The sequence below is a fragment of the Gemmatimonadota bacterium genome, assembly GCA_016714015.1.
Lineage (GTDB): Bacteria > Gemmatimonadota > Gemmatimonadetes > Gemmatimonadales > Gemmatimonadaceae > Pseudogemmatithrix.
The window spans coordinates 56563-113410 of sequence record JADJNZ010000007.1; the positions used below are offsets into that span (position 1 = coordinate 56563).

A 56848-nucleotide genomic window follows, 5' to 3' on the forward strand; every position below is an offset into this window, starting at 1 on the left:
GAGTGGCTGCGGCGTGCCCCGCTCGGGAACGGGCTGGCGGCCGAGGTCGTCGATGCGGACGGCCGTGCGCTTTCTCACGGCGGCGACGCCGCGCTGAGCGGACTCCTCGCGTACTCCGCCTGGTACTGCGTGCACGCGTTGGGCGTGCGGCCGTAGCGCGGGGAGCGCGGCTTACGGCCGCGCCAGCGTGTACCCGAGGAACGCCGCGGCGACGGTCAGCGTCAGGCTCAGCAACGCGTGCATCGCGGCGCGGGCCACCTGTCCACCCTGGAGCAGGGTGAGGTTCTCGGCGGCGAAGGTGGAGAAGGTCGTGAAGCCGCCGCAGATCCCGATCGCGACGAAGGCGCGGAGTTGCGGCGAGGCCTCGGCGGAGGCGGACCAGCGCAGGAACCACCCGATGGCCAGCGACCCGAGCACATTGATCACGAGCGTGGCCCACGGGAACTGGGCGAAGGCGGGGACCCGCCGCAGCGCCTCGCCGGCGCCGAACCGCAACGCCGACCCGATCGCCCCGCCGAGGGCGACCCAGAGGACGGTGGTGGGCGGGAAGGGGACGAGGGGATTCACAGTGCCGGGGGTGGGGATCGAACCCACATGGGAGTGTGACCTCCCCACGGATTTTAAGTCCGTTGCGTCTGCCAGTTTCGCCACCCCGGCGGGGGAAAGACGAACGGGAGCGGCGAGGCCGCTCCCGGGCGATTCCGTGGATCCGATCAGAGCGGGAAACGGGACTCGAACCCGCGACCCCAACCTTGGCAAGGTTGTGCTCTACCAACTGAGCTATTCCCGCGTGGACCGAAGGTTAGGGGAGGCCGTGCGCGGAGGCAAGCGGGCGGGGCGCCGCATGCCGACGGCGCCCGTTGGATACGGTACAGTCGTCCGCACCCAACGGCTATCTTGGGACCCATGACCGACGTCGTCGCACTGGCCACCGAGTTGCTCGCCATCCCGTCCACCACGCGCGACGAGGGCGCCGCCGTGGACTTCGTGTCGCGCTGGCTCGTCGCACGCGGCTGGAACGTCATGGTGCAGGAGGTGACGCCCGGTCGCGGGAACGTGTGGGCCTCGCGCAAGGGCGGGGGCGTCACGCTCTCGACGCACCTCGACACGGTGCCGCCATACGTACCGCCCAAGCGCACCGACGGCCGCCTGCACGGCCGCGGCGCCTGCGACGCGAAGGGCATCGCCGCGGCGATGATGGTCGCCGCCGATGCGCTCGCGTCGGCGGGCGAGGAGCGCGTCGATCTCCTCCTCGTCGTGGGAGAGGAGCGCGGGTCCGATGGGGCGCGCCTCGCGAACCAACTGCCCGCCACGAGTCGCTGGCTCATCAACGGCGAGCCGACGGAGAGCACCCTCGCGTCGGGGTGCAAAGGCGCACAGCGCGTCATCGTGCGCACGGCCGGCCGGGAGGCGCACTCGGCGTATCCCCATCTCGGCGCATCGGCGATCACACCGATGCTCGCGCTGCTGCAGGAACTCGGCGGACTCGATTGGCCGGTCGACCCGGTCCTCGGCCCGACCACGGTGAACGTCGGCCTGATCCGCGGCGGGACCGAAGCCAACATCGTCCCCGGCGCCTGCGAGGCCGAGATGATGGTGCGCCTCGTCGGCGACGTCGCCCCCGTGCGGCGCACCCTCGAGCAGTGGGCGGCCGGTCGCGCCGACCTCGAGTTCGGCTCGCACATCCCGGCGCAGCACTTCCACACGGTCCCGGGGTTCGCCTCCGCCCCCGTCGCCTACACGTCGGACATCCCGCTGCTCGGCAACTGGGGCACGCCGCTGCTCTTCGGGCCGGGGTCCATCCACGTCGCGCATACCCCCGACGAGTACGTCGCCGAGGCAGAACTGCGCGCGAGCGTGGAGACGTACATGACCCTCGTCCGGACGCTCCTCGCATGACCAGCCTGCCCGTCGCGATCCTCGGCGCCACCGGTGCGGTGGGGCAGACGTTCATCCGGCTCCTCGCGGACCATCCCTGGTTCCGCATCGCCGAGGTCGCCGCCTCGGAGCGTTCCGCGGGGAAGCGCTACGGGGACGTCACGAAGTGGATCGAGGGAACGATGCCCGAGGAGGTCGCCGGGATGGAGGTGACGCTCTGCGATCCCGCCACCGTGCGCTCCCCGCTCGTCTTCTCCGCGCTCGACGCGTCGGCGGCCGCCGTGCTCGAACCGGCGTTCGCGGCGGACGGGCGCTACGTCCTCAGCAACGCGAAGAACTTCCGGATGGAGCGAGACGTGCCGCTCGTCATCCCGGAGGTGAATGCGTCGCATCTGGCCCTGCTCGATGCCCAGCGGGCGCGCGGGTGGACGGGGGGCGTGGTGACCAACGCGAATTGCGCGGCGACCGTCGCGGCGATGGCGCTCGCCCCACTGCACGAGGCCTTCGGGCTTCGCGAGCTGTTCCTCGCGACGATGCAGGCCGTTTCCGGTGCGGGCTATCCCGGCGTTCCCTCGCTCGACATCCTCGGCAACGTCATCCCGTTCATCGGCGACGAGGAGCCCAAGCTGGAGCGCGAGATGCAGAAGATGCTCGGCGCGCTCGCCGGCGATGCGATCACGCCGGCCCCGTTCGTCGTGAGCGCGCATGCGAACCGGGTGCCGGTGGAGCATGGCCACACGGTGGTGATGTCGGCGCGGTTCGCGCGGAAGCCGAGTGTGCCCGAGGCGATCGATGCGCTCCGCTCCTGGCGTGGCGCGGCCGTGGTCCACGGGCTTCCGTCGGCGCCGGCGCTCCCGCTCGTCGTGACCGACGACGAGAACCGGCCCCAGCCGCGGCGCGACGTCGGGGCAGGGCGCGGGATGACGGTGACCGTCGGACGCGTGCGCACGGACGCCATCTTCGACCTCAAGCTGGTGGCGATGGGGCACAACACCATTCGCGGTGCGGCCGGCGGATCGATCCTCAACGCCGAACTCCTCGCGGCGACCGGTCGGCTCGGCTGGACGCCGCCCCCGCGCGCATGATCGTCTGCAAGTTCGGCGGCACCTCGGTCGGCGATGCGGTCGCGATCGCGCGCACCGCGGACATCGTGCGCGCGCGCCTCGCGCGCACGCCGGTCGTGGTGACCTCCGCGCTCGCCGGCACGACCAATCGCCTCATCGAGATCGCATCGCACTCCGCGCGCGGACAGCTGATCGTCGCGTTGTCCATCGTCGAGGAGCTGCGGACCCGGCACCTCGAGGCCATCGACGCGCTCGGTGTGGGCGACGACGTCGAGCTCGTCTCGGACACCGGCGCGATGTTCGATGAGCTCGCGCACCTCGCCGAGGCGCTGTCGGTGCTCGGGGATGCGACCCCGCGATCGCAGGATGCGGTCGCCGCCATGGGCGAGCGACTCGCCGCACCGATCGTCGCCGCGGCGCTCGCGAGGATCGGCGTCCCCGCGACCTTCGTCGACGCGCGCCGCGTGATGGCGACCACCGCCGACTTCGGGAAGGCGGAGCCGCGGCCTGACGAGATCGCGATCGCCTGCCGGACCCAGGTGCTGCCGCTCGTGCGCGCCGGGCGCGTGCCGGTGCTCGGCGGCTTCATCGGTGCCACGGCCGACGGCGTCACCACGACGCTCGGCCGCGGCGGCTCCGACTACTCGGCCTCGCTCCTCGGCGCGGCGATGGACGCCGAGGCGATCGAGATCTGGACCGACGTGGACGGCATGCTGACCGCCGATCCGCGCGTGGTCCCGGACGCGTTGCTCATCGAGCACATCCGGTTCGACGAGGCCGCCGAACTCGCCAGCTTCGGCGCGAAGGTGCTGCACCCCAACACCATCGCCCCGGCGGTGCGGAAGGGCATCCCCGTCTACGTCTTCAACTCGCGCAACCCGGCGGGCGCGGGCACGCGGATCACCTTCGATGCGCCGCGCCTCCCCGTGCGCGCGATCGCGGGGAAGACGCGCACGGTCGTCGTGAAGGTCCGCTCCCCGCGCATGCTGGCGGCCCCGGGCACGATGCGCGCGATCTTCGAGGTCTTCGAGCGCAACCGCACCTCGGTCGACGTGGTCGCGACCTCCGAGGTGTCGGTCTCCGTGACGGTCGACGATGACCAGCACCTCGAGGCGGTCGTCGCGCAACTGTCGTTGTACGGTGACGTCTCCGTCGAGCGCGGTCGCGGCATCGTCGCGCTCGTCGGCGCGGGGCTCGGCCAGAGCACGTCGACCATGGCCCGTGCACTCACCGCGCTCGGCGACCTGCGGCTGCACATGGTGTCGCTGAGCGCGACGGGGATCAACCTCACGCTCATCGTCGACGGCGACGATGTGCACGAGGCGATGCGGAGACTGCACGCGGCCTTCTTCCGGGCCGCGTCATGACGCGCATCGCGGTGATCGGCGACGGCAAGATGGGGCGTCTCGTGGCCGCGCTCGCCGTCGACCTCGGGCATGAACTCGTGGCGCATGTGGGGCCGGAGGCGTCACGCGCCGGGCTCACGCGGGACGCGCTCGGGCAGGCCGACGTCGCGATCGAGTTCACCGTGCCGAGCGCGGCCGCGGCGATCGTCCGCGCGTGCGCGGACCTCGACCTCCCGGTCGTCAGCGGCACCACCGGCTGGGATGCGGAGCGTGCGCTCGTCGAGACGTACGTGCGGAACCAGGGCGGGGCGCTCCTCTGGGCGCCGAACTTCGCGCTCGGCGTGCATCTCTTCGCCAAGCTCGTCGCCGAGGCGATGCAGCGGTTCTCGCACGCGGGCGCGGGTTTCGATGCGCACCTCGTCGAGACCCACCATGCGCAGAAGCTCGACGCCCCCAGCGGGACGGCCCGGCTCCTCGCCACGGTGGCCGAGCGGGCCCGCGGCGGGCCGGTGCCGATCACGAGCGTGCGCACGGGGCATGTGCCGGGCACGCATGAACTGATCCTCGACGGGCCGTTCGAACAGATCCGGCTGGTGCATGAGGCGCGCGACCGCCGCGTCTTCGCGTCCGGGGCGCTCGCGGCGGCCCAGTGGCTCGTCGGGCGCCGCGGGGTGTTCACGCTCGACGACTATCTCGGGGAGGTGCGATGACGACGACGCTCCGCGGCGCGATCACCGCGCTCATCACGCCCTTCACCGACGAATGGAAGGTCGACGAGTCGGCGCTCGTCGCCCTCGTCGAGTGGCAGATCGCCGAAGGGATCCATGGACTCGTGCCGGTGGGCTCCACCGGCGAGGCGGTGACCCTGGCGATCGGCGAGCGGGAGCGGATCGTCCGCCTCTGCGTCGAGCGCGCCGCGGGGCGCGTGCCGATCATCGCCGGCGCGGGGTCGAACGACACCGCCTCCGCGATCAAGTGGTCGTACACGCTGGCCGCGGCCGGCGCGACGCACCTGCTGCATGTGTCGCCGATGTACAACAAGCCGCCGCAGCGCGGGATCCTCGCGCACTTCCGCGCCATCGCCGACCAGTCGCCGGTGCCGATCGTCGTCTACAACGTCCCCGGACGCACGGGGAGCAACCTGCTCGCCGAGACGACGCTCGCGCTCGCGGAGCACGGGAACATCTGCGGCGTGAAGGAGGCCTCGGGCGACCTCGGGCAGATCGACGAGATCCTCCGGCACCGGCCTGCGGGCTTCGCCGTGCTCTCCGGTGACGACGGGCTCACCCTCGGCGTGATGGCCTCGGGCGGCGACGGCGTCATCTCGGTGATCTCCAACGCCGCGCCGCGCGCGTGCGCGCGGCTCGTCGACGCGGCCGCCCGCGGCGACTTCGCCGGGGCTCGAGAGATCCACCATCGTCTCGCCCCGCTGGTCGATGCGGCGTTCGTCGAGTCGAACCCGATCCCCATCAAGGCCGCGCTCGCCCTCATGGGACGCTGCCGGAACCAGCTGCGCCTGCCGCTCGTCCCGCTCGACGCGCGGCACGAGCCGGCGCTGCGCGCCGCGCTCGCGACGGCCGGGGTGGCGACGTGAACGCGCCGACGCCCGATGCCACGGCGCTCGAAGCCGAGGTCGAACGGCTCTTCGCGCTTCCCGCGGACCGGATGCCCGCCGGAGCGGAGGAGGTCGTCGGGCAGCTGCTCGACGCGCTCGAGTCGGGCAGCCTGCGCGCGGCGATCCGTCGCGCGGACGGCGCGTGGCACGCGGTGCCATGGGTGAAGCGCGGCATCCTGCTCGGGTTCCGCGTCGGCCGCATCGTCGAGCATCCCGCCGACGGCACGCCGTTCCGGTTCTTCGACAAGCACACGTATCCGACGCGACCGCTCACGCTCGCCGATGGCGTTCGCGTCGTGCCCGGCGGCTCGTCGGTCCGCCGCGGTGCCCATCTCGCCGCCGGCGTGGTCTGCATGCCGCCGATGTTCGTCAACGTGGGCGCGTGGGTCGGTGCGGGCACGATGATCGATTCGCACGCGCTGGTGGGGTCGTGTGCGCAGGTCGGCGCACGCGTGCATCTGAGCGCGGCGGCCCAGATCGGCGGCGTGCTCGAGCCCGTCAACGCGTCGCCGGTCGTCATCGAGGACGATGTCACGGTCGGCGGGAACTGCGGCGTCTACGAAGGGACGGTGGTGCGCGAGAAGGCCGTGCTCGGTGCCGGCGTGATCCTCACGCGCGGCACGCCGGTGTACGATCTCGTGCGCGAGACCGTGCATCGCGGCACCGCCGAGCGGCCGCTCGAGATCCCCGCCGGCGCGGTCGTGGTGCCCGGCGCGCGCGCGGTCAAGCACGGGTTCGGCGCGGCGGAGGGGCTCTCGCTGCAGACGCCGATCATCGTGAAGTACCGTGACGAACGGACCGACCTCGCGACCGCGCTCGAGGGCTGGCTCCGATGAGCGGGTCCCGCCGTCCCGGCACTCGATGACGACGCTCCGCGTTCCCGGCGACAAGTCGATCTCGCATCGTGCGCTCATGCTCGCGGCGCTCGGACGCGGGACCTCGCGCGTCCGCGGACTGCTCCGCTCGGCCGACGTGCGCTCGACCGCGGGTGTGCTCCGCGCGCTCGGAGTGGCGATCCCCGACCTCGAGGCGACGGAACTCGTCATCGCGGGCGTGGGACTGCGCGGTCTTCGCGCGCCCACCATCGCGCTCGACTGCGGCAACAGCGGAACGACCACGCGGCTGATGGCTGGCGTCGTGGCCGGCGCGGGGATCTCGGCGCGCTTCGAAGGAGACGCGAGCCTGAGTGCGCGCCCGATGCGCCGGATCGCCGCGCCTGTGGAGTCGATGGGTGCGCGGGTGGAGCTGCCGTCGCACGGCGGGCTGCCGATGACGGTGCAGGGCGGTGTCCTGCGGGGCATCACCTGGCACGCGGAGGTGGCCAGCGCGCAGGTGAAGAGCGCGATCCTCCTCGCCGGACTCGTGGCGAACGTGCCGGTGGAGGTGCACGAGCCGGCCGCGACGCGCGACCATACCGAGCGGATGCTGCGCGCGCGCGGCGTCGACGTGCGCGTGGAGGGGCTCGACGTCGTGCTCCTGCCGTCCGCGCGGCTCGAGGCCGCTGACATGGACGTGCCGGGCGATCCCTCGAGCGCCGCCTTCTTCGCGGGGCTCGCCGCGCTCGGTGGCACCGCGGCGGTCTCGATGGAGAACGTAGGCGTCAATCCGGGCCGCACCGGTGCCTTCCAGGTGCTGCGCCGCATGGGCGCATCGGTCCAATTCGAAGGCGTGATGGAGCAGGGGGGCGAGCCCGTGGCCACGGTCGTGGCCGGGCCGGGCGTGCTCCGAGGCACCCGCATCACGCCCGACGAGGTCCCGTCCCTCATCGACGAGTTGCCCTTGCTCGCGTGTGTTGCGGCGCGCGCGGAGGGCGAGACCCGCGTCACCGGCGCCGGGGAGCTCCGCGTGAAGGAGAGTGACCGGATCGCGGCGGTCGTCGCCAACCTGCGCGCGATCGGCGCGGAGGCCGAGGAGCTCCCTGACGGGTTCGTGGTCCGCGGGAGCGACCGGCCACTCGCGGGCCGCGTCATCACCCATGGCGACCATCGGATCGCCATGGCGTTCGGCGTCCTCGGCGCCGTCGCGGGCAACGCGATCACCCTCGATGACCCATCGTGCGTCGATGTCTCGTACCCTACCTTCTGGGATGACCTCGCCCGTGTCCGACTCGGCTGAGCGCCGCCGCCCCCTCGTCGTCGCGATCGACGGCCCCGCCGCGTCGGGGAAATCGAGTACCGCGAAGTGGGTCGCGCGCGAGCTCGGCTTCCGCCACGTGGATTCGGGCGCGCTGTACCGCGCCGCGACGGCGGCGATGCTCCGCCGGGAGCCGGAGAGCGCGCGCTGGACCGAGGCTGGCGTGCTGGCCGCGGCTGCGGCGGTCTCGCTCGAGCCGGGGGAGACGACCTTCCATGCGCACCTCGACGGTACGGCGGCCGAGGAGGAGCTTCGGGGTGGGGAGGTGACCTCGCGGGTCTCGCTCGTGGCGAAGATGCCGGCCATTCGTGGCTGGGTGAACGAGATGGTGCGGCAGGCGGCGGAGGGGAGCCCGGTGGTCGTGGACGGCCGGGACATGGGGACCGCGGTCTTCCCGAAGGCGCGGGTGAAGGTCTTCCTGGTGGCGGACCCGTTCGAGCGGGCCCGGCGGCGGCTCATCCAGCGGCTGGAGCGGCATCCCTCCGACGACGAGGTCGCGGAGGAGGTGGACGCGCTGGTGCAGCGGGACGCGAAGGACGAGGCGCAGACGGTGCAGGCGGCGGACGCGGTACTGATCGACACGACCTACCTGACGCAGGAAGAGCAGGTGGACCGGATCGTGTCGCTGGCGAAGCGGGCCCAGCGCCAGGGGTAACGGGCCAGGGGCGGGGCGGGGGCGCAACCCCTTGCGGGATTGACCCTTAGGTGCGGACCACCTAACATTCAAGGCTCCCGAACTCCGGTCTCGCCGGCGTGCGGTCGCCGTTCCGCTCCCTCACCCTTCCCTGCATCCTCGCTCGCGGCGAGCCGATCATTCCGCGATATGGATCCCACATGACCACAGCCGAAGAGACGCTGTCGCCGGAGATGATCGCGCGTCAGAAGCGCGACGCCCAGAAGGCGCAGCTCCGCCCGCTCGCCAACCGCCGCCCCGAGCTCTACGACGAGGATGAACTCTCGTCGGACGAGTTCGATGCGATGATGGATATGTACAACGGCACGCTCGCCTCGATCGAAGAGGGCGAGATCGTGAAGTCGACGGTCCTCGAGATCCGCGAGAACCTCGTGGTCCTCGACATCGGGTTCAAGTCCGAAGGGACGATCCCGCTCGAGGAGTTCAAGGACATGCCCGACCTCAAGCCGGGTGACCAGGTCGAGGTCCTCCTCGAGCATCTCGAGGACAGCGAAGGCTCGGTCGTCCTGTCGAAGAAGAAGGCCGACTTCATGCGCGTGTGGGAGCGGATCCGCGTCGCGTACGAGTCCGACCAGCCGGTGGAAGGCGTGCTCGTCAAGAAGATCAAGGGTGGCGTGGTCGTCGACCTCATGGGCGTCGACGCGTTCCTCCCGGGTTCGCAGATCGCGCTCCGTCGCGTCCCGAACATCGACGAGCTGCTCGGCCAGAAGTACGAGTTCAAGATCATCAAGCTCAACAAGCGCCGCCGCAACATCGTCGTCTCGCGCCGCGTGATCCTCGAGACCGAGCGGGCCGGCAAGCGCGAGAAGCTCATGAAGGAGCTGGCGAAGGACCAGGTGCGGAAGGGCGTCGTCAAGAACATCACCGACTTCGGGGCGTTCATCGACCTCGGCGGCGTCGACGGCCTCCTCCACATCACCGACATGTCGTGGGGCCGCATCTCGCATCCGAGCGAGATGGTCCAGATCGGCATGGAGCTCGAGGTCAAGGTCCTGGACATCGATTGGGAGCGCGAGCGCATCTCGCTCGGCCTCAAGCAGCTCCAGGCGTACCCGTGGAAGGACGTCGCCGACAAGTACCCGGTCGGCACGCGCGTCAACGGCAAGGTCGTCTCGATCACCAACTACGGCGCGTTCATCGAGCTGCAGCCGGGCATCGAGGGTCTCGTCCACATCTCCGAGATGAGCTGGACGCGCAACGTCCGCCATCCCTCGAAGCTCGTCAGCATCGGCGAAGCGATCGAGGCGGTGGTGCTCAAGGTCGATCCGGCCGAGGAGAAGATCTCGCTCGGCATGAAGCAGACCGAGCAGGATCCGTGGATGGTGCTGCCGCTCAAGTACCCGGTCGGCACGCGCCTCTCCGGCAAGGTCCGCAACCTCACGTCGTTCGGCGCGTTCGTCGAGATCGAGCCGGGCATCGACGGCCTCATCCACATCTCCGACATGTCGTGGACGAAGCGCGTCCAGCACCCGTCGGAGGTCGTGAAGAAGGGTGACTCGGTGGACGTGGTGATCCTCAACATCGACAGCGACAACAAGCGCATCTCGCTCGGCCTGAAGCAGGCCACCGAGGATCCGTGGCTCCGGATCGGCGAGACCTATCCGGTCGGCACCGAGCTCCCGGGCAAGGTCGCGCGCCTGATGGACAAGGGCGTCGTCGTCGACGTCGGCAACGACATCGAGGGCTTCGTCCCGATCTCGCACCTCAACACGACGGGCGCGCAGATCGCGAGCCCGGCGGACGTGGCGTGGGAAGGGATGGCGATCAACGTCCGCATCCTCGAGGTGGATCCGATCCACCGTCGCATCGTGCTCGGCGTGGTGGACATCCCGGCGGGGCAGGAGCGCCCGGCGGAGCCGTCCAAGGTCCACACCGAGGACGAGGTGGTCGAGGTGCCGGCCGATCTCGATCCCGACATGGAAGGCTGAGCGCCTGTCGCTCCCTGAAGTGCACCGCCCCGGTCGCGCCATGCGCGGCCGGGGCGGTGTCGTTGACGGAGCGCGGACATCGCGGGTACTGGGAGATGATGCGACCACATTCTCTACGCCTCGTGGCGGCACTCGCTGCCCTCCTCTCGCTCCCGTCCTGCGCGGACGACACCGGGTTCGCGCCGGGCGAGATGCTCCCGGTCCTCGTGACCGCGAAGACGGTCGCGGTCGGAGTGCCGATCGACGTCGTGAGCGTGAACCCCGGACATGAGTCGTTCAGTTACGGGGCCTGCTCGATGGCGGTCGAACGCCGAACGCTCTCGGGCTGGCAGCGATACTGGCCGGCCTTCGGCGGCGCGTGCATCGCCGTCGCGTACGGCCTTGGCCCGGGGGTGCAGCACACCTTCCGACTGCCGGCGGTCGCGACCGCGGGAGAGTACCGGATCACGTTCGACGTGAAGGAGAGCGACTCGGAGCGGCTACATCGAGTGCTGTCGGCCGAGTTCGTAGTGCCGCCAGTCCCGGCGGCCTCGCTCGGCTCGGTGGTGCCGGCGAGCGGCGCGTCCGCTCTCCGTCCGTGATCGCGGAGCAACTCTCGGGGTAGAAGGGGTGTCCGAATCGGTATCCTCCTCTTGAGCATCCCCATGCGCCCGTCGTTCCGCCGATCCGTCCTCCTGTGCACGCTCGCTGCCACCGTCGCCGCGTGCGACTCCGGGCTCGGCCCGGACGACACCCTCGACTCGCCGCTCGTCGAGGTGACGACCACCACCGTCGCCCCCGGCGCCATCGTGGAGCTCTTGGCGCGCAACGCCTCGGCGACGAGCTGGTACTACAACACCTGCTCGTCACCTCGTCTGCAGCGGCGTGAGGGGGACGCCTGGATCGATACGCCCGACCCGCTCCTCCTCTGCGCACCCGACCAACTGCGGCTCGACGGGGGCGAGCAGGTGACCATCGGCGTCGGCGTCCCGGCGGGGGTCGTGGCCGGCACGTACCGCATCCGGTTCCGCGTCGCGCGCCGGGACGGGGTCGAGGTCTCGCCGTCGACGAACACGTTCACCGTGGCCCCGTAGCCCGACGGCTGTCAGGGGTGGCGGGCCCCGGCTAGGTTTCCCGCCATGTCCATGCGCGAGAAACTGGAACTCCTCGAGCGCCGCCGCGCCGAGTCGGAGCTCGGCGGCGGCGCCGAGCGCGTGAAGGCCCAGCACGCCAAGGGGAAGCTCTCCGCCCGCGAGCGGCTCGACGTCCTCCTTGACGAGGGGACCTTCGTCGAACTCGACCGCTTCGTCACGCACCGCTCCTCCGATTTCGGGCTCGACCAGCAGCGGCCTTACGGTGACGGCGTCGTCACCGGCTACGGTCGCATCGGCGGCCGCCTCGTCTACGTCTTCTCGCAGGACTTCACCGTCTTCGGCGGGTCGCTCTCCGAGGCGCACGCCTCCAAGATCTGCAAGGTGATGGACCTGGCCGTGCAGAACGGCGCCCCGATGATCGGCCTCAATGATTCGGGTGGCGCGCGCATCCAGGAGGGGGTCGTCTCGCTCGGCGGCTACGCCGACATCTTCCTGCGCAACACGCTGGCCTCGGGCGTCATCCCGCAGATCTCGGCGATCCTCGGCCCCTGCGCCGGGGGCGCGGTGTATTCGCCGGCGATCACCGACTTCGTGTACATGGTGCAGGGGACGTCGTACATGTTCGTGACCGGTCCCAACGTCGTGAAGACGGTCACGCACGAGGACGTCACGATGGAGGCCCTCGGCGGCGCCGGCCCGCATGGCGCGACCTCGGGCGTCTCCCACTTCACCATGCGGTCCGAGCTCGAGTGCCTCGACGGGATCCGCCAGCTGCTCCGCTTCATCCCGTCCAACAACGTCGATGACGCGCCGCGCGGCCGCGGTGCCGACCCGGCCACGCGGCGCGACGAGGGACTGCTCGACGTCGTCCCGGACAACGCGAATCGCCCGTACGACATGCACGAGGTGCTGAGGCGCATCGTCGATGACGGGGAGTTCCTCGAGGTACAGCAGGAGTTCGCGCAGAACATCCTCTGCGGCTTCGCGCATCTCGGCGGCCGGTCGGTCGGCATCGTCGCCAACCAGCCGGCCGTGCTCGCCGGCGTGCTCGACATCGATGCGAGCGTCAAGGCGGCGCGCTTCATCCGGTTCTGCGACGCGTTCAACATCCCGCTCGTGACCTTCGAGGACGTGCCAGGGTTCCTGCCCGGCGTCGCGCAGGAACATGGCGGCATCATCAAGCACGGCGCGAAGCTGCTCTACGCGTACTGCGAGGCGACGGTCCCCAAGGTCACGGTGATCACCCGCAAGGCGTACGGCGGCGCGTACGACGTGATGAGCTCCAAGCACATCCGGGGCGACATCAACCTCGCGTGGCCCACCGCCGAGATCGCGGTGATGGGGCCCAAGGGCGCCGTCGAGATCCTCTTCAAGAAGGAGATCGCGGATGCGCCAGACCAGCAGGCCGCGATGGATGCCCGGGTCGCCGAGTACACGGACAAGTTCGCCAACCCGTATGTCGCCGCCGGCCGCGGCTATGTGGACGACATCATCGACCCGCGCGACACGCGGCCGCGGCTGATCGACGCGCTCGAGATGTTGCAGCACAAGCGCGTCACGAACCCGCCGAAGAAGCACGGGTGCATCCCCCTGTGAAGCAGCGACGGCGCAGCGACTCCCCCCCGCAGGCGGCCGGCACGGTGCCCGCCCCGCGGACGCTCCAGAAGGTCCTCATCGCCAATCGCGGCGAGATCGCGTTGCGCATCGTGCGCGCCTGCCAGGAGCTCGGCATCCGCTCGGTCGCCGTCTACTCCGATGCCGATGCGACGGCGCCGCACGTGCGCGAAGCCGACGAGGCGGTGCACATCGGTCCGGCGCCGGCGGCCGAGAGCTACCTCCGGGGTGACCATCTCATCGAGGTCGCCAAGCGCGTCGGCGCGGATGCCATCCATCCCGGGTACGGCTTCCTCTCCGAGCGCGAGTGGTTCGCACGCGCGGTGCGCGCGGCGGGACTCATCTGGATCGGGCCGCCGGCGGAGGCGATCGCCGCGATGGGCTCGAAGACCGCCGCGCGCACCCTCGCGATCGCGGCGGGGACGCCGGTCGTGCCGGGCACGACCGAGCCACTGCGCGATGCCGAGGAGGCCGCGACGATCGCCGCGCGCTTCGGCTTTCCGGTGCTGCTGAAGGCGGCGGCCGGCGGCGGCGGGAAGGGGATGCGCATCGTGCGCGAGGCGGGCGAGATCGCCGGCGCGCTCGCGTCCGCCCAACGCGAGGCCAAGAACGCGTTCGGCGATGACGCCGTCTATGTCGAGAAGTACATCGAGGGCCCGCGGCACGTCGAGATCCAGATCCTCGCCGACCAGCACGGGCACTGCATCGCGCTCGGGGAGCGGGAGTGCTCCGTGCAGCGACGGCACCAGAAGATGATCGAGGAGGCCCCGAGCGTCGCGGTGACGCCGGACCTGCGGAAGCGGATGGGAGAGGCCGCCGTCGCCGCGGCGAAGGCGGCGGGGTACGTGAACGCCGGGACGTGCGAGTTCCTCCTCGCGCAGGACGGGCAGTTCTACTTCCTCGAGATGAACACTCGCATCCAGGTCGAGCACCCGGTCACGGAGCTGGTGATGGGCATCGACCTGGTGCAGTGGCAGCTGCGGATCGCGGCGGGCGAGCCCTTGCCGTTCCGCGAGTCACCCGCGCCGCGCGGCTGGGCCATCGAATGCCGCATCACGAGCGAGGACCCGGCCAACGGCTTCCTGCCGTCGACCGGGCGCATCGAGCATCTGCAGGTCCCGACGGGGCCCGGCGTGCGCTGGGACGGCGGGATCACGCGGGGCAGCGTCGTGGGCCTCTCGTACGACCCGATGCTCGCCAAGCTCATCGTATTCGCGCCGGACCGGGCGTCGGCGATCGCGCGGATGGAGCGGGCGCTGCGCGAACTCGTCATCGACGGCGTCGAGACCTCGCGCGAGTTCCACCTGCGCATGCTCGCCGACGAGGAGTTCCGCCGCGGCGACATCACCATCCAGTGGCTCGAGGCGAAGTTGCCGACGTTGCTGGCGGCGCGCCCCCCGGCCGAGACGGTGCGCGCGGCGGCGATCGCGGCGGCCCTCATCGCCAGCGCGGACCGCGGCGCGGCCGCGGCCCCGGGCCAGCTGCCTGCGGCATCGCCGGCTGCGTCCTCCCCGGCGATCGCCGGAGCGAACGCGTGGGGGCGGAAGGCGCGCGTCGAGGCGCTCCGGCGCGGATGACGCGACAAGACCCGCCTCGCCCGGCGCGCGAAGGCCGCACGACCCGGACCACCCTCGAGATCGCGAGCCTCGCGGCGGGCGGCGACGGCGTCGCGCGACAGGACGGGCTCGTGGTGTTCACGCCGCGCACCGCGCCCGGGGATCTCGTCGAAGCCGACGTGCGCCTCGAGGGGCGGGTGGGGCGCGGCACGTTGCAGCGGCTCGTGCGCGGCGGTCCCGACCGCGTCGAGCCGACCTGCGAGCACTATGTGGCACCCGACCGCTGCGGCGGATGCCAATGGCAGCATCTCTCGCTCGACGCGCAGCGTGAGGCCAAGCGTCGCAATGTCGCCGATGCGTTCGCGCGGATCGCGCGGCGTCCGATCGCCCCGCCACCCATCCACGGTGGCGACGGGTGGCGCTATCGCCGCACGCTCACGCTCGCCATCCGGCGGGCGGGCGCGCGCACCTGGGCGGGCCTGCGGGCCTTCGACGACCCGGAGTCGGTCTTCGACCTGCAGGACTGTCGCATCACCGATGAGCGGGTCCTCGCCGCCTGGCGCGGGATCCTCACGGCCGCGCACGCATTGCCGGACGAGCCGCGACTGCGCGGGACGGTGCGCTGGCTCGACGATCGCGCGTCGTTCGTGCTGGAGGGCGGGACGGAGTGGCCGACGCTCTCCGAGTTCCTCGCCGCGGTCCCGGCGCTCGGCGCGATCTGGTGGCAGGCGGAGGGGAAGCGACGGCGCCTCGTCGCCGATCGCCGCCCTGCCGAGGTCCCGGGGGCGTCGTTCGCGCAGGTGAACGCCGAGGTGGCCGAGCGGATGCAGGCCGACGTCGTCGCGGCGGTGATGGCATTCGCGCCGGCGACGGTCGTCGACTGCTACAGCGGGAGCGGGGAGACGGCGCTCGCGCTCCAGTCGCTTGGCGTGCAGGTCGCTGCGGTGGAGCTCGATGAGGAGGCGAGCGCGTGGGCGGCGCGCGGACTGCGGGCGCCGTCGCGTGCCATCGCCGCGCGGGTGGAGGAGTTCCTCCCGCGGCTCCTGCCGGCGGACGTCGTGGTGCTCAATCCGCCGCGCGCGGGGGTCGATGCGCGCGTGACGACGGCCCTGCGCGAACGCGCGCCGCGCGCGATCGTCTACGTGAGCTGCGATCCCGCCACCCTCGCGCGCGACGTGGCGCGGCTCGAGGGCTGGCGCGTCGCGTCGGTCGCGTGCTACGACATGTTCCCGCAGACCGCGCACGTCGAGACGGTGTGCACCCTGGTGCCGGAGGCGGCATGAAGTATCTCGTGGATCTGGATGGCGCACGCGTCGAGGTCACGCTCGAGGGCGGGACGGCGACGGTGGACGGCGCGACCGAGGCTGCGCATCTGGCGGATGTCGAGGGCACCTCGGTGCGCCTGGTGACGATCGGCGGGACGCAGCATCGCGTCGTCGCGCGTCGCACGGGGCCGCGCGGCGGCTATGTGATCTGGATGGATGGTTGGCGCTTCGAAGTGGAGGCGCTGGACGAACGCGCCCGCGCCATCAAGGAGCTCTCCGCCGCCCATGCCGGCCCCGCCGGGCCCACGCCGGTGCACGCGCCGATGCCCGGCCTCATCGTGCGTGTCCAGGTCGCCGTGGGGGATCGCGTGCACGCCGGCCAGGGACTCGTGGTGATGGAAGCCATGAAGATGGAGAACGAACTGCGCGCGCCGGCCGACGGCATCGTGAAGGCGATCCTCGCGGTCCCCGGCCAGGCGGTGGAGAAGGGCGCCGCGCTGGTGGAGTTCGAACCGACGGCCTAGCGTGCGGACGCGGGGCTGAGCGCCGACCGCACCCTCTCGAGGAGTTCCGTGAACGCGAAGGGCTTCGCGAGGAGGCGGTCGGGACGCCACGGCGCGTCGGCCGCGTCGCCGTCGGCGGCCTCCCACTCCATGTGGCCGGACATGCAGAGCACCGGGAGCGCCGGATCGCGCTCGTTGAGCAGGCGCACGAACTCGCGCCCGCCCATGCCCGGCATCACCATGTCGGTCACGACGAGATCCACGACGCCCGCCTGCGCGTCGAGCAACTGCAACGCCTCCGGCGCCGACCCGGCCGAGAGCACCGCGTAGCCGTTGCGCTCGAGGAGACGCTGCATGGCGCTGCGCAGCGCGGACTCGTCGTCGACGAGCAGCACCGTCCGTCGCTCCGGTTCGGGCTCCGACCGCGGGGCGCTCGGGACGGAGGCGACCGCCGGCGCGGCCGAGGACAGGGGCAGCAGGACGCGCATCACCGTCCCGTTCCGCGGCGCGCTCTCCGCGTGCACGTGCCCGCCGAGCGCGCGCACGATCCCGCGCACCGTCGTCAGCCCGAGCCCCGTCCCGAGACCGCTCGGCTTCGTGGTGAAGAAGGGCTCGAAGAGACGGGCCAGCGTCGTGGCATCCATGCCGACGCCCTCGTCGCGCACCTCGAGCTCGGCCCAGCGTCCGGGCGGCGCCCCGGGGGTGCCGGCCGCCCCGGGACGGATCGTGCGCGCGCTCGCGCGCACGAGCACCGTTCCGCCGTCCGGCATCGCGTCGCGAGCGTTGATCACGAGGTTCATCAGGATCTGCTCGATCTGTCCCTCGGCGGTCCGCACCGGGAGGGCGTTGTCCCCGAGATCCAAGGTGAGCTTCACCTGCCCGAGCAGCAGGCGGCGCAACAGCGGTTCCATCCCGCGGACCACGGCCACGAGCGACTGCACCTCCGCCTCGCCGGCCTCGGGCCGACTGAAGGAGAGAAGGCGGCGGGTGAGCGCCGCACCACGTTGCGCCGTCTGCTCGATCTCGAGCAGGTCGGCGGGGCGCGCCTCGCCGGCGGCGAGTTCCTCCCGCACGAGTTGCGCGTGTGAGATGATCGCGGCGAGCAGGTTGTTGAAGTCGTGCGCGATCCCGCCGGCCATGCGCCCGACGGCCTCGAGCTTCTGCGACTGTCGCAGCTGCTGCTCGAGGCGGACGCGCTCGGTGACGTTGCGCGTATTGAGCACGTACGAGCCGACGTCGGGATCCCCGGTGAGGTCGGTGACGACGCTCTCGACGTCATGCCAGAGGTCGGGGCGTCCCATCCGCCAGCGCAGCGCCGCGTTGCGCGCGAACGGTTCACGCGCGTTGGCGAGGAAGACCGCGAGGCGGTCGCGGTCGTCCGGATGCGCGAGGTCGGCGATGCGTCGCCCGACGAGGAGCGACGGGATCGTCCCGGCGAGTTCGCCCGCGGACGGACTCGCCCACTGGATCACCTGGCCGGTCGAGATCTGCAGAATCGCGTCGGAGGAGCGCTGCACGAGGGAACGGAAGCGCGCGTCCGCCGCGGTGCGTTCGCGCGCGAGGGCGACGGTGCGCACCCGCGCGAGGTGCTGACGGATGAGGACGAGGATGAGCAGGCCGACCACGCCGGTCACGTGGAACGCCAGATGTCCGGGTTCCGTCTCGCCGCGGTAGGCGAGCAGGAGCATCGGGATCGTCGAGACGAGGATCGCGAACGGCGCGACGACCTCGCGGGCGGCTTCGGGCGGGCGGGCGTCGGTCGACCCGCTGCCCGGCGGGGGCGGGAAGCGGCGCTGCCAGTCGGCGCCGGCGAGCACGAAGAGGAACCCGAGCGCGACCAGCACGTCCCGCATCGCGTCGTGCGAGGGGCCCCCGATGCGCGCCTGCCGCTCGAAGGCGAGGTCGGCGACGGTGATGGCGGCGAAGCCGATCGTGACGAGCCCGATCGATTCGCGGGCGAGCCCCTCCGGCCGGCGGAACCAGGCCGTGGCGCAGAACAGCACCGCCGTCCCGTCGGCGATGAGATAGATCAGGAAGAGCCAACGTCGCGCGTCGAGGTCACCCGATTCGAACGGATTGCCGCCGGCGACGAAGTACGAGCCGAGCAGCCCGAGCGCGATGAGGATCGCGGCGGCGTCGATCCAGTCGGCCGCGCGAGAGTCGGTGTGCCCGGCGTTGGCGACGTACCAGAGCCCGCCGAGGAGGAGCGCCGCCTGCGGTACGGCGAGGACGACGCCGGTGACGCCGGCGAGGGGGGCGCCGACCAGGCGGAGCAGGGTGGTGACGACGCCGAGCCCAAGGCTGAGGGCGATGCAGAGCCAGGCGATGCCGATGCGCGAGCCCGGGGGCGACCGTCGTGCGACGGCGAACGAGATGATCGCGATGCCGACACGGAAGGGAAAGACGGCCGCGAGGTCGACGAACCGGTGCGCCTCGGCGTCGAGCGAGACCGGTCCGAGCGCGACCAGCAGATACCCCAGCGTCCACAGCGCGGCCGCCCCCGACAGGGGGTTGAGCCAGCGCTCGTTGGTCGGGGCCGGGACACCGGCCCCGCCGGGGTGCCCGGGGGAGATCCGCACAGTCGGGAGTATCTCGTGCGCCGGGTTCGAACGCGAGGGGGGCGGAGACCCGCAAGTGCCCGACCCACCGTGGGTTGACCCACGCCGCCCGCCCGTCTATGCTTCTTGTCTGTCCCAAAACGCCCTCGTGGCGGCCGAGACCCGGGTTGCATCCCGCACCGGTGAGGCGCAGTACCTCTCCAGCTGTTCAAACGCACATGCGTACGACGTACACGGCGACCCCCGCCGACATCGAGCACAAGTGGTTCGTGGTCGATGCGGATGGGATGGTCCTCGGCCGCCTCGCCACCGAGGTCGCCCGCATCATCCGCGGCAAGCACAAGCCGATGTTCACGCCCCATATGGACACGGGCGACAATGTCATCGTGATCAACGCGTCCAAGGTGAAGGTGACCGGACGCAAGGCGGAGCAGAAGAACTACTTCCGCCACACCGGCTACATGGGCCACGAGCTCTACACGCCGTTCGCGTCGATGCTCGCGAAGCACCCCGAGCGCGTGATCGAGAAGGCGGTCTACGGCATGCTGCCCAAGACGGCGCTCGGCCGGCAGAAGCTGCGGCTCAAGCTGCGCGTCTATCCGGGTGCGGTGCACCCGCACGGGGCGCAGCAGCCCGAGACGATCACCTTCCCCAAGGCCGAGGCGAAGTAACCCATGGCTGACCAGATGACCCACACCGTCGGCCGCCGCAAGGAAGCCGTCTGCCGCGTGTTCCTGACCCCCGGGTCGGGCAAGTGGAGCCTCAACGGCCGCACGCTCGGGGATTACTTCCCGCGCCCGGCGCTCGTGAGCTCCATCCAGCAGCCGTTCACGGCGACCGACACGCTCGGCACGTACGACGTGCAGGCGAACCTCACCGGCGGTGGCCAGACGGGCCAGGCCGGCGCGCTCCGCCTCGCGATCGCCCGCGCCCTCGTGAAGATCGACGAGACGCACCGCCGCAAGCTGCGCGACCTCGGCCTCCTCACGCGCGATGCCCGCGCGGTCGAGCGCAAGAAGCCGGGCCGCCCGAAGGCGCGAAAGAAGTTCCAGTTCTCGAAGCGTTAAGCTCGGAGACGCAGGCAGAAGGTGGAAGGATGAAAGTGGTACCACCGGTCGGCTTTCATCCTTCGTCCTTCAGCCTTCGTCCAATCCCTCAGCGAGTCTGAGTCTCCGCTCGGTGCCGCGCCTCCGGCGCGGCGAGCGGAGACGACGAGGACCCGCGACGATACCAACCACCAGTAGAGACCCCAATGTCCCAGCCCTCGCTCGACGAACTCCTCAAGGCCGGTGTCCACTTCGGCCACCAGACCCGCCGTTGGAATCCCAAGATGCGCCGCTTCATCTTCGCGGAGCGCAACGGGATCCACATCATCGACCTGCAGAAGACGGTCAAGCAGATCGAGCTCGCGCAGCAGCTGGCGCGCGAGGTGGTGATGCGCGGGGAGAACGTCCTGTTCGTCTGCACCAAGCGCCAGCTCGCGCAGATCGTGACGAGCGAGGCGGATCGCGCCGGCGCGATGTACGTCACCGAGCGCTGGCTCGGCGGCCTCCTGACCAACTTCGCGACGGTCAAGAAGCAGATCAAGAAGCTCAAGGAGCTCGAGGCTGGGTCCGCCGAGGGCGGCAACTTCGAGAACTACACCAAGAAGGAACAGCTCATGATGACCCGCCTTCGGGACAAGCTCCTGAAGAACCTCTCGGGCATCAAGAGCATGGGCCGCCTCCCGGGCCTGCTCTTCATCGTCGATGCCAAGAAGGAGCGCATCGCGGTCGACGAGGCCAACAAGCTCGGCATCCCGATCGTCGCCATCTGCGACACGAACTCGGACCCGGACCTCATCACCGTGCCGATCGCCGGCAACGACGATGCGATCCGTTCGGTCGAGCTCATCACCTCGGCCTTCTCGAACGCGATCCTCGAGGCCCGCCGTGAGGCCCCGACGCGTCCCGAGGTCGAGGAGCCGGGCGAGGCGACGACCTGGTCGTCCGAGCGCGGCACGGAGAAGGAGAGCGACGACCGTCGCGGCGGCAAGAAGGGTGGCCGTCCCCGCCGTCGCCGGGCCAAGCCGGACGCCATCGCGGCCCGCCTGAAGCCGGGCAGCACCGAGGGCGATGCCGCCGCCGAGGGCGACGAGGCGAGCGAGTAGGGCTCGCTCGGTAGTGCAGGGGTCCGCCCCTGAGTAACTTTCCATCGCCGCCGGATGAGTCTCATCACTCCCCGGCGGCGATCTCACAGATACCGCATCTCTCAGGACTGGGAATACCGATGGCCGTCAACATCACCGCCAAGGACGTCGCCGAGCTCCGCGCCCGCACGGGTGCCGGGATCGGCGACTGCAAGAACGCGCTCGTCGAGGCGAACGGCGACATGAACGCCGCCGCCGACCTGCTGCGCAAGAAGGGCATCGCCAAGGCCGACAAGCGCGCCGACCGCGCCGCCTCCGAGGGCCAGATCGTCACGTGGACGAATCCCGAGGGGACCGTCGCGGCGATGATCGAGCTCAACTGCGAGACCGACTTCGTGGGGCGCAACGACGAGTTCGTCGCGCTCTCCAAGCAGGTCGTGGCGCACGTCGCGCAGGACGCCGCGGTCGACGGCCTGGTCACGGTCGGGGCCGAGGGCGCGTACCTCGCGACGCCGTGGCACGCCGACAAGGCGCAGACGGTGGGCGACATCGTGAAGGCCGCGTCGGCCAAGACCGGCGAGAAGGTCGAGCTCCGCCGGATCGCGCGCTTCGCGACGTCGGGCACGGTCGGCAGCTACCTGCACTTCAACGGCAAGGCCGGCGTCATCGCCGAGATCGCCGGCGGGAAGGGCGAGCATGCGACGCAGCTGGGCAAGCACGTCGCCGAGCATGTGGCGGCGGGCGTGCCGTCGGTCGCCGTCGCGGTCGACAAGGATGGCGTCGATGCCGCCTTCATCGCCAAGGAGCGCGAGATCTTCGTCGCCCAGGCCGTGGAGTCGGGGAAGCCGCAGGCGATCGCCGAGAAGATGGTCGAGGGCCGCATCGCCAAGCTCCTCGGCGAGATCACGCTCCTCGGGCAGCCGTGGGTGCGCGACGACAAGCAGACGATCGGCGACCTCGTGAAGGCCTCCGCGAAGGAGTCGGGGCAGCCGCTCGCCGTGACGCGCTTCGTGCGGTTCAAGATGGGCGAGTCCTGATCCCCGCATGAGCGACCTGAAGTATCCCCGCGTCCTGCTCAAGCTCTCCGGCGAGGCTCTCGCCGGGGAGCGCGGATTCGGCTTCGATTTCGACACGCTGCGCGGCTTCGCCCACGAGGTGAAGCGGATCGCCGCGATGGGCGCCCAGGTGGGCATGGTGATCGGCGGCGGCAACATCGTCCGCGGCTCGCAGATCTCCAAGATGGGGATGGACCGCGTCTCCGCCGACTACATGGGCATGCTCGGCACGGTGATCAACGCGCTCGCGTTCCAGGACGTGCTCGAGAAGGAAGGACTCGACACCCGCGTGATGACGGCGATCCGGATGGAGGAGATCGCCGAGCCGTACATCCGCCGGCGCGCCGTGCGGCATCTCGAGAAGGGGCGGGCCGTGATCTTCGCGGCCGGCACCGGCAATCCGTACTTCTCCACCGACACCGCCGCGGTGCTCCGTGCCATCCAGATGAAGGCGAACGTCATCATCAAGGCGACGAGCGTCGACGGCGTGTACAATGCGGACCCGAAGAAGGACCCGACCGCGAAGAAGTACGACCGCATCACCTACAAGGACGTGATGGCAGGGGAGCTCGGCGTGATGGACCAGACGGCCATCACGCTCTGCAAGGAGAACGCCCTCCCGCTGATCGTCCTCAACATCCACACGCCCGGCATCGTCCAGCAGGCGCTGCGCGGCGAACCCGTGGGGACCCTGGTCACATGAGCACCAAGCAGATCATCTCGGATGCGAAGACGGCGATGGACAAGGGCGTCGAGGCGGCCAAGCGCGAGTTCGCGTCGGTCCGCTCGGGCAAGGCGTCGCCGAGCATGCTCGACACGGTGAAGGTCGAGATGTACGGCCAGCTGATGGCGATGAACCAGTGCGCCTCGGTGTCGGCGCCGGAGCCGCGGCTCCTCGTGGTGACGCCGTTCGACAAGGGCCAGATCAAGGCGGTCGAGAAGGCGATCCGCGAGTCGAACCTCGGGCTCGATCCGTCGATCCAGAGCAACATCATCCGGGTGCCCCTGCCGGCGATGAACGAGCAGCGCCGCAAGGAACTCGCGAAGACGGTGCACAAGTACGCCGAGGACGGCCGCATCGCGGTCCGCCACGCGCGCACGCATGCCCGCGACCTCCTGAAGAAGCTCAACGGTGTCTCGGAGGACGAGGTGAAGTCGGCCGAGAAGGACCTGCAGAAGCTCCATGACGACGAGATCGCGAAGATCGACGCCGCGATGAAGGCCAAGGAAGCGGAGCTGATGGAGGTCTGAGCGGATCGTCCGCGCCGACACCACTCATGACCGCGCAAGAACTCCTCGCCCAGCTTCGCGTCCACGGCGCGATCCCCCGGCACGTCGCCATCATCATGGATGGCAACGGGCGCTGGGCGCGCGAGCGGATGCTGCCGCGCCCGATCGGCCATCGCAACGGCATGAAGGCCGTGCGCGAGGTCGTCGAGGGGGCGATCGAGGCGGGCGTCGAGGTGCTCTCCTTGTTCGCGTTCTCGCAGGAGAACTGGCAGCGTCCGCCGGTCGAGATCAGCGCGCTCATGTCGCTCCTCGAGGAGTACATCCAGAAGGAGACCGACGAGCTCGAGTCGCAGGGCGTGCGCGTGCGGGTGCTCGGGGATGTCGACCGGCTGGTGCCCACGGCGCGGGCTGCCGTCGACCGCGTCATCGCGCAGACGGCGCACAACAGCAAGCTCACGCTCAACCTGTTCATCTCGTACGGCTCGCGCGCCGAGCTGACGCGCGCGGCGCGACGCGTCGCCGAGGAGGTCGCGGCGGGGACGCTCCGGCCCGACCAGGTGGACGAGGCGGCGTTCGCCGCGCGCCTGTACACGCACGACTGTCCCGACCCGGATCTCCTCATCCGCACCTCGGGCGAGCAGCGGATCAGCAACTTCCTGCTCTGGCAGCTGGCGTACACGGAGATCGTCATCTCGCCGGTGCTGTGGCCCGACTTCGGGCGCGCGAACCTGTACGAGGCGATCCTCGACTACCAGAGCCGGGACCGCCGCTTCGGCCGCGCGCCCGCCTGAGGCCGGCCTGAGGACCGCATGTCCGAGCTGACCAAGCGCGTCCTCTTCGCGGTGGGCGCGATCCCCTTCGTGCTCGCCGCGGTCTGGTTCGGTGGCGCGTCGCTCGCGATCCTGCTCTCGGTCGCGTCGGCGCTGGCCGCGTGGGAGTACGGGCGTCTCGCCGAGGCGGCGGGGCAGCGTCCCATGACGGCATGGCTGATCGCGCTGGCGGCCGCGCTCCCGCTCGGCGCACACGCGGTGCAACTCGGCCTGTGGGTGCCGCCCATCTCGTGGGTCGCGCTGCTCGCACCGGCGCTGCTCGCCGTCGCGATGTGGACGCGCGGGGCGACGGGGCGGCCGCTCGAAGCCACGGCGACGACGCTGTTCGGCGCCTGGTACACCGGCGGGATGCTCGCCTTCGCCTATGCGCTCCGCTACCACCGGTTCGCCGTCGGCCCCGCCGCCGGTGCGCTGCTGCTCCTGCTGCCGCTCCTGCTCACCTGGGTGAACGACGCGGGGGCGTTCTTCTTCGGCAAGCGGTTCGGCAAGCGCAAGCTCATGCCGTCGGTGAGCCCGGGGAAGACGGTCGCCGGTGCGGTCGGTGCCCTGCTCACGGTGCTCGTCGGGACGTGGGCGTACTTCCGGTTCCTCCTCGTCCCGTATGCGAACCTTGGCCTGTCATGGGCCGGACTGGTGCTCTTCGCCATCGCGGTGAGCGCGGCAGCGCAGGTGGGGGACCTCGCCGAGTCGCTGCTGAAGCGACAGGCCGGCGTGAAGGACAGTTCCGCGTTGATCCCGGGGCACGGGGGCGTGCTCGATCGCGTGGATTCGCTGCTCTTCACGTTCCCGCTCGCCTATGTGCTCCTCGACCTGCTGCTCAAGGTCGGCGCGTGAGCACCACCGGCATCGCCCTCCTCGGTGCCACGGGGTCGATCGGCGAGACGGCCCAGCGCGTGGTCGCGCGCCACCCGGATCGCTTCCGCTTCACCGCGATGACGGCGCACGGCAACCGCGAGGCGCTCGCGGCCGCGGTGGCGCGGTGGCAGCCGTCGCTCGTGGGGCTCGTGAACGGCGGTGGCGCCGCCCCCCTGCCGGCGGGGTGGTGCGCCGGGCGCGAATGCCTCGTCCAGGCGGCGACGCAGCCCGAGGCCGCGATCGTGCTCAATGCCGTCGTCGGCGCGGCGGGGCTCGAGGCGACGCTCGCCGCCGTCGGGGCGGGGAAGCGCGTGGCGCTCGCGAACAAGGAGTCGCTCGTGGTGGGCGGCGCGCTCGTGCAGCGCGCGGCGCGCGCGAGCGGCGGCGAGGTCATCCCCGTCGACTCCGAGCACTCCGCACTGCTGCAGTGTCTCGCCGGGCGGGTGGGCGGAACGGGGCCCGGCCTGCTCCCGGTCGCGGGCGTGCGGCGCTTCATCATCACCGCCTCCGGCGGGCCGTTCCGCACGTGGGAGACGGAGCGCATCCGCGCCGCCCGGCTCGAGGATGCGCTCAAGCATCCCACCTGGAGCATGGGCCGCAAGATCACCGTCGACTCGGCGTCGCTCGCCAACAAGGCGCTCGAGGTGATCGAGGCGCACGTGCTCTTCGGCGTGCCCTACGACCGGATCGAGGTCGTCGTGCATCCGCAGAGCATCGTCCACTCGATGGTCGAGTTCGAGGACGGCAGCGTGATCGCTCAGATGGGCGTGCCGTCGATGGAGTTGCCCGTGCTCTACGCGCTCGGCTACCCGGACCGCGTGGAGGACACGGGGGTACCACGCTTCGATCCGGTCGCGACGAGTCCGCTCACCTTCGAGTCCGTGCGCCACGACGCCTTCCCGACGCTCGGGCTCGGCATCGCGGCTGGCATGAAGGGTGGCGCGGCGCCCGCCGTGTTCAACGCAGCCAACGAGGCGGCCGTCGCACGGTTCCTCGAGGGCTCGCTCACCTTCAGTGGCATCCCGGCGGCGATCGAGTTGGCACTCGGACGCCTCGCCGACCGTTCTGGGAATGACCTCGATGCGCTGCTCGCGGCGGATGCCGCGGCGCGCTCCCTCGTGCAGGAGTATCGCGCTCCATGAGTTTCAGCTGGCTCGCCCCGCTGCTCGTCCTCGGCCTCGTGGTGTTCGTCCACGAACTCGGGCACTTCCTCGCGGCCAAGTGGGCCGGCGTGTACGCCCCGCGCTTCTCGATGGGCTGGGGCTCGCCGCTCTGGAGCTTCCGTCGGGGCGAGACCGAGTACGCCCTCTCCTGGCTGCCGATCGGCGGCTACGTGCGCATGGCGAGCAAGGAGGACGAGACAGCGGCGGTGCTCGAGGGAGGCGGCGAGGCGCCCGAGGCGGAGCGGTCGCGGCACTGGGACGAGCACTCGATGATCCCGCACGGGCCGCTGCCGATCCCGCCCGACCGGTGGTTCGAGTCCAAGCGGCTCTTCCCGCGCATCGTGATCCTGCTTGCGGGCGTGTTCATGAACATCGTGCTCGCGCTGACCGTCTCGACGGGCATCGTGGGCTACTACGGAAAGGGGTACCTCACGCCGGTCGTGGACTCTACGGCAGCCGGCCGTCCCGCCGCCGTCGCCGGGATGCTCGCGGGTGACAGTGTGGTGGCGATCGACGGCAAGCCCGTCGCTCGCTGGGACGAGGTGCTCGATGCGGTGTCGGCGGCGCCTGGCCGGCCGATCACGCTCGAGGTCGCGCGCGGGACGGCGCGCCTGCCGCTCACGATGACGCCGGAGTCGCAGGAGATCACGACGGCGGATGGCGACAAGCGCACGGTCGGTCGGATCGGCGTCGCGGTGAAGCAGCACGTGATCCGCACGCCGGTCTCGTTCGGCGAGGCGGTGGTCGGCGGATGGAATGTCACGTGGACGATGGCCGGCAGCGTGCTGAAGGTCCTGGGCGACCTGCTCACGGGGAACGTCTCGGTGTCGCAGCTGGGCGGTCCGGTGGAGATCGCGCGCTCGAGCGTCGCCGCGGCGCAGAACGGTGCCGAGAACCTGTGGGGGCTCATCGCCTTCCTGAGCATCAACCTCGCGGTGCTCAACCTGCTGCCGATCCCCCTCCTCGACGGCGGGCAGATCCTCATGCAGGTCGCCGAGAGCGCGTGGCGGAAGCCGTTCCATCCGATGGTGAAGGAGTGGTACGCGCGGATCGGCCTCGTCGCGATCGGGGCGCTGTTCCTCACGGTGACGTTCAACGACCTGAAGCGGCTCGTGATGAGCTGGCTGGCCTGAGCGCACTCAGCGCGCGGTCACGAATCGCAGGTCGGCCCGCACGTGGTCGACCTCCGCCTCGAATCGGAGTACGGTCCGCGGAGAGCGCCGCGCGCCGGCGCGTGCCTGGAGCAGGAATCGGCGTTCGCGCGGCAATCCGCAGAGCGCGTAGAAACCGTCGCCTTCGGCGGTCGTCTCGATGGTGCGCTCGCGCCAGGTGATGCCGTCGCCCGCGTCGATCCGGAATCCCTCCTGCCAGGTCGCGGACACCCGCGCGCCGGCCGCTGTGCTCGCGTCCGGTTCGAGCACGAGGCCCACGAGGGTGCTCCGTGGCTCAGGGGCACTGGGGAAGTTCGGGATCGGCGCCGCGGCGATCGAGCAGGCGGCGCGCATCAGGAATGACGCGGTGCGGAGCGCCTCGACGTCCTCGCCACCGATAGCTTCCGGCTCGGCGCCCGCGGAGCGGTAGAGCACGCGCTCAGGTCGGCCGATCGACAGGACGCGGCCACCGGCGCGCTGGACGGCGTCGAGTCGTACAAGATCGCTCGACCCTGTCCCGCCGATCGCCGAGACGCGCGCCTGCCGTTCGATCCGCAGACGCGGCATCCGGATCTCCCATCGGTCCTCGAACCAGAGGCCGCCGGGCAACTGCGCGAACTCGATCGAGCCGCCGAGGCCGGCGTCGTCCAGCCCGGCCGGAAGGCCGACGTATCCGAAGTCGAGGCGCTCGAGCGCGTAGCTCGCGCGATCGAGCCAGAGGGTGCCGCGGATGCGCACGCGACCGCGAGCGGTCCCGACCGGCTGGAAGGCGATCCCGATGCGGGTGGGGTGCGCGGTGTCGGCGGCCGCGAGGCGCAGGCAGTGCGCGGCGGCGAACTGTTCGGAGAGCAGGACGTTGGCGTCCGGCGCGAAGTACACCGTGCCATCGGGCTCCTCGATCGCGTAGCCGAGTGCCGCGAGTTGGGCCGGTGGCGCGCTGCGGAAGGGACGCGCCGCGAAGCCGTCGGCGACCGCGCGCACGGGGGCCACGCGGATGGTGCCGTCCGGCTCCGTCACGGACTGTTCGAGGAGGATGCGCGCCGACGGCCTTCCCTCGGGCGGCGAGAGGAGCGCGGCGAGCAACGCCTTGCGCGCCTCGTCGAAGAGGGTGGCGACCGCCTCGCCGGCGCGCTCGCCGACCGCGCACCGAGCGGAGGCGCGGCTGGTGATGGCAGCGAGCTGCACCGCCCGGTCGCCCAGCGTGAGCTCGAGGCGGCGGCGTTCCCCGTCCACGAGGGTATAGGTGCCGAAGTCGGTCGGGCGATAGCCGATGCGGAGCGCACGGAGGCGGAAGGTCCCCGGGATGAGCCGGAGCGCGAATCCGCCGTTCTCGCCGGAGATGGCGCGCGCGACGGGGGCGTTCCCGCCCGGCCGCGACGCTTCGAGGACGATGCCGGGCGCCGGAGTGCTGCCGTCCGAGAGGCGGATGGTGCCGAGGAGTTCCTGCGCCGCGACCGCGCCGGGCAGGGCGAGGAGCGCCGCGGCGAGGCGGGCGCGGCGGGAGGCGGAGAGGGGCATCGGGACCTCGACCGTGGGGTGTGGTAGGAGGGCTTTACAGACCCCCCGATGGCGTCTAACTTACCGTGCTACAACGGAATCGGCATTTCAACGCACTGCGCTGCGCAGGCAAGGATTTCAGGGATGGCGTTCGTAAAGTCGGCGGCGATCGATTCGCATCGCCAGCATGGGACCGATACCGGGTCCACCACGGTGCAGGTCGCGGTCCTCACTGAGCGTATCAACTACCTCACGGAGCACTTCCGCGCCCACCACAAGGACCACCATGGCCGTCGTGGCCTCCTCAAGATGGTCGGTCAGCGGAAGCGCCTCCTGAAGTACCTGCAGCGGTCGAACATCGAGGCGTACCGCAAGATCATCGCCGACCTCGGCCTGCGCTACTAAGCGCCCCCACCCACACGAGCGCGCGACCGCACTGACGCGGATCGCGCGCTTCGTGCACAGTCCAGAGACAACACAGCATGATGCATCGCATTGAGCGGACCTTCGCCGGCCGCCCCCTCATCATCGAGACCGGGCGCATGGCCAAGCAGGCCGCCGGGTCCGCGCTCGTCACCTACGGGGAGACCGTCCTCCTCGCCGCCGTCACCGTGAGCGAGAAGAAGAGCCCGCTGCCCTTCTTCCCGCTCACCGTCGAGTACAAGGAGAAGATGTACGCCTCGGGCAAGATCCCGGGCGGCTTCATCAAGCGCGAGGGGCGTCCGCGCGATGAGGAGATCCTCTCCTGCCGGATCATCGACCGCTCGATCCGTCCGCTCTTCCCGGAAGGCTTCCAGAACGAGGTGCAGGTCGTCATCTACGTCCTCTCCGCCGACCAGGAGAACGACCACGACGTCCTCGGCCTCATCGCGACGTCGTTCGCGCTGAGCGCGAGCAAGATCCCGTGGGCGGGCCCGATCGCCGGCGTGCGCGTCGGCCGCGTCGAGGGGAAGTGGCTGCTCAACCCGACGTTCCAGGCGCTCGAGTTCTCGGACATGGACATGATCGTCGCCGGCTCGGCCGACTCGATCATGATGGTCGAGGGCGGTGCGCTCGAGGTCTCCGAGGCGGACATCGTCGAGGGGCTCAAGATCGCCCAGAAGGGGATCGGCGAGATCGTCGCGATGCAGGAGGAGCTCCTCAAGAAGGCCGGCGTCGCCGAGAAGATGGCGTGGACGGCCACGGAGATCCCGGCCGACGTCAAGAAGACGGTGACCAAGGCCGCCGAGAAGCGCATCGAGGCCGCGATCAACCAGAAGGACAAGGCGACGCGCATCCAGGCGGTCGAGAAGGTGAAGGAAGAGGTGAAGGCCGAGATGGCGACGGTGCTCGATCCGGCGCACCACGGCCTCGTCGGCATGATCGTCGGCGACCTCGAGTACAACGCGCTCCGCGCGCAGGTGCTCGACACCGGCCTCCGCGTCGACGGCCGCAAGCCGAACGTCGTCCGCGACATCTCGATCGACGCGTCGGTGCTCCCGCGCGCGCACGGGTCGGCGCTCTTCACGCGCGGCCAGACGCAGGCGCTCGTCGTCGCGACCCTCGGCACCGCCAATGACGTCCAGCGCATGGACAACATCGACGACGCGAAGGAGACGACGAAGTCGTTCATGCTGCACTACAACTTCCCGCCGTTCTCGACGGGCGAGGCCAAGCCGATGCGCGGCACCGGCCGTCGCGAGATCGGGCACGGGGCGCTCGCCGAGCGCGCGATCCAGGCGGTGCTGCCGGCGTTCGAGCAGTTCCCGTACACGATCCGCATCGTGAGCGAGATCCTCGAGTCCAACGGCAGCTCCTCGATGGCGTCGATCTGCGGCGGCTCGCTCGCCTGCTTCGACGCGGGCATCCCGCTCAAGGCCCCGGTCGCCGGCGTGGCGATGGGTCTCATCAAGGAAGGCAAGAAGTACGCGATCCTCACCGACATCCTCGGCACCGAGGACCACCTCGGCGACATGGACTTCAAGGTCGCCGGCACGGAGCAGGGGATCACGTCCATCCAGATGGACATCAAGATCCAGGGGCTCGACCTCAAGATCATGATCGAGGCGCTCGCGCAGGCGCGCGAAGGCCGCCTGCACATCCTCGGCGAGATGAACAAGGCGCTCCCGACCGTGCGCCCGGACCTCTCGAAGTACGCGCCGCGCATCGTGACGATGATGATCAACCCCGAGAAGATCGGCGACCTCATCGGCCCGAAGGGCAAGACGATCCGCGGCATCCAGGACGAGACCGGCGCCGAGCTCTCGGTGGACGATTCGGGTCTGGTCACCATCGCCGCCGTCGGCGGCGAGGCGATGGAGCGCGCGCGCCAGATGGTGCAGGCGATCACGGCCGAGCCGGTGGTGGGCGAGACCTACCAGGGCACGGTCAAGTCGGTGACGGCGTTCGGCGCCTTCATCGAGATCATGCCCGGCACCGAGGCCCTCCTCCACGTCTCCGAGATGCGCCACACGCGCGTCGAGAAGCCGGAGGACGTGGTCAAGAAGGGTGAGCAGGTCACCGTGAAGCTCATCGACCGCGATGAGCGTGGCCGTCTGCGTCTCTCGATGAAGGCGCTGCTCCCGAAGCCCGAGGGAATGCCCGACGCCCCGGCCGGCAGCGAGGGTGGTGAAGGTGGCGGCTCGGGCGAGGAGCGCCCGCGCAGCGACCGTCCCCGTGGCGGGGATCGTGACCGTCGCGGCGGCCGCGACCGCCGCTAAGCGCATGACCGAAGGTTCCGGTGTCACCGCCGCCTCCAGCGAGCGCGGCGTGCAACGGACCCTCCTCTCGAACGGACTGACCGTACTCTCGGAATACATGCCGGGAGTACGGTCGGTGTCGTTGGGGGCCTGGGTCCGCTCGGCGTCGCTGCACGAGGCGCGCGAGCAGATGGGGGTCTCGCACCTCCTCGAGCACATGGTGTTCAAGGGGTCCGAGTCGCGGTCGGCGAAGGAGCTGGCGCTCGCGCTCGAGTCGCTCGGGGGCTCACTCGACGCCTACACGGGGCGTGAGCACACCTCCTTCCAGGCACGGGTGCTCGACGAGCACCTGCCGCAGGCGGCGGACGTGCTCTTCGACCTGATGTTCCGGCCCGCCCTTCGCCAGGCGGATCTCGACCTCGAGCGCGGGGTCGTGCTCGAGGAGATCTCCATGGTGGAGGACACGCCGGACGACATCGTCTTCGAGATCCACAACGCGGCCCTCTGGGGCGACCATCCGTTCGGGTACTCGATCCTCGGCACGCCCGAGACGGTGGAAGGCCTGGAGCTGGCCGACCTGCGCTCCCTCCATGACCGGGCGTACCGGGCGGGGAACGTGGTGGTGGCCGCGTCGGGGAACGTCCGGCACGAGCAGCTGCTCGCAGTGCTGGCCCAGGCCGGGTGGGACGCGCTGCCGGCGGGCACCGGCGCGACCCCGCGGGTGCCCGCAGCGCGCGCGGCGGCGCCGAGCGACCAAGCGGTGGACCGCGACACCCAGCAGATGCACCTGGTATTCGGCAACGCGATCGTGCCGCACAGCGATCCTCGCCGCCATGCGTTGATGCTGGTGAACTCGCTCTTCGGCGGCGGAATGAGCTCGCGGCTCTTCCAGCGGGTCCGGGAGGAGCTCGGGCTGGCCTACTCGGTGCACTCGTTCCAGAGCTTCCACGTCACCGCGGGGGCGCAGGGGATCTACGTGGGGTGCGCGCCGGAGCGGGCCGAGGAGGCCGCGGCGGCGGTTCGCGCGGAGATGCTCCGACTCACGTCCGAGGGTATCCCGGCGGACGAACTGCAGATGGGGAAGCAGCAGCTCAAGGGGCAGATCACGCTCTCGATGGAGAGCGTCTCGGCCCGGATGTACCGCGCGGCGGCGGTGGAGCTCTACAACGAGCCCTATCGCCCGCTGGACGAGGTCCTCGCGCGGGTAGATTCCGTCACGGCTGGCGAGGTGGCGGCTGCGTGCCGAGATTTCTATTCGGTCGACGCGCAGACTGTGGTACGGTTGGGTCCGGTGTAGTGGCATCCGCGCGCGCCAACTGCTTTCTCAAACTCTCCATCTCCCCAATACCCGCCCGCACATGAAGATCGGAATCCCGAAGGAGATCAAGACGAACGAGAATCGTGTCTCGCTCGTCCCGGCCGGCGCCGAGGCGCTCGTGGCCGCTGGTCATACCGTCTACGTCGAGCAGAGCGCCGGTGAGGGCTCGGGCTTCACGGACGAGCAGTACACGAGCGTCGGCGCGAAGATCCTCCCGACGGCCGACGCCGTCTGGAAGGAAGCCGAGATGATCATCAAGGTGAAGGAGCCGATCGCGGTCGAGTGGCCGCGCATGCGGAAGGGACAGACGATCTTCACCTACTTCCACTTCGCCGCCGACGAGAAGCTCACGAAGGCGCACATGGACTCGGGCGCGACCTGCATCGCGTACGAGACGGTCGAGCTCGCGAACCGGGACCTCCCGCTCCTCATCCCGATGTCGGAAGTGGCGGGCCGGATGGCGGTCCAGGAAGGCGCGAAGTACCTCGAGAAGCTCTACGGCGGCCGCGGCGTGCTGCTCGGCGGCGTCCCGGGCGTGCCGCCGGCCAAGGTCGTGATCCTCGGCGGTGGCATCGTGGGCGTGAACGCGGCGAAGATGGCGGCGGGCCTCGGCGCGAAGGTCATCATCCTCGACACCTCGCTCCCGCGTCTCCGGTACCTGAGCGACGTGATGCCGGCGAACGTGCAGCTGATCTACTCCAACCGCGCCAACATCCTCGAGGCGATCGCCTCGGCGGACCTCGTGGTCGGCGGCGTGCTGCTCCCGGGCGCGAAGGCGCCGAAGCTCATCCGCAAGGAGGACCTCAAGACGATGCGTCCGGGGTCGGTGATCGTGGACGTGGCGATCGACCAGGGCGGCTGCGTGGAGACGATCAAGGCGACGACGCACGAGAACCCGGTCTACACGGTGGACGGGATCATCCACTACGGCGTGGCCAACATGCCGGGCGGGGTGCCGCGCACGTCGACGCTGGCGCTCACGAATGCGACGCTGCCGTACGCGCTCAAGCTGGCCAACAAGGGCTGGAAGCAGGCGCTGCGCGAGGATCCGGCGCTGGTGAAGGGGCTGAACGTCGTGGACGGGAAGATCACATACCAGGGCGTGGCCGAGGCGTTCGGGATGGAGTACCATGCGGCGGAGCAGTTCCTGAAGTAGATGGGCGATGGGTGATGGCGGAGTGGGGCAGCTCGACCTCGGTCGGGCTGCCCCACTTTCGTTCGGTGGCCGGTGCGCACAGTACGGTCCGCGATGGTAGGTTGGGGAACAGGCGGATGCGGAGGGAGCCATGCGGCGGATCCGAGGGGAGAGGCGGCAGCTGGTCGCGGGTGCGGTCCTGCTGCTCGCTGCGGCGAGCGGTCGGCCGGTGCAGGGGTCGCTTGAAGGGCACGTTCGTGACGCAGAAGGGCGCGGACTCACCGGCGCGTCGGTGGAAGCCCTCGGCGGCGGCCCTCGCGTCGAGACTGACGCGAGCGGACGATTCCGGCTCCTCCGTCCGGCAATTCCGCGGTTGTTGGTTCGGCGCATCGGATTCGCGCCAGAGACACTCCACGTCGCGTCACTCCCCGACACAGGCATCCGCGTGGTGCTGCGTCGGCTCGGACGTGCGCTCGACCCCGTCGTGGTCGTTGGGCATCGGAACCTGATCGGCCCGCTGGCCGCCTTCTATCGGCGCCGCGCGAGCGGGAACGGGCGTTTCCTCACCGAAGACCAGATCGCGCGCCGCAATGCGCGGCGGATGTCGGACCTGCTGCGCGGCATCCCGGGGTTCCGGGTCGATCAGCGACGGACCGGGATGAGCGCCCTGCGGGTCCGCGGCTCGGTGGCGGGCCCGGCGGTCTGGCTCGACGGCGTGCCGATGAGCGCCCGCGACGTCGATCTGGACGGCATCGACCCGCGGACGCTCGCCGCGATGGAGGTCTACAGCGGGTCTGCGACCGTGCCCATCGAATTCTCCGGGGCGACCGGCGGTGCGGGGACGATCGTGCTGTGGACGCGGCAGGGGGAGGCGCTGCCACGCCGCCGGCGCGCGGGGGATGCGACCGCCGGAGAGGAACTCGCCGCGCTCCTCGAGCGCGAGACGGTCTGGCCTGCGGACAGCGTGGAGGCGCGGACCGAGCCGCTCGGCACCACGCCGTTGCAGCCGATCTTCCCCGATTCTCTCCTCTCGGCCGGGATCGGCGGCGCGGTCGAGGTGGAATTCGTGGTCGACTCCACCGGTCAGGTGCGCCGCGAGACCTTCGGCGTGGTCTGGAGTACGCATCCGGCCTTCAGCGAGGCGGTCCGTCGGGCGGTGGAGGCGCGACGGTTCGTGCCCGCCCGCCGACACGGGCGAGCCGTTTCGCAACTGGTTCAACTGCCCTTCCGCTTCGTCCCCGATCGAGATTGAGCGCCGAAACGCAAAGACTGACAACAGCTTGTCTCGCGGGGTGACGGCGGGGTAACTTCCCCCGTCCCCCCGTTGCGCCCTGGCGCCCTCAGCCGTCCTTGAAGTCCCGACGAGCGAGAACCCGAACATCATGCGTTGGCCGTTCTTCAAGAAAGGTGGGTTCCTCCCCGCGAACGCCATTGCGGTGGATCTCGGAACGGCGAACACGCTCGTGTACGTCAAGGGCGAAGGCATCGTGCTCAACGAGCCTTCGGTCGTCGCGATCGATCGCGACACGAAGGCGATCAAGGGAGTCGGCCTCGAGGCGAAGCGCATGCTCGGCCGCACGCCCGACGGCGTGATCGCGGTGCGACCGATGAAGGACGGCGTGATCGCCGACTTCGACGTGACCGAGAAGATGCTGCGCTACTTCCTCAACCTCGTGATCCGGAAGGGGTTCTTCCCGATCAAGCCGCGCGTGATCGTCTGCGTGCCATCGGGGATCACCGAGGTGGAGCGCCGCGCGGTGCGCGACTCGGCGCTCGGCGCCGGCGCGAAGGATGTGTTCATGGTGGCCGAGCCGATGGCGGCCGCGATCGGCGTGGGGCTGCCGGTGGAGACGCCGACGGGCAACATGGTGATCGACATCGGCGGCGGGACGACGGAGATCGCGGTGATCGCGCTCTCGGGCATCGTCTCGGATACGTCGATCCGCACCGGCGGCGACGAGCTCGACGCGGCGATCGTGCAGTTCATGCGCAAGAGCTACAACCTGCTGATCGGCGAGCCGACGGCGGAGCTCATCAAGATCCAGATCGGATCGGCGGCGCCGCTCGGCGAAGAACGCGAGATGGAGGTCAAGGGACGTGACCTCGTCTCGGGGATCCCGAAGACGGTGCGCGTGCACTCGGCCGAGATCCGCGAGGCCATCCAGGAGCCGATCCAGCAGATCGTGAACGCGGTGCGCCGCGCGCTGGAGATCACGCCGCCCGAACTCGCGTCGGACATCGTCGATCGCGGGATCGTGATGACCGGCGGCGGCGCGCTCATCCGCGGCCTCGACATCCTGCTCACGCAGGAGACCGGGCTGCCGATCCACGTCGATGAGGATCCCCTGACCTGCGTGGTGCGCGGGACGGGGCGGATCCTCGATGACGAGGATAAGTATTGGTCGGTGCTGACCACCTGACCGGGCGCTGACGGTGCCGCGCGGTTCCCGCACGGATTCGCGAACGGACCTGCTGATCGCGGCGGCCTGCGTGCTCGCGTCGCTCTCCCTGCTCATCCTGCCGGATGGCCCGCGCGATCGCACCGCGGGCGCGATCCGTGGCACCGTCGTCGCCCCGCTCGCGGCGATGCAGCAGCGCGCCGCGCTCGCGCGCCGATCCTTCGTCTCGCACGACTCCGTCGTCGCGATCGCCGACAGCGTGCTGCGCCGCTCGCAGCGGCTCGACGAACTCGAGGCGGAGAACGGGCGGCTGCGCGGCATCCTCGGGCTCGGGCGGGCGTTGCGCTGGGGGTTCGTGCCGGCGGAAGCGCTCGTGGGTCGCGGACTCGGCGATGACCACACGCTCGTGCTCTCGGCCGGTGAGCGGGCCGGGGTCGAGCGTCTCGCCGCCGTGGTGAGCGCGGATGGCCTGGTCGGCATGGTGCAGCACGTCGATGCCCGGACCAGTGTCGCGATCACCTGGCCCCATCCGGAGTTCCGCGTCAGCGCGACCTCCGCGGACGGCTCGGCGTTCGGGATCGTCTCCGCGCATGCGGGCGACGGCGCCGAGGGGTTCCTGCTCGAGCTGCGCGGCGTCCCCTTCCGCCAGAAGCTGGCGGTGGGCACGCTCGTGGTCAGCTCGGGGCTCGGCGGCGTCTACCCGCGCGGGATCCCGATCGGCACGGTGATGGACGAGCTCGGGCCCGAGGGTGGGTGGGAGCGAACGTACCTGCTGAAGCCGGCGGTGCGCCCGGCCGACGTGACCTCGGTGCTGGTGCTGCGCCCCGACCGGGGCGGTGAGGGCGTGGAGAGCGTCTGGACGCCGTCGCGCGACAGCCTTGCGGTACGGCGGCCATGAACTCCTCGCGCTCGCTCGTCGTGGCGGTCCTCGTGCTCGCGCTCGTCGCGCTGCATTACACGCTGCGGCCGATGCTCGACCTGCGGGCCAACGTGGACTTCCTCGTGATCGCGGTGCTGGTGGTCGCGGTCCGCGTGCGTCCCGGGGCGGCCGCGCTCGTCGGCTTCCTGATCGGCGTCATCGCCGACGCGCTCACGCCCGAGGCGTTCGGCGCGGGCGCCCTCGCGATGACACTGGTCGGCTTCGCGGCCTCGGAGCTCAAGGCGACCTTCTTCGCCGACAACGTCCTCCTGAACGCGGTCTTCGTCTTCGTCGGCAAGGTCGCGGTGGATGTCGTCTTCCTCCTCGCGGAGGGTCGGCTCGGCGGACTCGCCCTCGTGTCGCAGCTCCTGCTGTGGACCCCGCTCGCCGCGCTCGTCACCGCCGTGGTGGGCCTCGCGGTGATGGCGCTGGTGCGCCCCTCGCTCGAGCGGCGACGCGCATGAGCTTCCACCCCAACGACGTCCAGTATCGGGCGCGCGTCGCGTCCGGACTCGTCTTCACCGGGCTCCTGTTGCTGCTCGGGGCGTTCTTCCGCACGCAGGTGCTGCAGAACGCCCGGTACGTGCTGGCCTCGGAGGAGAACCGACTGCGCGAGATCCCGCTGCCGGCACCGCGCGGGATCATCTACGACCGCACGGGCAAGATCATCGCCGAGAACCTGCCGGGATACTCGATCTCGCTGCTGGCCCGGAACGAGGACTCGCTGCGCACGACGATGCGGCGGATCGGCGAGCTCTCGCCGGTCACGCCAGAGCAGGTGGGCGCCGCCATCCGGCGCTACCGCCGTGACCGTTCGCGCCCGACCGTGCTCTTCGGCGACGCGCCGTTCGCGCTCGTGTCGATGCTCGAGGAGCGTCGTGTGGAGTTCCCGGGTCTGCTCATCCAGTCGGCGCCCAAGCGCTACTACCCGGATGGCCCCGCGGTGTCCGCGCTGGTCGGGTACACGGGCGAGATCAGCGACGCCGAGCTCGGGCAGGACCAGTACGCCGACTACAAGGCGGGGCAGCAGGTCGGCAAGGACGGGATCGAGAAGCAGTACGAGTCGCGCCTGCGTGGGCGTGAGGGGATGCGCTTCGTGGAGGTCGACGCCCGTGGACGGGTGGTGCGCGAGGACGCGCGCGAGGACCTGCGGCCCGAGGCGCCGACGCCGCTCTACACGAACATCGACCTCGACCTGCAGCGCTTCGTCGCGGGGATCTTCGGGGATTCGCTCATCGGGGCGGTGGTGGCGATGGAGCCGCGCTCGGGCGAGGTGCTCGCCCTGCACTCCGCACCGACCTTCGACCCCAACCGCTTCATCGGCGGGATCCCGTTCAGCTATTGGCAGGAGCTGCAAGAGGACCCGCGTCGGCCGCTCTACAACAAGGCGATCAAGGGGACCTATCCGCCCGGCTCGATCTGGAAGCTGCAGACGGCGATCATCGCGATGGAGGCGGGACTGGTCGACATGGACGACCACATGTCGGTGCCGTGCACCGGCGCGTACCAGTACGGCAACCGACCGTTCGGCTGCTGGGACAAGAAGGGCCACGGCGACGTGACACTCGCCGAGGCGATCGAACATTCGTGCGATGTCTACTTCTACCAACTGGGCCTCAAGATCGGGCTCAATCGGCTGATCGCGGGCGGCATCCGGCTCGGGTCGCGCGAACGGACCGGGATCGACCTCCCGGCGGAGAACCGGCCGCTCTTCCCGACCGACCCGCCGAAGAAGTACTACGACGAGCGTTTCGGTCCGCGGGGGTGGAGCAACGCGGTGACGCTCAACCTCTCGATCGGGCAGGGCGAGAATTCGCAGACCGTGGTGAACATGGCGCGCTTCTACACGGCGCTCGCGACCGATGGGCAGGCGGCGCGGCCGGAGATCGTGCGCGGGCGCGCCGAGCGGACGCGGTTGTTCTCCCTGAATGACGTGCAGTTGGCCGGCATCCAAGGCGCGCTCGCGAACGTGGTGGGGCGCGGCACGGCGGCGGGATCGCGCTTGCAGGGGATCGCGGTGGCGGGGAAGACGGGCACGGCGCAGAACGCGCAGGACGCGAACGCGGACCATGCCTGGTTCGTCGGCTACGCGCCCGCCGAGGAACCGAAGATCGTGGTGGCGGTGATGCTCGAGTTCGGCCTGCACGGGTCGCGTGCGGCGCGCATCGCGACGCGGATCATGGAGCATCACCTGAAGCAGAAGGTGGTCGCGATGCCGCTGGTGGACGGCTGATGCGCGCGCAGCGGATCCCCGCCGACTGGCCGCTGCCGGTGCTGGCGTTCCTGCTCACCTCGTTCGGGATCGCGATGGTGTACTCGGCGGGGCAGACTGACGTGCCGACGTTCGTGGAGGGGCTCTGGCGGACGCAGGCGGTCTGGTTCCTCCTCGGCCTGGGCGTCGCGTACGCGATCTCACGGACGTCGGTGCGCCTGCTCGAGTGGGGATCGGTCTGGGCGTACCTGGGCGCATGCCTGATGCTCCTGGTGCTGGTCTTCGTCGGGACGGGCGCGGGGACCGCGGCGAGCAGCAAGAGCTGGCTGGCGATCGGCGGTGTGCGGCTGGGTCAGCCGTCGGAGCTGGCGAAGATCGCCGTGGTGCTGATGCTGGCGCGCGTGCTGAGCGCGCAGCGCACGGCCCCGACGTCCCTGTTCGGCCTCTGGCGTCCCGCGGTGATCACGCTGGTGCCGTGGGTGCTGATCATGGCGCAGCCCGATCTGGGGACGGGGCTGGTCTTCATCGGCGTGTTCTTCGCGATGCTGTTCTGGAGCGGCGTCTCGTGGCCGTTGCTGCTGATGGTCGCGAGCCCGGGCATCAGTCTCGTGCTGGCGTTCGGCCCCGGTGTCTGGGGCGCCTGGTTCTTCGCGTTGCTCGCGCTGCTCTGGTGGCGGCGCCCGTCGGCGCTCGAGAGCACGATGGTGGTCGCGGCGAACGTCCTGATGGGCGTGGTCGCGCCGTTGCTGTGGGCGAAGATGAATCCGTACCAGCAGAACCGCCTGCTCGTGTTCCTCGATCCGTCGGCCGATCCGCGGGCTTCGGGCTACCACGTGCTCCAGTCGCAGGTGGCCATCGGGTCGGGCGGCTTCTTCGGGAAGGGCTTCACGCTCGGCTCGCAGAAGCGGCTCGCATTCCTGCCTGAGCAGTACACCGACTTCATCTTCCCGGTGGTCGGCGAGGAGCTGGGGTTCCTGGGCGTGCTGCTGGCGCTGGGACTCTTCACGGTGCTGCTACTGCGGACCGTGCGCATCGCGGCGCGGTCGAGCACGCCATTCGCGTCGCTCGTCGCGTTCGGGCTGACGGCCGCCTGGTTCACGCACATCATCGTGAACGTCGGCATGACGGTGGGGTTGATGCCCATCACGGGCATCCCGCTGCCGTTCTTCAGCTATGGCGGGTCGTTCATGCTCGCGTGCTGGATGTCGGTGGGGATCCTGGTCCTCATCTCCTCCGAAGGGCGCGGCAAGGCCGACGGTCTCGTCATCTAGGGCGGCCTCGGCGGCCGCGATGGCTTGCTCCCCACCGCGGGGCCGACCACTTTTCCCTCCATGGCCTGGTTCCGCAAAGAGAAGAAGCCCCGTCCCCCCCGGGCGGCACGTCTCGAGATCCCTCCCGACGTCTGGGAGAAGTGCGAGGCGTGCGGGCATACCGACATCCGCGAGAAGTTCCTGCGGAACTCGAACGTCTGTCCGGCGTGCGACCACCATCGGCGCATCCGGGCGCATGAGTACGCCACGATCCTGCTCGACGACGGGTCGATCGACGAGAAGGACGTCGAGCTCTCGTCGGTGGACCCGCTCGAGTTCCCCGAGTACGCCAATCGCCTGAAGAAGGCGCTCAAGAACGCCGGGGAGCACGACGCGATCCTGACCGTCTCGGGCCTGATGGACCAGATGCCCGTGAACCTCGGCATCATGGACTTCGCGTTCATGGGCGGGTCGATGGGCTCGGTGGTCGGCGAGAAGATCGCGCGCCTCGGCCAGCGCTCGCTCGAGAAGAAGTGGCCGCTCATCATCATCTCGTCGTCCGGCGGCGCGCGCATGCAGGAGGGCGTGCTCTCGCTCATGCAGATGGCGAAGACGTCGGCGATGCTCTCGCAACTCGCCGAACGCCGGATCCCGTACGTCTCGATCCTCACCAACCCGACCACCGGCGGCGTGAGCGCGAGCTACGCCATGCTCGGCGACGCGATCCTGGCCGAGCCCGGCGCGGTGATCGGCTTCGCCGGCCCGCGCGTGATCAAGCAGACGTTGGGCCAGGACCTGCCCGAGGGCTTCCAGACGGCGGAGTTCCTGCTCACGCACGGCATGGTCGACCAGGTGGTGCATCGGCATCAGCTGAAGCGCACGGTGGGCCAGCTCCTGCGGCACATGAGCGGCAAGCCGGCGGCGACGGGGTGGGCGAGCTCCTGACCGGTCGCAGCTACCGCGAAGCACTCGACTTCCTGTTCGCGCGCACCACGGGACAATGGAAGCTGGGCCTGGAGCGCATCGAGGCCTTCCTCGCGGCGCTGGGCGATCCGCACCGGCGCATCCGGACGCTCCACGTCGCGGGGACCAACGGGAAGGGCAGCGTCTGCGCCTCCCTGGAGGCGGTCCTGCGCGCGCGAGGCCTCAAGGTCGCGAAGTACACGTCGCCGCACCTCGTCGACTTCCGGGAGCGGTTCCTCATCGACGGGCGCGCCGTGAGCGAGGCGCAGATCACGGGGTTCCTGGACGAGTGGACGCCGACCGTCGAGCGGCTCGGGGCGACCTTCTTCGAGGCGACGACGGCGATGGCCTTCCACCTCTTCGCGGAGGCGGAGGTGGACGTCGCGGTGATCGAGACCGGCCTCGGCGGGCGACTCGACGCGACCAACGCGCAGACCCCGCTGGTCGCCGGGGTGACGGGGATCGCCCTCGACCACGTGGAGTGGTTGGGGACGACGCGGGAGCAGATCGCCCCGGAGAAGGCGGGGATCTACAAGCCCGGCGTGCCCGCGGTGGTGGGGGAGCGCGACCTGTCGATCCGGACGATCCTGGCCGCCGAGGCGGCGCGGCGTGGGGCGACGCCCATCCGAGTGGTCGCCGAGGAGGGGACCGCTCGCGAGGTCCGGGTGAGCGCCGCCGGGACGACCTTCGTGTGGGAGCCGGGGCCGGGAGGGAGCGCCCTCGGCGGCCCGCTGGAGGTCACAACGGCCCTTCCGGGGCGCCACCAGGCCTCGAACGCCTTGGTGGCGCTCACCATGCTCGACGCCATCCCCGGGCCGCTCCGGGTCCGGCCCGAGGAGGCGATCCCGGCGCTGGCGCAGGTCTCCCTCCCGGGGCGGTTCTCCCGTCATGGGGACTGGATCTTCGACGTCGCGCACAACCCCGACGGGGCTGGAGTGAGCGCAGAGACGCTCCGCGCCGTAGGCCCGAAGGGACCGGTCGTCGCGCTGGTGAGTGTGCTGGGCGACAAGGACTGGCGCGGGATGCTCCAGGCGCTCGGCGGGGCGGTGGACCACTTCGTCCTTACCAACACGCCGACCGCCCCGGCGAGCCGGGCCTGGGTCGCGAGCGAGGCCCTCGCGTTCGCGCGCGCGAGCGGGTACTCGGCCGAGTTGGAGCCTGATTTCGACGCCGCGCTCGCGCTGGCGCCCACCCGGGGCGCGACCGTGCTGGTGACCGGCTCGTTCCACACGGTCGGCGATGCGATGTCACGGTTGGCGGTGAGTCCGACGCCCGGGTAAATTGCCCGGATGAGTAGCACGTCGTCCCTGCCGGGGTTCCGCGATTTCTATCCTGACGAGCTGGCCCGCCGCGCGCACATCTTCCGCGCCTGGCGGGCCGTAGCGCGCAAGTACGCGTTCGTCGAGTACGACGGGCCGCCGCTGGAGCCGCTGGAGCTCTACACCAAGAAGAGCGGCGACGAGATCGTCGGACAGCTCTACAACTTCGTCGACAAGGGCGGGCGCGAGGTGGCGCTGCGGCCGGAGATGACGCCGACCTTCGCGCGGATGGTCGGCGCGCGGGCCAACGCGCTGCGCAAACCGGTGAAGTGGTTCTCGGTGCCGCAGCTCTTCCGGTACGAGCGGGCGCAGCGGGGACGGTTGCGCGAGCACTACCAGCTGAACGTCGACATCGTGGGCGAGTCGAGCGAACTCGCGGATGCGGAGCTGCTCGCGGTCGCGATCGACATCATGCGGGAGCTGGGGCTCACGAGCGCGGATGTCCGGGCGCGGGTGAGTGACCGGCGGCTGCTCAACGGCATCCTGCTCACCCTCGGGGTGACGGAGTCGCAGGTCCCCGCGGTCTACGGCGTCGTCGACAAGATCGCGCGCCAGCCGCGGGAGGTCTCGGCGCAGAAGCTCGCCGACGCCGGTCTCGCGCCGGCGCTCGTCGAGCGCGTGCTCGCCCTGGCGAGCGGCACGACCTTCGAGCAGGTGAAGGCCGAGTTCGGGGCGGCGCCGGCGGCGCTGGAGCACGTCGAGCGCTTCGCGCGGTACCGGGAGCACCTGGCCGGCCTCGGCGTGGGCGACTGGGTCGATCTCGACCTCTCGATCGTGCGCGGGCTCGCGTACTACACGGGGATCGTCTTCGAACTGTTCGACGCCAAGGGCGAGCTCCGCGCCATCTGCGGCGGCGGTCGCTACGACACCCTCCTCAAGGCGCTCGGCGGCACCGATCTCCCCGCGCTCGGCTTCGGCATGGGCGACGTGGTGCTCGGCGAGTTGCTCCAGGACCGCGGACTCTTCCCGGCCGTGAGCGAGGATGCCGTGGACCTCCAGCTCGTCGCCGGGAACGGGGCCGCGACGGCCGGGTTCGCGAGCGCGCTCGCGCTCGTGACCACGCTCCGCGGGGCCGGCTTCAGCGTCGCGCACGGGCTCAACGCCGAGCGCTACATGAGCCAGGCGACCCGCAACCAGGTGGACGGGGCCAAGAAGGCCGGCGTGACCGCCGCGATCTACTTCGACGAGCACGGCCGCACCGAGGCGCTGAGCCTCCTCGGGTCGATGAAGGGCGCCGCGACGCACGCGATGGACACCGGCGCCGCCCTCGCGGGCGATGCCGCGACGATGCAGGGACTCCGGGATTGGCTGCACCAGCAGCGCACGAACGCACGCACCTCCAGCGGGACCAATGGCTGACGACAAGAAGCTGACGACACGCGCCGAGGACTTCAGCGCGTGGTACAACGAACTCGTGCTCCGCGCCGAGCTGGCCGACTACTCGCCCGTGAAGGGGTCGATGGTCATCCGGCCCAATGGCTACGGCATCTGGGAACGGATGCAGCGCGCCCTCGACGACATGTTCAAGGAGACGGGACATGTCAACGCGTACTTCCCGCTCTTCATCCCGCAGAGCTTCCTGCAGAAGGAGGCGCAGCACGTCGAGGGCTTCGCGCCCGAGACGGCGGTCGTCACGCATGGCGGCGGCAAGGAGCTCGAGGAGCCCCTCGTCGTCCGGCCGACGTCGGAGACGATCATCTATCACATGTTCGCGAAGTGGACGCAGAGCTATCGCGACCTGCCCATCCTGATGAACCAGTGGGCGAACGTCGTCCGGTGGGAGATGCGCACGCGGCTCTTCCTCCGCACGCTCGAGTTCCTCTGGCAGGAGGGGCACACCGCGCACGCCACGCATGACGAGGCGGAGGCGGAGACGCGCAAGATGCTCGGCGTCTATCGGGCGTTCATGGAGGGGTGGATCGCGATGCCGGTGATCACCGGCCAGAAGACCGAGAGCGAGAAGTTCGCCGGCGCGCTGCGCACGTACTCGTGCGAGGCGATGATGCAGGACAACAAGGCGCTGCAGGCGGGCACTTCGCACAACCTCGGGCAGAACTTCGCCAAGGCGTTCGACCTCAAGTTCCAGGACGTGAACGGCGAGATCGCGTTCGCGTGGAACACGTCGTGGGGCGTGTCGACGCGCATGGTCGGCGGCCTCGTGATGACGCACTCGGATGACAACGGGCTCGTCACGCCGCCGAAGCTCGCGCCGATTGAGGTCGTGATCATCCCGATCTACAAGACCGACGAGGAGCGGGCGCGGGTCGTCGAGGCGGCACACCGGACGAAGGCCGAGCTGACCGCGTGGACCGGCCGTGGCGCGAGCGACAAGCTCCGCGTGACCGTCGACGACCGCGACGGCATCAAGCCGGGCGCCAAGTACTACGAGTGGGAGCTCCGCGGCGTCCCCCTCCGCCTCGAGATCGGCCCCAAGGACCTCGAGAAGGGGAGCGTCTTCTCCGCCCGCCGCGACATCAAGGCCAAGGCGGCCCTTCCGATGGCGGGGCTGCCCGAGGCGGTCGCGAAATTGCTCGAGACGATCCAGTCCGACCTGCTGGCGGCCGCCAAGGCGCGTCGCGAGGCGAACTCTCATCGCAACGTCACCTCGTACGCGCAGCTCAAGGAGATCATGGAGGGGCCGGGCGGCTTCGTGTACGCCGGGTGGAACGGCGATCCCGCCGTCGAGGCCAAAGTGAAGGAAGAGACGAAGGCGACCATTCGTTGCATCCCCGATCCCGAGTTCCGCTCCGCGGACGCGCCCACGACCTGCCTCATCACCGGGGAGCCGGCGAAGCACGAGGTGATCTGGGCGAAGGCCTACTGATGCAGGGCTTCGCCGTCCGTGACGGCGCGTTGCACGCCGAGGGCGTCCCGCTCGCCCGCCTCGCGCGCGAGGTCGGCACGCCGACGTACATCTACTCGGCGGGGGTCCTCCGCGACCGCTACGCGAAGCTCGACGCGGCGCTGGCGGGCGCGCCGCATCGGATCCACTACTCGTGCAAGGCGAATGGCAACCGCGGCATCCTCGAGGTCCTGCACGCGGCAGGGAGCGGCATCGACGTCGTCTCCGGAGGCGAGCTCTTCAAGGCACTGCGCGCGGGGTTCGCGCCCGAGGACATCCTCTTCGGCGGGGTGGGGAAGCAGGAACACGAACTGCGCGAGGCGCTCAGCGCGGGCGTGAAGCTCATCAACGTCGAGTCGCTGGCCGAGCTGCGCCTCGTCTCCAAGCTCGCGGACGAACTGGGCACGGTGGCGAACATCGGGTTGCGCGTGAATCCCGAGGTCAGCATCCAGAACGCCCATCGCTACATCGCGACCGGGGCCAAGGGGCACAAGTTCGGGATCCCGATCGATGAAGTGGAAGCGGTGGGGCGGATCGCCCTCGGACTGCCGAACGTCTCGCTGCGCGCGCTCGACATGCATGTCGGGTCGCAGCTCGAGGCGTTCGACGCGTACGAGGAGGGCACCGCGCGGCTGGTGGAGGTGTCGATCGCGTTGCGGAAGTCCGGCGCCGACCTGCGGTACCTCGATGCCGGCGGCGGGCTGCCGGTGCCGTACGACGGCGAGGACGAGCCGGACCTGACGGCGTACGCGCGCATCGTCATCGCCGCGGCGAACACCCTTGGGCTCGAGTTGCTCGTCGAGCCGGGGCGCTACTTCGCCGCCGCCTCCGGCGTGCTCGTGACGCGCGTGCTCTACCGCAAGGAGACCGGCGACAAGACGTACCTGATCTGCGATTCGGGGATGACCGAGCTGCTGCGCCCGTCGCACTACGACGCGTTCCATCGGATCGACGCGGTGGTGCCGCGCGAGGAGCGCCTCGTCGCCGACGTCGTGGGCCCGGTGTGCGAGAGCGGGGACTTCCTCGCCCTCGACCGGGAGATGGAGGCCGTGGAGCCGGGCGATCTTCTGGCGGTGCGCACCGCCGGGGCCTACGGTTACGTGATGAGCTCGACGTACAACGCCCGGCCGCGCGTGGCCGAGGTGCTGGTGGATGGGGCGCGCTGGGCGGTGGTGACGGCGCGCGAGACCTACGAGGACCTCGTGCGGCTCGAGGTCCCTGCTCCCCTCTGGAGGGATGCCTGATGCGAGTCGGACTGCTGTCGGATGCCCATGACCGGGTGCCGGCGACGGATGCGTTGCTGCGCGAGATGCTCAAGCGCGACGTCAACTTCGTGTTGCACGCGGGTGACTACTGCTCGCCGTTCTCGCTCAAGCCGTTCCAGGACCACAACGTCGCGATGGCCGGGGTCTTCGGCCGGAACGACGGCGACCCCGAGGGGTTGCGTGCCTTCGCCGAGCAGGGGATGGGCCAGGAGCTCTTCGAGTCGCCGCACAGCATCAAGCTCGGGGAGCACAAGGTGCTCATCGTGCACGACATCGGCGACGTGGTCGAGCGCTCGGTGCTCGCGCACTCGATCGTGATCCACGGGCATACGCACCTGCAGGAGATGAAGACGCGCGGCGACACGCTCATCGTGAACCCGGGCGAGGCCTGCGGGTGGCTCTTCGGCGCGCCGTCGGCGGCCATCATCGACCTCGACACCAAGGACGTCGAGTTCATCAAGCTCGACGCAGCGGAGTGGACGAAGTGAGTCACGACGGTTCGCGCATCCTGATCCTCGATTGCGGGTCGCAGTTCACGCAGCTCATCGCGCGCCGCGTGCGCGAGGCGCGCGTCTTCTCGGAGATCCATCCGCCCACCCGCTCGCTCGAGTGGATCCGCGACTGGAAGCCGACGGCGATCATCCTCTCGGGTGGGCCGAGCTCGGTGACCGACGAGGGCGCGCCGAGCTTCGACCCGGCCATCCTCGACGTCGCGCCGGTGCTCGGCGTCTGCTACGGGATGCAGTGGATCGCGCTGAACGCCGGCGGTGAGGTGAAGGGCGGCGGGCGCCGCGAGTACGGGCGCGCCGAGATGCGGGTGAAGGAGAACACCGGGCTCTTCGCGGGCTTCGACGCCGGCGAGACGTCGCAGGTATGGATGAGCCACGGCGATCACGTCGAGAACGTGCCGCCCGGATACGTGCTGACGGCGTCGAGCGAAGGGAATCCCGTCGTCGGCTTCCGCCACGCGACCAAGCCCATCCACGCGATCCAGTTCCACGCCGAGGTCGCGCACACCGTGCGCGGCGCGGAGATCATCCAGAACTTCCTGTTCGGGGTGGCGGGGTGCAAGGCGGACTGGACGCCGGGGCACTTCATCGAGCTCGAGGTCGCGCGGATCCGCGAGCTGGTGGGCGACGCGCAGGTGATCTGCGGGCTCTCCGGGGGCGTGGACTCGTCCGTCGCGGCCGCCCTCGTGCACAAGGCGATCGGCGACCAGCTCACCTGCATCTTCGTCGACACCGGCCTCCTCCGCCTCCACGAGCGAGAGCAGGTGGAGCGCACGATGGGCCAGCACCTCGGCATCCGGCTCATCACCGTGCGGGCCGAGGACCGCTTCCTGGGCGCGCTGGGCGGGCTGGATGACCCCGAGATGAAGCGCAAGGCGATCGGGCACACCTTCATCGACGTCTTCGAGGATGCCGCGGCAGCGGCGGGGAAGGACGCGAGGTTCCTGGTGCAGGGCACGCTCTATCCCGACGTCATCGAGTCGGTGAGCGCGAAGGGCGGGCCGAGCGCGACGATCAAGACGCACCACAACGTGGGCGGGCTCAAGCCGGACATGAAGTTCAAGCTCATCGAGCCGCTGCGCGAACTGTTCAAGGACGAGGTGCGCAACGTCGGGCGTGAGTTGGGGCTCCCCGAGGAGATGGTCGGGCGACATCCGTTCCCGGGACCGGGGCTCGCGATCCGCGTCCTCGGCGCGGTCGATCCGGTGAACGTCGAGACGCTGCGCCGGGCCGACGCGATCTACCTCGAGGAGATCCGCGCCGCCGGCCTCTACAACGAGATCTGGCAGGCGTTCGCAGTGTTCCTCCCCGTGCGCTCGGTGGGCGTCATGGGCGACGGGCGCACCTACGAGCACGTGATCGCGCTGCGCGCCGTCACGAGCACCGACGGCATGACGGCGGACTGGTTCGCGTTCCCGTACGATGTGCTCGCGCGCATCTCCAACCGGATCATCCGGGAAGTGAAGGGGATCAATCGCGTGGTATACGACATCAGCTCCAAGCCGCCCGCCACCATCGAGTGGGAGTAGGCCCCGGCCAATGAGCGACCTCGCGCGGCTGCGGCCCACGGCGGCCGAGCTGCGCGAGATGGCGCAGCTCGCCGCGCCGATCGTGCTCGTCAACGTCGGCATGCAGCTGATGGGCGTCGTCGACTCGCTCATGCTCGGCCGCGTCTCGGCCGCCGACCTCGCCGCGGGCGCGCTCGGGAACTTCTACTTCTTCGCGACGGCGATCCTCGGCATCGGCGTCCTCATGGCGCTCGACCCGGTGATCGCGCAAGGGGTCGGCGCGAAGGACGATGTCGCGATCGCGCGCGGCGTGCAGCGCGGGCTGCTGCTCACGGCGCTCGTCGCGGTCGCGGTGAGCGGCTCGTTCCTGCTCGCCGGGCCGGTGCTCCGTGCGCTCCGGCAGCCCGCGGACGTCACGCCGCTCGCGGTGGACTACGTCCTCTGGAGCATCCCGGGGATGCTCCCGTTCTTCGCCTTCAACATGATGCGACAGGTGCTGCAGGCGTTCTCCACGGTGCGGCCGGTGGTCCTCGCCGTGGTGGTGGCCAATGCGGCGAACGTCGCGCTCAACTGGGTGCTCGTGTACGGCCACCTGGGATTCGCGCCACGCGGCGTCGTCGGCTCGGCGATGGCGACCGCGATCTCCCGCTGGCTCATGGCGTTCGCGTTGCTCGCGTGGGCGTGGCCCCTGCTGCGTCCGCATGTGCGCCCCTGGCACCGGGAGAGTTGGGAACTTGCGCCGCTCGGGCGGATGCTCGGACTCGGCGTCCCGATCGGCCTGCAGTTCTTCGCCGAGGTGAACGCGTTCGGGCTGGTCACGGTCATGGCCGGGTGGATGGGCACGGCGACGCTGGCGGGGCACGAGATCGCGCTCAATCTCGCGTCCATGACGTTCATGGTGCCGATGGGCGTCGCCGGTGCCGCCGCGGTGATGGTGGGGCACGCGATCGGGGCGGGGGACATCGCCGAGTCGCGGCGCGATGCGGTCGCGGCCCTCGCCGTCGGCGTCGGGTTCATGGCGTGCATGGCGGTGGTCTTCTGGCTCGTGCCCCAGGTGCTCGCCGACGCCTACACGACCGATGCGGCGACCCGGAGCGTCGCGATCACGCTGATCCCCATCGCCGCCGTATTCCAGGTGTTCGATGGCACGCAGGTGATCTGCGCGTCGATCCTGCGGGGGGCGGGCGACACGCGAGTGGCGATGATCCTGCACGCGCTGAGCTTCTGGGCGGTGGGGATCCCGCTCGGGGCGCTCGTCGCGTTCCGGTTCGATGGTGGAGCGGCGGGGCTCTGGTGGGGGCTCACGGCCGGGCTCGCGGCGGCGGCGGTGCTGCAGTTGGCGCGCGTGCGGTGGAAGCTGAGTGGGGAGATCGCACGCGTGCGGATCGATCGGCCACCGGGGTCGTCGCACTGAACGTCAGTGCGTGCGCTCGACCCAACGGTAGGTGAGGCCGACGCGCTGGACGAGGCCAAGCGTACGAAGCGTGGACAGTCCAGTCGGCGTTCGCTGTTCGCTGTATCGGAACATCAGTCCGGCCTCGGCCATCACGCCGAGCCGGCCGCGGAGGCGGGCCTGGCCTCCGAGCGTCACGCTCGCTTCCTGGGTCCACTGCGGGTGCTCCGCGTCCTCCTGCTGATAGGCGAGGCCGTAGCGCGCCGCCGCGAAGATCCATCCGCGATCGGTCGCCCCGACGCGGCGCAGGACGCTCAGTCCGGCGCCGCCGTCCTCCCGACTGTTCTCGTCATTGTAGTCCGACACATGTAGCGCGAAGTCCGGTCTGAGCAGCCAGCGCTCAGAGAACGGAAGGAGGATGCCGCCAAAGCTACCGAAGCCGCCCACGACCCATGATGGGCGCTCGCCTTGCTTCGGTATCGCCTCTTCCGAGCCCTGCGTCGCGGCCCAGGCGCTCGCTGCGGGGCGCGGCTTGTAGACGGCGATGCCGATTCGCGACAGCAGCTCGACGTTCCTCGTCCAGTCGCCGTCCCCCGGGTTCAATTCAGGGCCGTAAGCGAAGCCCGCGCCGGCCTCGCCGAAGACCGAGAGCCAATCGCTCAGTCGACCGTGTGCACCCGCCGTGACCGTGATCGCGTGACTGTAAGTCGGACGGTCCCAGTGATACCACTTGTCGTACCCGATCGCATAGCGGGCCGAGAGATAGCTCCAGCCTTCCTCCGTGGGCTGCGATCGCCTGATCACGCTGAGTCCGGCGAGCAGGTAGGTCCGCCCGTTCGGCTCGCCGCTGCGGAAGCTGGTCGTCGTGAAGTCGGGCCGGAGCATCCACCGCTCGCTGAGCGGCAGGAGAAGTCCGAGTCGCCCGGCGCTGATCGCCACGATGGCGATGCGCTCGCGGTCGGTCGGCGACTCCCGTGGATCCTGTGCCAGAGCGTCGCCCGGAAGCAGCAGCGCGATGGCGAGAAGGACTTGCCTCATGAGACTCCCGTCAGCGACGGCGCGTACCCCACTCATAGCTCAATCCCACCCCGTGGACGAAGCCGATGTTCCGACCATCGATCGTCCCGGACGATACCTCGTAGTCCCAGAGTCGGACGAACGGCCCGACCTCCGCGAACGCCCCGAGTCGATCGGTGAGCCGCACCTGCGCGCCGAGCGTCAGGCTGCCGACGTGGGCGATGTCGGGTTCGTTCGAGTAGTACTGATCGTACGTGATGCCGTATCGCAACGCCGTGTACACGGATCCGTGCTCGAAAGGGGCCGAACGGCGTATCACGCTCAGGCCGACGGCGGCGCTCACATCATCGCCGCCGGGGCGGAACGCGCTGCTCTTCACTGCCAGATCGGGCCGCAGCAGCCATCGCTCCGAGAGCGGGATGAGAACGCCGGCACCGCCGAAGCCGCTGAACCGGTCGGAGCCGCTGAAGCCGCCGAAGATCCAAGAGGGCCGCTCATCGTCCGGCGCCGCCGACGCGTCGGCGGTGGGTCGGGTGTCCGTCCGGTTCTCGGGACGGCGAAGGGTGAGGCCGATTCGGGTGGACAGTCCCCCCTGGATGATGATGCGCGTCCCGCCGCCGATGGCCCGGTTGTCCTGATGATAGTTGATCCAGGGCCCCACCTCGCCGAACGCGCCTAGCCAATCAATGACCTGTCCGTGACCACCGATCGCGAGGGTGACCTCGTGGATGATGTAGGGTTCCTCGAAGAGCGACCCCGAGACATTGCCGTAGCTGTAGCGCATCAAGCCATAGGCCCAGCCGCGCGCGGATGCCGCGCCACGCCGGATCAGGCTGACGCCGTACTCGTGGAAGAGGTAGTCTCGCGGCTCGTCAGTGTGGAATGAGTTCCCCGTGAGGTCGGGGCGCACCATCCATCGATCCCCGAGCGCGATCAGGAGCCCGAGTCGTTCTGGCGAGAAGTACACGAACGAGATCCGTTCGCGTTCGTGCTTCGGCGCTGCGGCATCCTGTGCATCAGCGCTGCCCGGGATCAGCAGCGCGACCGCGAACAGGAGTTGCCGCCCGGTCCTCAGACGCCCTTTTCTTCGAGCAGCGCCATGAACTGCGCCGGCTCCGTCAACCCGAGCAGTCGCTCAGGGACATCCGACTCCTTCGAGAACTGCGCGATCTTCCCGAGCACGGGGAGATACTGGTTCGAGACCTCGAGCGGCGGCGCGACGATCAGGAAGAAGAACTGCACCGGCTTGTCGTCGATCGCCTTGAAGTCGATCCCGTCGCGCTTCCGGCCGAAGGCCACGCGCAGCTTGCTCACCACGAGCGACCGGCAGTGGGGGATCGCGATCCCGCGCCCGATGCCGGTGGAGCCGAGGTTCTCCCGGCGCTTGAGCATCTTGAAGAGCATGCCCTCGTCCTTCTCGCCCAGCTTGAGAAGGCCGATCAGCTCCTTCAGGATGTCGTCCTTGGTCGTGCCCTCGAGGTCGAGCTTGACCGCGTCCTCGGAGAAGAATTCGCGCAGTTCCATGTCCAGAAACTAGCCATCGGGCAGAACCGTGTCAAACCCCGATGTTGCAAGCACTTGGGGCCTCTCCTAGCTTTCTCCGGATGCCGTTCCCGTACCCGACGGGTCACCCCGTCCCGCTCTTCCTCGCCCCCATGGCCGGTGTCTCGGAGTCGCCCTTCCGGCGGCTCTGCCACCAGTGGGGCGCGGACGTCGTCGTCACCGAGTTCCTCTCGGCCGAAGGCATCCGCCGCGAGAACGAGGCGACGATCAGCAAGCTGCGCTTCGGGAACGACGAGCGGCCGATCGGCGTGCAGATCTTCGGCGCGGAACCCGACGCCATGCGCGAAGCGGCGGCGCTGGTCACGGACACGTTCCAGCCCGAGTTCATCGACATCAACTTCGGGTGCCCGGTCAAGAAGGTCGTCCGCCGCAACGGCGGTTCGGGGTGCCTCAAGGACCTCGGCCTCGTGCAGGAGATCATCCGCGCGGTCGTGAGTGGCACCCATCTCCCCGTCACGTGCAAGGTCCGCAGCGGCTGGAGCGAGGAGATGCGTGACCCCGTCACGATCGGCCTCAAGTGCCAGGAGGCCGGCGTGAAGGCGATCGCGCTGCACCCGCGCACGCGCACGCAGATGTACACGGGGCACGCGCACTGGGACGAGATCGCCGCGATGAAGGCCGCACTCGAGATCCCGGTGATCGGCAACGGCGACATCAAGACGGCGGAGGATGCGCTCCGCATGCGGAAGGAGACCGGCTGCGACGGCGTGATGATCGCGCGCGGCTCGTTCGGCCAGCCCTGGATCTTCAAGCAGGCGCGCGCGCTGCTCGATGGCCAGCCGATGCCGCCGACGCCGGGCGTGGAGGAACGCTTCGCCATCGCGCTCGACCATGCCCGCATGGTCCAGTCGTACGAGCACGACCCCGTCGGGGCGGCGCTCGAGTTCCGCAAGCACCTCGGATGGTACGTGAAGGGGCTGCCCAACTCGGCCGACCTGCGGAAGAAGCTCCATGCCGTGAACTCGTTCGCCGAGGTTGAGGGGATCTTCGACGAGTACCTGAAGAGCGGCTGGATGCGCGAAGCCGAGGTCGCGTGAGGCGCGACCGGGTCGAGGCGCTCCTCCAGGAGGTCGTGCGGGGCGCACTCGACGTGCCGACGGCGCTCGCGCGCCTCGACGAGGCGCCGGTCGACGAGATCGGGTTCGCCACCGTCGACCAGCATCGGGCGCTGCGACAGGGTTATCCCGAGGTGATCTTCGGGCAAGGGAAGACCGCGGAGCAGGTGGTGACGATCGCCGAGCATCTCGCCACCCGCGGTGATGGGTTCCTCGTGACGCGCGCGGACGAGGCGGTGCGCGCCTCGCTCGTGCGGCGCTGGCCGACCGCGGAGGTGAACGCGCTCGGCCGCACCGTGCTGCTGCGGGCCGAACAGCCGCGTGCGCGCGGCACCGCCGTGGTGGCGATTGTGACGGCCGGGACGAGCGATCTCCCGGTGGCCGAGGAGGCCGCCGTGACGCTCGATGCGCAGGGGCATCCGGTGCTCCGCGTGACCGACGTGGGAGTGGCGGGGATCCATCGCATCCTCGCCAAGCGCGAGACGCTGCACGACGCGGCGGTGGTGATCGTCGTGGCGGGGATGGACGGCGCGCTGCCGAGCGTGGTGGGGGGACTCGTGCGCTGTCCCGTCATCGCGGTGCCGACGAGCATCGGGTACGGTGCGGCCTTCGGCGGACTCGCGCCGCTGCTGACGATGCTCAACTCCTGCGCGGCCGGCGTGACCGTCTGCAACATCGACAACGGGTTCGGCGCGGCGGTCGCGGCCGCGCGCATCCTCGGCGGGCGATGAGCGCGCTTTCGTCGGCCCTCATCTTCGTCGCCGGTGCCGCTGTCGGCGCGGCCGCGGTGCGTTGGGTGCTCTTCGGTTCCGGCAGCGACGCGGGGGTGTCACCCGCGTCGCCCGGCGCGACCGGCTCGCGGCTCAAGGCACCCGACCGCTCGCAGGATGCGCTGCTCGCCGCCTTCCGGCCCGAGGACATCCCCGATCCGACCGACGCGCTCCGCGAGGATCAGCGGATCATCGCCGATGCGCTGCGCGACATCGCAAAGCGCCGGGGGGCGATCGGCGCGGTGCTGTGGGCGCTGGACGAAGAGGGCGGCGGGGTCGCCGTGCCGGTGGCGTCGAATGCCGACGATGCGCGGTCGAGCCTCACCCCTGCGGTGATGCCGGTGCTCTCCGTCTCCGATCGGGACCGGGTGGAGTGGGCGGCTCGCAACCGGATGGTGACGGTGGAGCGCACACCCGGCGCCCCGTTGCTCGCGATCGCGCCGCTCGATGCGTCGGGTCAGATCGGTGCCCTCAGCCTCCACTTCGACGCGGCGGCCGCGCCGGACCTCGGTGTGCTGCGCGATGCGCTGGTGGAGCATGCGCGCGCACTCCAGTCGCTCTACGGGCTCGTCCGCACGCGCGGGGATGTCGCGCGACAGAACTTCCGCCTGCGCGGCCTGATCCGGACCGCGGGGACCCTGCAGGCCACCCGCGATCCGCTCGAGCTCGAGCGACTGCTGGTGCTGGATTCGCTCACCGTGGCCGGCGCCCAGTGGGCGGTGCTCGTGCGCTGGGATCATGCGGCCGGGCGCGGCGAGGTGCGCGCGGTGACGCACGACGCGATGGAACTCGGGGTGACCTTCGAGAACCTCGCCGTGACGCCCGACTCGGTCGTCGGCCTCGCGTGCGCCGAGGGGCGGCCGCAGGTCTTCTCCGACGCGCGCGCGTTCGCACGCGCCGAGGATACGATCTTCGGCAGCGGCACGCCCATCCGGGCGCTCGGTTCGCTCCTCGCCGTGCCGCTACGTCGCGGCGATCAGGACCAGCCGCTCGGCGCGCTCGTCTGCGGGCATCGCGAGGTGGCGGCGCTCCGTGCGACGGAGGCGCGCAACGCGAAGAACCTCGCGGTGATCGCCGCCGGCGCGCTCGAGACCGCGTGGGCCGTGGAGGACGCGCGGCGCAACGCCCGGACCGACCCGCTGACCGGGCTCTCGAACCGACGCGGCTTCGACGAACGGTTCTCGACGGTCATCCAGGAGACCGATCGATACGGCGGCGCGGCGGCGCTCATCCTCGTCGATGTCGACCACTTCAAGCGCGTGAACGACACCTACGGGCATGATGCGGGTGACCAGGTGCTGGTCGCGGTCGCGAACGCGCTCGCCGACGGCCGGCGCACCGTCGACACGACGGCGCGCCTTGGCGGCGAGGAGCTCGCGGTGCTGCTGCCGCAAACGGATGCAATGGGCGCGCGCGAGGTGGCCGAGCGGATGCGCAAGCGGATCGAGGCGCTGGTGGTGCGGACGCAGACGGGGGAGGTCCGCGTGACGGCGAGCTTCGGCGTGGCGGAGTACGTGACGCGAAGCGGGCAGCCGGAGGCGGTCGTGGAGCGCGCGGATCAGGCGCTCTACGCGGCCAAGCGCAACGGGCGCAACCG

General features: G+C 70.3%; 53 protein-coding genes and 2 tRNA genes (2 of these 55 running past the window's edge). 47 read left to right on the forward strand and 8 right to left on the reverse strand.

The genetic code is table 11. From position 1 onward, the window contains the following. A protein-coding gene (locus IPJ78_14590) for a hypothetical protein (GenBank protein ID MBK7907770.1) crosses the window boundary here: on the forward strand, positions 1-156 show its 3' end. Its footprint begins 1617 nt before the window's first position; the window shows 156 of its 1773 coding nt (coding positions 1618-1773); the start codon falls outside the window, past its left edge; its stop codon occupies positions 154-156. Positions 157-171: 15 nt separating this feature from the next. Here IPJ78_14590 and crcB read toward each other — a convergent pair whose 3' ends face one another. The 3 genes from crcB to IPJ78_14605 form a co-directional block, all read right to left on the reverse strand. After that, positions 172-567, reverse strand: coding sequence for a fluoride efflux transporter CrcB (crcB, locus tag IPJ78_14595; protein ID MBK7907771.1), 396 nt, complete (start codon positions 565-567; stop codon positions 172-174). A gap of 2 nt (positions 568-569) precedes the next feature. Beyond that, a tRNA-Leu gene (locus IPJ78_14600) sits at positions 570-657 on the reverse strand. A 60-nt stretch (positions 658-717) separates the two neighbouring features. After that, positions 718-790 (reverse strand) — tRNA-Gly (locus IPJ78_14605). 116 nt (positions 791-906) lie between these two features. Between IPJ78_14605 and IPJ78_14610 the strand changes: the two genes are divergently transcribed. The 15 genes from IPJ78_14610 to IPJ78_14680 all read left to right on the forward strand — a co-directional run bounded on the left by IPJ78_14610 (position 907) and on the right by IPJ78_14680 (position 16690). Continuing rightward, positions 907-1899 carry a M20/M25/M40 family metallo-hydrolase gene (locus tag IPJ78_14610; protein MBK7907772.1) on the forward strand — a complete coding sequence of 331 codons (993 nt, stop codon included), beginning with the start codon at positions 907-909 and terminating at the stop codon, positions 1897-1899. Continuing rightward, complete coding sequence (gene asd, locus IPJ78_14615) at positions 1896-2963, forward strand: aspartate-semialdehyde dehydrogenase (protein ID MBK7907773.1); 1068 nt, start codon at positions 1896-1898, stop codon at positions 2961-2963. Before IPJ78_14610 ends, asd begins: the two co-directional genes overlap by 4 nt. Continuing rightward, entirely contained in the window at positions 2960-4309 is a 1350-nt protein-coding gene (lysC, locus tag IPJ78_14620; protein MBK7907774.1) for a lysine-sensitive aspartokinase 3, read from the forward strand. The genes asd and lysC overlap by 4 nt, the downstream gene beginning before the upstream one ends. Continuing rightward, a complete protein-coding gene (locus tag IPJ78_14625; protein MBK7907775.1) occupies positions 4306-4998 on the forward strand; it encodes a 4-hydroxy-tetrahydrodipicolinate reductase in 693 nt (230 codons plus the stop codon). The genes lysC and IPJ78_14625 overlap by 4 nt, the downstream gene beginning before the upstream one ends. Further along, on the forward strand, positions 4995-5882 hold the full coding sequence (locus IPJ78_14630) for a 4-hydroxy-tetrahydrodipicolinate synthase (GenBank protein ID MBK7907776.1): 888 nt from the start codon (positions 4995-4997) through the stop codon (positions 5880-5882). The genes IPJ78_14625 and IPJ78_14630 overlap by 4 nt, the downstream gene beginning before the upstream one ends. A gap of 71 nt (positions 5883-5953) precedes the next feature. Continuing rightward, positions 5954-6739, forward strand: a complete 786-nt coding sequence (locus IPJ78_14635; protein MBK7907777.1) for a 2,3,4,5-tetrahydropyridine-2,6-dicarboxylate N-succinyltransferase — start codon at positions 5954-5956, stop codon at positions 6737-6739. 25 nt (positions 6740-6764) lie between these two features. Next, positions 6765-8018, forward strand: a complete 1254-nt coding sequence (gene aroA / locus IPJ78_14640) for a 3-phosphoshikimate 1-carboxyvinyltransferase (protein ID MBK7907778.1) — start codon at positions 6765-6767, stop codon at positions 8016-8018. Next, a complete protein-coding gene (cmk, locus tag IPJ78_14645) occupies positions 7990-8691 on the forward strand; it encodes a (d)CMP kinase (GenBank protein MBK7907779.1) in 702 nt (233 codons plus the stop codon). Before aroA ends, cmk begins: the two co-directional genes overlap by 29 nt. Positions 8692-8870: 179 nt before the next feature. Next, positions 8871-10658, forward strand: a complete 1788-nt coding sequence (locus IPJ78_14650; protein ID MBK7907780.1) for a 30S ribosomal protein S1 — start codon at positions 8871-8873, stop codon at positions 10656-10658. Positions 10659-10780: 122 nt separating this feature from the next. After that, the gene (locus IPJ78_14655; GenBank protein ID MBK7907781.1) at positions 10781-11239 is read left to right on the forward strand and encodes a hypothetical protein; all 459 of its coding nucleotides are present in this window, start codon (positions 10781-10783) and stop codon (positions 11237-11239) included. Between the two features lie 63 nt (positions 11240-11302). Then, on the forward strand, positions 11303-11731 hold the full coding sequence (locus IPJ78_14660) for a hypothetical protein (protein MBK7907782.1): 429 nt from the start codon (positions 11303-11305) through the stop codon (positions 11729-11731). Between the two features lie 51 nt (positions 11732-11782). Continuing rightward, on the forward strand, positions 11783-13327 hold the full coding sequence (locus IPJ78_14665; GenBank protein MBK7907783.1) for an acyl-CoA carboxylase subunit beta: 1545 nt from the start codon (positions 11783-11785) through the stop codon (positions 13325-13327). A gap of 44 nt (positions 13328-13371) precedes the next feature. After that, positions 13372-14922 (forward strand): acetyl-CoA carboxylase biotin carboxylase subunit, encoded by a 1551-nt coding sequence (locus IPJ78_14670; GenBank protein MBK7907784.1) that lies wholly within the window; start codon positions 13372-13374, stop codon positions 14920-14922. After that, positions 14919-16184, forward strand: a complete 1266-nt coding sequence (locus IPJ78_14675; protein MBK7907785.1) for a class I SAM-dependent RNA methyltransferase — start codon at positions 14919-14921, stop codon at positions 16182-16184. The genes IPJ78_14670 and IPJ78_14675 overlap by 4 nt, the downstream gene beginning before the upstream one ends. 194 nt (positions 16185-16378) lie before the next feature. Continuing rightward, positions 16379-16690, forward strand: coding sequence for an acetyl-CoA carboxylase biotin carboxyl carrier protein subunit (locus IPJ78_14680; GenBank protein ID MBK7907786.1), 312 nt, complete (start codon positions 16379-16381; stop codon positions 16688-16690). On the opposite strand, the gene IPJ78_14685 is transcribed toward IPJ78_14680, so the two are convergent. Beyond that, complete coding sequence (locus tag IPJ78_14685) at positions 16687-19248, reverse strand: response regulator (GenBank protein ID MBK7907787.1); 2562 nt, start codon at positions 19246-19248, stop codon at positions 16687-16689. The two genes, IPJ78_14680 and IPJ78_14685, sit on opposite strands and share 4 nt — an antisense overlap. Positions 19249-19445: 197 nt before the next feature. Between IPJ78_14685 and rplM the strand changes: the two genes are divergently transcribed. The 10 genes from rplM to IPJ78_14735 all read left to right on the forward strand — a co-directional run bounded on the left by rplM (position 19446) and on the right by IPJ78_14735 (position 27621). Continuing rightward, positions 19446-19898 (forward strand): 50S ribosomal protein L13, encoded by a 453-nt coding sequence (gene rplM, locus IPJ78_14690; GenBank protein ID MBK7907788.1) that lies wholly within the window; start codon positions 19446-19448, stop codon positions 19896-19898. Positions 19899-19901: 3 nt separating this feature from the next. Then, on the forward strand, positions 19902-20294 hold the full coding sequence (gene rpsI, locus IPJ78_14695) for a 30S ribosomal protein S9 (protein ID MBK7907789.1): 393 nt from the start codon (positions 19902-19904) through the stop codon (positions 20292-20294). Between the two features lie 185 nt (positions 20295-20479). Next, complete coding sequence (gene rpsB / locus IPJ78_14700; GenBank protein MBK7907790.1) at positions 20480-21376, forward strand: 30S ribosomal protein S2; 897 nt, start codon at positions 20480-20482, stop codon at positions 21374-21376. A 119-nt stretch (positions 21377-21495) separates the two neighbouring features. Then, positions 21496-22392 carry a translation elongation factor Ts gene (tsf, locus tag IPJ78_14705; GenBank protein MBK7907791.1) on the forward strand — a complete coding sequence of 299 codons (897 nt, stop codon included), beginning with the start codon at positions 21496-21498 and terminating at the stop codon, positions 22390-22392. Between the two features lie 7 nt (positions 22393-22399). Further along, entirely contained in the window at positions 22400-23113 is a 714-nt protein-coding gene (locus IPJ78_14710; protein MBK7907792.1) for a UMP kinase, read from the forward strand. Next, positions 23110-23661 carry a ribosome recycling factor gene (gene frr / locus IPJ78_14715; protein MBK7907793.1) on the forward strand — a complete coding sequence of 184 codons (552 nt, stop codon included), beginning with the start codon at positions 23110-23112 and terminating at the stop codon, positions 23659-23661. The genes IPJ78_14710 and frr overlap by 4 nt, the downstream gene beginning before the upstream one ends. A gap of 26 nt (positions 23662-23687) precedes the next feature. Next, positions 23688-24431 carry an isoprenyl transferase gene (locus IPJ78_14720; protein ID MBK7907794.1) on the forward strand — a complete coding sequence of 248 codons (744 nt, stop codon included), beginning with the start codon at positions 23688-23690 and terminating at the stop codon, positions 24429-24431. Positions 24432-24449: 18 nt separating this feature from the next. Further along, positions 24450-25304 (forward strand): phosphatidate cytidylyltransferase, encoded by an 855-nt coding sequence (locus tag IPJ78_14725; GenBank protein ID MBK7907795.1) that lies wholly within the window; start codon positions 24450-24452, stop codon positions 25302-25304. Further along, positions 25301-26467: a 1-deoxy-D-xylulose-5-phosphate reductoisomerase gene (locus IPJ78_14730; protein MBK7907796.1), complete on the forward strand. Its 1167-nt coding sequence runs from the start codon at positions 25301-25303 to the stop codon at positions 26465-26467. The genes IPJ78_14725 and IPJ78_14730 overlap by 4 nt, the downstream gene beginning before the upstream one ends. Beyond that, positions 26464-27621, forward strand: coding sequence for a site-2 protease family protein (locus tag IPJ78_14735; protein MBK7907797.1), 1158 nt, complete (start codon positions 26464-26466; stop codon positions 27619-27621). The genes IPJ78_14730 and IPJ78_14735 overlap by 4 nt, the downstream gene beginning before the upstream one ends. A 6-nt stretch (positions 27622-27627) precedes the next feature. Here the strand turns inward: IPJ78_14735 and IPJ78_14740 are convergent, their stop codons facing one another. After that, on the reverse strand, positions 27628-29157 hold the full coding sequence (locus IPJ78_14740) for a carboxypeptidase regulatory-like domain-containing protein (protein MBK7907798.1): 1530 nt from the start codon (positions 29155-29157) through the stop codon (positions 27628-27630). A 123-nt stretch (positions 29158-29280) separates the two neighbouring features. On the opposite strand from IPJ78_14740, the gene rpsO reads away from it, so the two are divergent. The 18 genes from rpsO to IPJ78_14830 all read left to right on the forward strand — a co-directional run bounded on the left by rpsO (position 29281) and on the right by IPJ78_14830 (position 50867). Further along, positions 29281-29541, forward strand: a complete 261-nt coding sequence (gene rpsO / locus IPJ78_14745; GenBank protein MBK7907799.1) for a 30S ribosomal protein S15 — start codon at positions 29281-29283, stop codon at positions 29539-29541. An 80-nt stretch (positions 29542-29621) separates the two neighbouring features. Beyond that, positions 29622-31835, forward strand: a complete 2214-nt coding sequence (locus tag IPJ78_14750; protein MBK7907800.1) for a polyribonucleotide nucleotidyltransferase — start codon at positions 29622-29624, stop codon at positions 31833-31835. Between the two features lie 4 nt (positions 31836-31839). Then, positions 31840-33111, forward strand: coding sequence for an insulinase family protein (locus IPJ78_14755; protein MBK7907801.1), 1272 nt, complete (start codon positions 31840-31842; stop codon positions 33109-33111). A gap of 61 nt (positions 33112-33172) precedes the next feature. Next, a complete protein-coding gene (gene ald, locus IPJ78_14760) occupies positions 33173-34288 on the forward strand; it encodes an alanine dehydrogenase (GenBank protein ID MBK7907802.1) in 1116 nt (371 codons plus the stop codon). A 130-nt stretch (positions 34289-34418) separates the two neighbouring features. Next, positions 34419-35519 (forward strand): TonB family protein, encoded by a 1101-nt coding sequence (locus IPJ78_14765; GenBank protein ID MBK7907803.1) that lies wholly within the window; start codon positions 34419-34421, stop codon positions 35517-35519. A 130-nt stretch (positions 35520-35649) separates the two neighbouring features. Continuing rightward, positions 35650-36687, forward strand: a complete 1038-nt coding sequence (locus tag IPJ78_14770; protein MBK7907804.1) for a rod shape-determining protein — start codon at positions 35650-35652, stop codon at positions 36685-36687. Between the two features lie 13 nt (positions 36688-36700). Further along, positions 36701-37564: a rod shape-determining protein MreC gene (locus IPJ78_14775; protein MBK7907805.1), complete on the forward strand. Its 864-nt coding sequence runs from the start codon at positions 36701-36703 to the stop codon at positions 37562-37564. Next, the gene (gene mreD / locus IPJ78_14780) at positions 37561-38049 is read left to right on the forward strand and encodes a rod shape-determining protein MreD (protein ID MBK7907806.1); all 489 of its coding nucleotides are present in this window, start codon (positions 37561-37563) and stop codon (positions 38047-38049) included. The genes IPJ78_14775 and mreD overlap by 4 nt, the downstream gene beginning before the upstream one ends. Further along, on the forward strand, positions 38046-39818 hold the full coding sequence (gene mrdA / locus IPJ78_14785) for a penicillin-binding protein 2 (protein MBK7907807.1): 1773 nt from the start codon (positions 38046-38048) through the stop codon (positions 39816-39818). Before mreD ends, mrdA begins: the two co-directional genes overlap by 4 nt. Then, positions 39818-41068: a rod shape-determining protein RodA gene (rodA, locus tag IPJ78_14790; protein MBK7907808.1), complete on the forward strand. Its 1251-nt coding sequence runs from the start codon at positions 39818-39820 to the stop codon at positions 41066-41068. The genes mrdA and rodA overlap by 1 nt, the downstream gene beginning before the upstream one ends. A 60-nt stretch (positions 41069-41128) precedes the next feature. Beyond that, positions 41129-41992, forward strand: coding sequence for an acetyl-CoA carboxylase carboxyltransferase subunit beta (locus IPJ78_14795; GenBank protein MBK7907809.1), 864 nt, complete (start codon positions 41129-41131; stop codon positions 41990-41992). Then, entirely contained in the window at positions 41977-43290 is a 1314-nt protein-coding gene (locus tag IPJ78_14800; GenBank protein ID MBK7907810.1) for a bifunctional folylpolyglutamate synthase/dihydrofolate synthase, read from the forward strand. Before IPJ78_14795 ends, IPJ78_14800 begins: the two co-directional genes overlap by 16 nt. A gap of 9 nt (positions 43291-43299) precedes the next feature. After that, positions 43300-44688, forward strand: coding sequence for a histidine--tRNA ligase (hisS, locus tag IPJ78_14805; protein ID MBK7907811.1), 1389 nt, complete (start codon positions 43300-43302; stop codon positions 44686-44688). Continuing rightward, positions 44681-46153 carry a proline--tRNA ligase gene (locus IPJ78_14810; protein MBK7907812.1) on the forward strand — a complete coding sequence of 491 codons (1473 nt, stop codon included), beginning with the start codon at positions 44681-44683 and terminating at the stop codon, positions 46151-46153. The genes hisS and IPJ78_14810 overlap by 8 nt, the downstream gene beginning before the upstream one ends. Next, positions 46153-47415: a diaminopimelate decarboxylase gene (lysA, locus tag IPJ78_14815; GenBank protein MBK7907813.1), complete on the forward strand. Its 1263-nt coding sequence runs from the start codon at positions 46153-46155 to the stop codon at positions 47413-47415. The genes IPJ78_14810 and lysA overlap by 1 nt, the downstream gene beginning before the upstream one ends. After that, positions 47415-47924 carry a YfcE family phosphodiesterase gene (locus IPJ78_14820; protein MBK7907814.1) on the forward strand — a complete coding sequence of 170 codons (510 nt, stop codon included), beginning with the start codon at positions 47415-47417 and terminating at the stop codon, positions 47922-47924. Before lysA ends, IPJ78_14820 begins: the two co-directional genes overlap by 1 nt. Continuing rightward, positions 47921-49474, forward strand: a complete 1554-nt coding sequence (gene guaA / locus IPJ78_14825; GenBank protein ID MBK7907815.1) for a glutamine-hydrolyzing GMP synthase — start codon at positions 47921-47923, stop codon at positions 49472-49474. The genes IPJ78_14820 and guaA overlap by 4 nt, the downstream gene beginning before the upstream one ends. A 10-nt stretch (positions 49475-49484) precedes the next feature. After that, a complete protein-coding gene (locus tag IPJ78_14830; GenBank protein ID MBK7907816.1) occupies positions 49485-50867 on the forward strand; it encodes an MATE family efflux transporter in 1383 nt (460 codons plus the stop codon). A 3-nt stretch (positions 50868-50870) separates the two neighbouring features. Here IPJ78_14830 and IPJ78_14835 read toward each other — a convergent pair whose 3' ends face one another. From IPJ78_14835 to IPJ78_14845, 3 genes are all read right to left on the reverse strand, one after another. Next, a complete protein-coding gene (locus tag IPJ78_14835; protein MBK7907817.1) occupies positions 50871-51884 on the reverse strand; it encodes a hypothetical protein in 1014 nt (337 codons plus the stop codon). Positions 51885-51894: 10 nt separating this feature from the next. Beyond that, a complete protein-coding gene (locus IPJ78_14840) occupies positions 51895-52830 on the reverse strand; it encodes a hypothetical protein (protein ID MBK7907818.1) in 936 nt (311 codons plus the stop codon). A gap of 104 nt (positions 52831-52934) precedes the next feature. Continuing rightward, complete coding sequence (locus tag IPJ78_14845; protein MBK7907819.1) at positions 52935-53387, reverse strand: PTS sugar transporter subunit IIA; 453 nt, start codon at positions 53385-53387, stop codon at positions 52935-52937. A gap of 80 nt (positions 53388-53467) precedes the next feature. On the opposite strand from IPJ78_14845, the gene dusB reads away from it, so the two are divergent. The 3 genes in view from dusB to IPJ78_14860 are tightly spaced (each overlapping or abutting the next) and all read left to right on the forward strand, a layout consistent with a single transcriptional unit that may run on beyond the window. Continuing rightward, positions 53468-54463 carry a tRNA dihydrouridine synthase DusB gene (gene dusB / locus IPJ78_14850; protein MBK7907820.1) on the forward strand — a complete coding sequence of 332 codons (996 nt, stop codon included), beginning with the start codon at positions 53468-53470 and terminating at the stop codon, positions 54461-54463. After that, positions 54460-55212 (forward strand): nickel pincer cofactor biosynthesis protein LarB, encoded by a 753-nt coding sequence (larB, locus tag IPJ78_14855; GenBank protein MBK7907821.1) that lies wholly within the window; start codon positions 54460-54462, stop codon positions 55210-55212. Before dusB ends, larB begins: the two co-directional genes overlap by 4 nt. Beyond that, positions 55209-56848, forward strand: partial view of a GGDEF domain-containing protein gene (locus IPJ78_14860; protein MBK7907822.1) — the 5' portion only. The gene runs 19 nt beyond the window's last position; only the first 1640 of its 1659 coding nucleotides appear in the window; the start codon lies at positions 55209-55211; the stop codon falls past the right edge of the window. The genes larB and IPJ78_14860 overlap by 4 nt, the downstream gene beginning before the upstream one ends.

Excerpts from the sequence above, each read along its gene's own strand:
- IPJ78_14610 (MBK7907772.1), top strand. The coding sequence starts at position 907 with ATGACCGACGTCGTCGCACTGGCCACCGAGTTGCTCGCCATCCCGTCC.
- asd (MBK7907773.1), top strand. The coding sequence starts at position 1,896 with ATGACCAGCCTGCCCGTCGCGATCCTCGGCGCCACCGGTGCGGTGGGG.
- lysC (MBK7907774.1), top strand. The coding sequence starts at position 2,960 with ATGATCGTCTGCAAGTTCGGCGGCACCTCGGTCGGCGATGCGGTCGCG.
- IPJ78_14625 (MBK7907775.1), top strand. The coding sequence starts at position 4,306 with ATGACGCGCATCGCGGTGATCGGCGACGGCAAGATGGGGCGTCTCGTG.
- IPJ78_14630 (MBK7907776.1), top strand. The coding sequence starts at position 4,995 with ATGACGACGACGCTCCGCGGCGCGATCACCGCGCTCATCACGCCCTTC.
- IPJ78_14635 (MBK7907777.1), top strand. The coding sequence starts at position 5,954 with ATGCCCGCCGGAGCGGAGGAGGTCGTCGGGCAGCTGCTCGACGCGCTC.
- aroA (MBK7907778.1), top strand. The coding sequence starts at position 6,765 with ATGACGACGCTCCGCGTTCCCGGCGACAAGTCGATCTCGCATCGTGCG.
- cmk (MBK7907779.1), top strand. The coding sequence starts at position 7,990 with ATGACCTCGCCCGTGTCCGACTCGGCTGAGCGCCGCCGCCCCCTCGTC.
- IPJ78_14650 (MBK7907780.1), top strand. The coding sequence starts at position 8,871 with ATGACCACAGCCGAAGAGACGCTGTCGCCGGAGATGATCGCGCGTCAG.
- IPJ78_14660 (MBK7907782.1), top strand. The coding sequence starts at position 11,303 with ATGCGCCCGTCGTTCCGCCGATCCGTCCTCCTGTGCACGCTCGCTGCC.
- IPJ78_14665 (MBK7907783.1), top strand. The coding sequence starts at position 11,783 with ATGCGCGAGAAACTGGAACTCCTCGAGCGCCGCCGCGCCGAGTCGGAG.
- IPJ78_14675 (MBK7907785.1), top strand. The coding sequence starts at position 14,919 with ATGACGCGACAAGACCCGCCTCGCCCGGCGCGCGAAGGCCGCACGACC.
- IPJ78_14680 (MBK7907786.1), top strand. The coding sequence starts at position 16,379 with ATGGATGGTTGGCGCTTCGAAGTGGAGGCGCTGGACGAACGCGCCCGC.
- rplM (MBK7907788.1), top strand. The coding sequence starts at position 19,446 with ATGCGTACGACGTACACGGCGACCCCCGCCGACATCGAGCACAAGTGG.
- rpsI (MBK7907789.1), top strand. The coding sequence starts at position 19,902 with ATGGCTGACCAGATGACCCACACCGTCGGCCGCCGCAAGGAAGCCGTC.
- rpsB (MBK7907790.1), top strand. The coding sequence starts at position 20,480 with ATGTCCCAGCCCTCGCTCGACGAACTCCTCAAGGCCGGTGTCCACTTC.
- tsf (MBK7907791.1), top strand. The coding sequence starts at position 21,496 with ATGGCCGTCAACATCACCGCCAAGGACGTCGCCGAGCTCCGCGCCCGC.
- IPJ78_14710 (MBK7907792.1), top strand. The coding sequence starts at position 22,400 with ATGAGCGACCTGAAGTATCCCCGCGTCCTGCTCAAGCTCTCCGGCGAG.
- frr (MBK7907793.1), top strand. The coding sequence starts at position 23,110 with ATGAGCACCAAGCAGATCATCTCGGATGCGAAGACGGCGATGGACAAG.
- IPJ78_14720 (MBK7907794.1), top strand. The coding sequence starts at position 23,688 with ATGACCGCGCAAGAACTCCTCGCCCAGCTTCGCGTCCACGGCGCGATC.
- IPJ78_14725 (MBK7907795.1), top strand. The coding sequence starts at position 24,450 with ATGTCCGAGCTGACCAAGCGCGTCCTCTTCGCGGTGGGCGCGATCCCC.
- IPJ78_14735 (MBK7907797.1), top strand. The coding sequence starts at position 26,464 with ATGAGTTTCAGCTGGCTCGCCCCGCTGCTCGTCCTCGGCCTCGTGGTG.
- IPJ78_14740 (MBK7907798.1), bottom strand. The coding sequence starts at position 29,157 with ATGCCCCTCTCCGCCTCCCGCCGCGCCCGCCTCGCCGCGGCGCTCCTC.
- rpsO (MBK7907799.1), top strand. The coding sequence starts at position 29,281 with ATGGCGTTCGTAAAGTCGGCGGCGATCGATTCGCATCGCCAGCATGGG.
- IPJ78_14750 (MBK7907800.1), top strand. The coding sequence starts at position 29,622 with ATGCATCGCATTGAGCGGACCTTCGCCGGCCGCCCCCTCATCATCGAG.
- IPJ78_14755 (MBK7907801.1), top strand. The coding sequence starts at position 31,840 with ATGACCGAAGGTTCCGGTGTCACCGCCGCCTCCAGCGAGCGCGGCGTG.
- ald (MBK7907802.1), top strand. The coding sequence starts at position 33,173 with ATGAAGATCGGAATCCCGAAGGAGATCAAGACGAACGAGAATCGTGTC.
- IPJ78_14765 (MBK7907803.1), top strand. The coding sequence starts at position 34,419 with ATGCGGCGGATCCGAGGGGAGAGGCGGCAGCTGGTCGCGGGTGCGGTC.
- IPJ78_14770 (MBK7907804.1), top strand. The coding sequence starts at position 35,650 with ATGCGTTGGCCGTTCTTCAAGAAAGGTGGGTTCCTCCCCGCGAACGCC.
- mreD (MBK7907806.1), top strand. The coding sequence starts at position 37,561 with ATGAACTCCTCGCGCTCGCTCGTCGTGGCGGTCCTCGTGCTCGCGCTC.
- mrdA (MBK7907807.1), top strand. The coding sequence starts at position 38,046 with ATGAGCTTCCACCCCAACGACGTCCAGTATCGGGCGCGCGTCGCGTCC.
- rodA (MBK7907808.1), top strand. The coding sequence starts at position 39,818 with ATGCGCGCGCAGCGGATCCCCGCCGACTGGCCGCTGCCGGTGCTGGCG.
- IPJ78_14795 (MBK7907809.1), top strand. The coding sequence starts at position 41,129 with ATGGCCTGGTTCCGCAAAGAGAAGAAGCCCCGTCCCCCCCGGGCGGCA.
- hisS (MBK7907811.1), top strand. The coding sequence starts at position 43,300 with ATGAGTAGCACGTCGTCCCTGCCGGGGTTCCGCGATTTCTATCCTGAC.
- IPJ78_14810 (MBK7907812.1), top strand. The coding sequence starts at position 44,681 with ATGGCTGACGACAAGAAGCTGACGACACGCGCCGAGGACTTCAGCGCG.
- lysA (MBK7907813.1), top strand. The coding sequence starts at position 46,153 with ATGCAGGGCTTCGCCGTCCGTGACGGCGCGTTGCACGCCGAGGGCGTC.
- IPJ78_14820 (MBK7907814.1), top strand. The coding sequence starts at position 47,415 with ATGCGAGTCGGACTGCTGTCGGATGCCCATGACCGGGTGCCGGCGACG.
- IPJ78_14830 (MBK7907816.1), top strand. The coding sequence starts at position 49,485 with ATGAGCGACCTCGCGCGGCTGCGGCCCACGGCGGCCGAGCTGCGCGAG.
- IPJ78_14835 (MBK7907817.1), bottom strand. The coding sequence starts at position 51,884 with ATGAGGCAAGTCCTTCTCGCCATCGCGCTGCTGCTTCCGGGCGACGCT.
- IPJ78_14845 (MBK7907819.1), bottom strand. The coding sequence starts at position 53,387 with ATGGAACTGCGCGAATTCTTCTCCGAGGACGCGGTCAAGCTCGACCTC.
- dusB (MBK7907820.1), top strand. The coding sequence starts at position 53,468 with ATGCCGTTCCCGTACCCGACGGGTCACCCCGTCCCGCTCTTCCTCGCC.